At 68.7% G+C, this 56,181-nt stretch carries 50 protein-coding genes and 1 tRNA gene (2 of these 51 running past the window's edge); 20 read left to right on the plus strand and 31 right to left on the minus strand.

Annotated features, from left to right (window positions below):
- Positions 1–508, minus strand: the 5' portion of a protein-coding gene (locus QSJ33_RS04085) for a lactonase family protein (RefSeq protein ID WP_285723190.1). The gene continues 2,144 nt to the left of window position 1, outside the view; 508 of the gene's 2,652 nt are visible here — the first part of the coding sequence; its start codon is at positions 506–508; its stop codon lies off the left edge, out of view.
- Positions 509–617: 109 nt separating this feature from the next.
- Positions 618–5,867, minus strand: coding sequence for a multicopper oxidase domain-containing protein (locus tag QSJ33_RS04090; RefSeq protein ID WP_285723192.1), 5,250 nt, complete (start codon positions 5,865–5,867; stop codon positions 618–620).
- A gap of 266 nt (positions 5,868–6,133) precedes the next feature.
- Between QSJ33_RS04090 and QSJ33_RS04095 the strand changes: the two genes are divergently transcribed.
- Positions 6,134–6,769 (plus strand): response regulator, encoded by a 636-nt coding sequence (locus QSJ33_RS04095; protein ID WP_285723194.1) that lies wholly within the window; start codon positions 6,134–6,136, stop codon positions 6,767–6,769.
- Here the strand turns inward: QSJ33_RS04095 and QSJ33_RS04100 are convergent.
- Positions 6,759–8,606: a PAS domain-containing sensor histidine kinase gene (locus QSJ33_RS04100; RefSeq protein WP_285723196.1), complete on the minus strand. Its 1,848-nt coding sequence runs from the start codon at positions 8,604–8,606 to the stop codon at positions 6,759–6,761. The two genes, QSJ33_RS04095 and QSJ33_RS04100, sit on opposite strands and share 11 nt — an antisense overlap.
- Before the next feature lie 43 nt (positions 8,607–8,649).
- Positions 8,650–9,096 (minus strand): FKBP-type peptidyl-prolyl cis-trans isomerase, encoded by a 447-nt coding sequence (locus QSJ33_RS04105; RefSeq protein ID WP_285723198.1) that lies wholly within the window; start codon positions 9,094–9,096, stop codon positions 8,650–8,652.
- A 154-nt stretch (positions 9,097–9,250) separates the two neighbouring features.
- On the opposite strand from QSJ33_RS04105, the gene QSJ33_RS04110 reads away from it, so the two are divergent.
- From QSJ33_RS04110 to QSJ33_RS04125, 4 genes are all read left to right on the plus strand, one after another.
- Entirely contained in the window at positions 9,251–9,556 is a 306-nt protein-coding gene (locus tag QSJ33_RS04110; RefSeq protein ID WP_285723199.1) for a hypothetical protein, read from the plus strand.
- A gap of 377 nt (positions 9,557–9,933) precedes the next feature.
- A complete protein-coding gene (locus tag QSJ33_RS04115) occupies positions 9,934–10,866 on the plus strand; it encodes a hypothetical protein (protein ID WP_285723200.1) in 933 nt (310 codons plus the stop codon).
- Positions 10,863–11,486, plus strand: a complete 624-nt coding sequence (locus QSJ33_RS04120; protein ID WP_285723201.1) for a hypothetical protein — start codon at positions 10,863–10,865, stop codon at positions 11,484–11,486. The genes QSJ33_RS04115 and QSJ33_RS04120 overlap by 4 nt, the downstream gene beginning before the upstream one ends.
- A 423-nt stretch (positions 11,487–11,909) precedes the next feature.
- Positions 11,910–12,488, plus strand: a complete 579-nt coding sequence (locus tag QSJ33_RS04125) for a hypothetical protein (protein ID WP_285723203.1) — start codon at positions 11,910–11,912, stop codon at positions 12,486–12,488.
- A gap of 244 nt (positions 12,489–12,732) precedes the next feature.
- Here QSJ33_RS04125 and QSJ33_RS04130 read toward each other — a convergent pair.
- The 7 genes from QSJ33_RS04130 to QSJ33_RS04160 form a co-directional block, all read right to left on the minus strand.
- A tRNA-Thr gene (locus QSJ33_RS04130) sits at positions 12,733–12,808 on the minus strand.
- Positions 12,809–12,844: 36 nt separating this feature from the next.
- On the minus strand, positions 12,845–14,989 hold the full coding sequence (locus QSJ33_RS04135) for a prolyl oligopeptidase family serine peptidase (protein ID WP_285723204.1): 2,145 nt from the start codon (positions 14,987–14,989) through the stop codon (positions 12,845–12,847).
- Between the two features lie 59 nt (positions 14,990–15,048).
- Complete coding sequence (locus tag QSJ33_RS04140; RefSeq protein WP_285723206.1) at positions 15,049–15,468, minus strand: hypothetical protein; 420 nt, start codon at positions 15,466–15,468, stop codon at positions 15,049–15,051.
- Positions 15,469–15,494: 26 nt separating this feature from the next.
- A complete protein-coding gene (locus QSJ33_RS04145; RefSeq protein ID WP_285723208.1) occupies positions 15,495–17,156 on the minus strand; it encodes an N-acetylmuramoyl-L-alanine amidase family protein in 1,662 nt (553 codons plus the stop codon).
- Positions 17,144–17,683, minus strand: a complete 540-nt coding sequence (locus QSJ33_RS04150) for a hypothetical protein (RefSeq protein WP_285723210.1) — start codon at positions 17,681–17,683, stop codon at positions 17,144–17,146. Before QSJ33_RS04150 ends, QSJ33_RS04145 begins: the two co-directional genes overlap by 13 nt.
- On the minus strand, positions 17,680–18,297 hold the full coding sequence (rdgC, locus tag QSJ33_RS04155; RefSeq protein WP_285723212.1) for a recombination-associated protein RdgC: 618 nt from the start codon (positions 18,295–18,297) through the stop codon (positions 17,680–17,682). Before rdgC ends, QSJ33_RS04150 begins: the two co-directional genes overlap by 4 nt.
- Positions 18,294–19,217, minus strand: coding sequence for a PP2C family protein-serine/threonine phosphatase (locus QSJ33_RS04160; RefSeq protein ID WP_285723213.1), 924 nt, complete (start codon positions 19,215–19,217; stop codon positions 18,294–18,296). Before QSJ33_RS04160 ends, rdgC begins: the two co-directional genes overlap by 4 nt.
- 143 nt (positions 19,218–19,360) lie before the next feature.
- On the opposite strand from QSJ33_RS04160, the gene QSJ33_RS04165 reads away from it, so the two are divergent.
- The 3 genes from QSJ33_RS04165 to QSJ33_RS04175 are packed head-to-tail and all read left to right on the plus strand — an operon-like array spanning position 19,361 to position 20,601.
- Positions 19,361–20,230: a 3-hydroxyacyl-CoA dehydrogenase family protein gene (locus QSJ33_RS04165; protein ID WP_285723215.1), complete on the plus strand. Its 870-nt coding sequence runs from the start codon at positions 19,361–19,363 to the stop codon at positions 20,228–20,230.
- The gene (locus QSJ33_RS04170) at positions 20,227–20,379 is read left to right on the plus strand and encodes a hypothetical protein (protein WP_285723217.1); all 153 of its coding nucleotides are present in this window, start codon (positions 20,227–20,229) and stop codon (positions 20,377–20,379) included. The genes QSJ33_RS04165 and QSJ33_RS04170 overlap by 4 nt, the downstream gene beginning before the upstream one ends.
- Positions 20,380–20,400: 21 nt before the next feature.
- Positions 20,401–20,601 (plus strand): hypothetical protein, encoded by a 201-nt coding sequence (locus tag QSJ33_RS04175; protein WP_285723219.1) that lies wholly within the window; start codon positions 20,401–20,403, stop codon positions 20,599–20,601.
- 64 nt (positions 20,602–20,665) lie between these two features.
- Here the strand turns inward: QSJ33_RS04175 and QSJ33_RS04180 are convergent, their stop codons facing one another.
- The 7 genes from QSJ33_RS04180 to QSJ33_RS04210 all read right to left on the minus strand — a co-directional run bounded on the left by QSJ33_RS04180 (position 20,666) and on the right by QSJ33_RS04210 (position 27,083).
- Positions 20,666–22,744, minus strand: coding sequence for a type IV pilus secretin PilQ (locus QSJ33_RS04180; RefSeq protein ID WP_285723221.1), 2,079 nt, complete (start codon positions 22,742–22,744; stop codon positions 20,666–20,668).
- Positions 22,741–23,193, minus strand: a complete 453-nt coding sequence (locus tag QSJ33_RS04185; protein WP_285723223.1) for a hypothetical protein — start codon at positions 23,191–23,193, stop codon at positions 22,741–22,743. The genes QSJ33_RS04180 and QSJ33_RS04185 overlap by 4 nt, the downstream gene beginning before the upstream one ends.
- Before the next feature lie 11 nt (positions 23,194–23,204).
- Positions 23,205–23,813, minus strand: a complete 609-nt coding sequence (locus tag QSJ33_RS04190; protein ID WP_285723225.1) for a type IV pilus inner membrane component PilO — start codon at positions 23,811–23,813, stop codon at positions 23,205–23,207.
- An 8-nt stretch (positions 23,814–23,821) separates the two neighbouring features.
- Positions 23,822–24,424: a PilN domain-containing protein gene (locus QSJ33_RS04195; protein ID WP_285723226.1), complete on the minus strand. Its 603-nt coding sequence runs from the start codon at positions 24,422–24,424 to the stop codon at positions 23,822–23,824.
- Positions 24,421–25,515, minus strand: a complete 1,095-nt coding sequence (pilM, locus tag QSJ33_RS04200) for a type IV pilus assembly protein PilM (protein ID WP_309564086.1) — start codon at positions 25,513–25,515, stop codon at positions 24,421–24,423. The genes QSJ33_RS04195 and pilM overlap by 4 nt, the downstream gene beginning before the upstream one ends.
- A gap of 66 nt (positions 25,516–25,581) precedes the next feature.
- Positions 25,582–26,349, minus strand: a complete 768-nt coding sequence (locus QSJ33_RS04205) for a Stp1/IreP family PP2C-type Ser/Thr phosphatase (RefSeq protein ID WP_285723230.1) — start codon at positions 26,347–26,349, stop codon at positions 25,582–25,584.
- A gap of 2 nt (positions 26,350–26,351) precedes the next feature.
- Complete coding sequence (locus tag QSJ33_RS04210; protein WP_285723236.1) at positions 26,352–27,083, minus strand: J domain-containing protein; 732 nt, start codon at positions 27,081–27,083, stop codon at positions 26,352–26,354.
- Between the two features lie 220 nt (positions 27,084–27,303).
- On the opposite strand from QSJ33_RS04210, the gene gatA reads away from it, so the two are divergent.
- Positions 27,304–28,764, plus strand: coding sequence for an Asp-tRNA(Asn)/Glu-tRNA(Gln) amidotransferase subunit GatA (gatA, locus tag QSJ33_RS04215; protein WP_285723241.1), 1,461 nt, complete (start codon positions 27,304–27,306; stop codon positions 28,762–28,764).
- A 9-nt stretch (positions 28,765–28,773) separates the two neighbouring features.
- On the plus strand, positions 28,774–30,111 hold the full coding sequence (locus QSJ33_RS04220) for a dihydrolipoamide acetyltransferase family protein (protein ID WP_285723243.1): 1,338 nt from the start codon (positions 28,774–28,776) through the stop codon (positions 30,109–30,111).
- A gap of 263 nt (positions 30,112–30,374) precedes the next feature.
- Here the strand turns inward: QSJ33_RS04220 and QSJ33_RS04225 are convergent, their stop codons facing one another.
- Complete coding sequence (locus tag QSJ33_RS04225; protein ID WP_285723244.1) at positions 30,375–31,751, minus strand: replicative DNA helicase; 1,377 nt, start codon at positions 31,749–31,751, stop codon at positions 30,375–30,377.
- A gap of 16 nt (positions 31,752–31,767) precedes the next feature.
- Positions 31,768–34,953: a CehA/McbA family metallohydrolase domain-containing protein gene (locus QSJ33_RS04230; protein ID WP_285723245.1), complete on the minus strand. Its 3,186-nt coding sequence runs from the start codon at positions 34,951–34,953 to the stop codon at positions 31,768–31,770.
- 91 nt (positions 34,954–35,044) lie between these two features.
- Here QSJ33_RS04230 and QSJ33_RS04235 point away from each other — a divergent pair, with 91 nt between their 5' ends.
- Both QSJ33_RS04235 and QSJ33_RS04240 read left to right on the plus strand, forming a co-directional pair.
- The gene (locus QSJ33_RS04235; protein WP_285723246.1) at positions 35,045–35,728 is read left to right on the plus strand and encodes a SanA/YdcF family protein; all 684 of its coding nucleotides are present in this window, start codon (positions 35,045–35,047) and stop codon (positions 35,726–35,728) included.
- On the plus strand, positions 35,725–36,864 hold the full coding sequence (locus QSJ33_RS04240) for a thiolase family protein (RefSeq protein WP_285723247.1): 1,140 nt from the start codon (positions 35,725–35,727) through the stop codon (positions 36,862–36,864). Before QSJ33_RS04235 ends, QSJ33_RS04240 begins: the two co-directional genes overlap by 4 nt.
- On the opposite strand, the gene QSJ33_RS04245 is transcribed toward QSJ33_RS04240, so the two are convergent.
- Positions 36,865–39,495 (minus strand): AMP-binding protein, encoded by a 2,631-nt coding sequence (locus tag QSJ33_RS04245; RefSeq protein ID WP_285723251.1) that lies wholly within the window; start codon positions 39,493–39,495, stop codon positions 36,865–36,867. It lies immediately after the preceding gene.
- 128 nt (positions 39,496–39,623) lie between these two features.
- Between QSJ33_RS04245 and QSJ33_RS04250 the strand changes: the two genes are divergently transcribed.
- The gene (locus QSJ33_RS04250) at positions 39,624–40,355 is read left to right on the plus strand and encodes an ABC transporter ATP-binding protein (protein WP_285723254.1); all 732 of its coding nucleotides are present in this window, start codon (positions 39,624–39,626) and stop codon (positions 40,353–40,355) included.
- Positions 40,356–40,410: 55 nt separating this feature from the next.
- The gene (locus tag QSJ33_RS04255; protein WP_285723259.1) at positions 40,411–41,079 is read left to right on the plus strand and encodes a carbonic anhydrase; all 669 of its coding nucleotides are present in this window, start codon (positions 40,411–40,413) and stop codon (positions 41,077–41,079) included.
- A gap of 78 nt (positions 41,080–41,157) precedes the next feature.
- Here QSJ33_RS04255 and era read toward each other — a convergent pair whose 3' ends face one another.
- The 4 genes from era to QSJ33_RS04275 are packed head-to-tail and all read right to left on the minus strand — an operon-like array spanning position 41,158 to position 44,973.
- Positions 41,158–42,069, minus strand: a complete 912-nt coding sequence (gene era, locus QSJ33_RS04260; protein WP_285723266.1) for a GTPase Era — start codon at positions 42,067–42,069, stop codon at positions 41,158–41,160.
- Positions 42,062–42,847 (minus strand): acyl-ACP--UDP-N-acetylglucosamine O-acyltransferase, encoded by a 786-nt coding sequence (gene lpxA / locus QSJ33_RS04265; RefSeq protein ID WP_285723272.1) that lies wholly within the window; start codon positions 42,845–42,847, stop codon positions 42,062–42,064. Before lpxA ends, era begins: the two co-directional genes overlap by 8 nt.
- Positions 42,844–43,314, minus strand: a complete 471-nt coding sequence (gene fabZ, locus QSJ33_RS04270; protein WP_285723280.1) for a 3-hydroxyacyl-ACP dehydratase FabZ — start codon at positions 43,312–43,314, stop codon at positions 42,844–42,846. The genes lpxA and fabZ overlap by 4 nt, the downstream gene beginning before the upstream one ends.
- 51 nt (positions 43,315–43,365) lie before the next feature.
- Complete coding sequence (locus QSJ33_RS04275) at positions 43,366–44,973, minus strand: HD domain-containing phosphohydrolase (protein ID WP_285723290.1); 1,608 nt, start codon at positions 44,971–44,973, stop codon at positions 43,366–43,368.
- Positions 44,974–45,073: 100 nt separating this feature from the next.
- Here QSJ33_RS04275 and QSJ33_RS04280 point away from each other — a divergent pair, with 100 nt between their 5' ends.
- The gene (locus QSJ33_RS04280) at positions 45,074–46,330 is read left to right on the plus strand and encodes a class I SAM-dependent RNA methyltransferase (protein ID WP_285723298.1); all 1,257 of its coding nucleotides are present in this window, start codon (positions 45,074–45,076) and stop codon (positions 46,328–46,330) included.
- Here the strand turns inward: QSJ33_RS04280 and QSJ33_RS04285 are convergent.
- From QSJ33_RS04285 to QSJ33_RS04295, 3 genes are read right to left on the minus strand one after another with little or no spacing between them, the layout of a single operon-like run.
- Positions 46,327–47,508 carry a DNA-3-methyladenine glycosylase family protein gene (locus QSJ33_RS04285; RefSeq protein WP_285723305.1) on the minus strand — a complete coding sequence of 394 codons (1,182 nt, stop codon included), beginning with the start codon at positions 47,506–47,508 and terminating at the stop codon, positions 46,327–46,329. The two genes, QSJ33_RS04280 and QSJ33_RS04285, sit on opposite strands and share 4 nt — an antisense overlap.
- On the minus strand, positions 47,505–48,017 hold the full coding sequence (locus tag QSJ33_RS04290) for a methylated-DNA--[protein]-cysteine S-methyltransferase (protein WP_285723312.1): 513 nt from the start codon (positions 48,015–48,017) through the stop codon (positions 47,505–47,507). The genes QSJ33_RS04285 and QSJ33_RS04290 overlap by 4 nt, the downstream gene beginning before the upstream one ends.
- Before the next feature lie 26 nt (positions 48,018–48,043).
- Positions 48,044–48,508, minus strand: a complete 465-nt coding sequence (locus tag QSJ33_RS04295; RefSeq protein WP_285723313.1) for a methylated-DNA--[protein]-cysteine S-methyltransferase — start codon at positions 48,506–48,508, stop codon at positions 48,044–48,046.
- A gap of 59 nt (positions 48,509–48,567) precedes the next feature.
- Between QSJ33_RS04295 and QSJ33_RS04300 the strand changes: the two genes are divergently transcribed.
- On the plus strand, positions 48,568–49,377 hold the full coding sequence (locus QSJ33_RS04300) for a menaquinone biosynthetic enzyme MqnA/MqnD family protein (RefSeq protein ID WP_285723314.1): 810 nt from the start codon (positions 48,568–48,570) through the stop codon (positions 49,375–49,377).
- A gap of 8 nt (positions 49,378–49,385) precedes the next feature.
- Here QSJ33_RS04300 and QSJ33_RS04305 read toward each other — a convergent pair whose 3' ends face one another.
- The 3 genes from QSJ33_RS04305 to QSJ33_RS04315 are packed head-to-tail and all read right to left on the minus strand — an operon-like array spanning position 49,386 to position 51,753.
- Entirely contained in the window at positions 49,386–50,120 is a 735-nt protein-coding gene (locus QSJ33_RS04305) for a LytR/AlgR family response regulator transcription factor (RefSeq protein ID WP_285723315.1), read from the minus strand.
- Complete coding sequence (locus tag QSJ33_RS04310) at positions 50,117–51,232, minus strand: sensor histidine kinase (protein WP_285723316.1); 1,116 nt, start codon at positions 51,230–51,232, stop codon at positions 50,117–50,119. Before QSJ33_RS04310 ends, QSJ33_RS04305 begins: the two co-directional genes overlap by 4 nt.
- A gap of 11 nt (positions 51,233–51,243) precedes the next feature.
- The gene (locus QSJ33_RS04315) at positions 51,244–51,753 is read right to left on the minus strand and encodes a Spy/CpxP family protein refolding chaperone (protein WP_285723317.1); all 510 of its coding nucleotides are present in this window, start codon (positions 51,751–51,753) and stop codon (positions 51,244–51,246) included.
- Positions 51,754–51,972: 219 nt separating this feature from the next.
- On the opposite strand from QSJ33_RS04315, the gene pepQ reads away from it, so the two are divergent.
- The 4 genes from pepQ to QSJ33_RS04335 all read left to right on the plus strand — a co-directional run.
- Positions 51,973–53,280, plus strand: a complete 1,308-nt coding sequence (pepQ, locus tag QSJ33_RS04320; protein WP_285723318.1) for a Xaa-Pro dipeptidase — start codon at positions 51,973–51,975, stop codon at positions 53,278–53,280.
- Positions 53,281–53,362: 82 nt separating this feature from the next.
- Positions 53,363–53,683: a hypothetical protein gene (locus QSJ33_RS04325; RefSeq protein ID WP_285723319.1), complete on the plus strand. Its 321-nt coding sequence runs from the start codon at positions 53,363–53,365 to the stop codon at positions 53,681–53,683.
- Between the two features lie 692 nt (positions 53,684–54,375).
- Positions 54,376–55,194, plus strand: a complete 819-nt coding sequence (locus QSJ33_RS04330; protein ID WP_285723320.1) for a sensor histidine kinase — start codon at positions 54,376–54,378, stop codon at positions 55,192–55,194.
- A 69-nt stretch (positions 55,195–55,263) separates the two neighbouring features.
- Positions 55,264–56,181 carry the beginning of a S9 family peptidase gene (locus tag QSJ33_RS04335; protein ID WP_285723321.1) on the plus strand. The gene runs 1,248 nt beyond the window's last position, so 918 of the gene's 2,166 nt are visible here — the first part of the coding sequence; it begins with the start codon at positions 55,264–55,266; its stop codon lies off the right edge, out of view.

The raw sequence follows: 56,181 nt of genomic DNA on the forward strand, positions 1-56,181 counted from the left end.
TGAGGCTGGCGGTGCCGTCTCCGGCGGTGACGGTGGCGCCGGTGACGGTCCAGGCATAGGCGCAACCGGGCTGGTCGGGTACGGAGGCCGTGTAGCCCCCCTGTCCCGCGGTGACGCGGGCGGGGGCGGCCACCACCGGCGTCTCCGGGGGGGCCACCACGCGCACCGCCACCTTCCCGGTCACCGTGGTGCCCTGGCTGTTGCCCACCGTCAGGGTGTAGGTGGTGTCCTGGGTCGGGGAGACGGTGACCGGGGTGCCCGTGGAGACGGCCCCGATGCCGTGGTCGACCTGCCCCGCCCCGTTCGAGAACACCGCCGTGAGGCTGGTGCTCGTGCCCCGGGTGATGGGGCTCCTGGCGCTCGTGAAGCTGGTGAGCACCGGCGGCGGCACGCTGCCCCCCCCGCCCCCTCCGCATCCGGAAAGGGCGGCCAGGCTTAGGAAGGCCAGGCCGGAAGCCAGGGGGGCCAGGGAACGGAGGGTTCGCAGGCCGGTGCTCGGGAAGGACACGTCGGACTCCAGGGGAAGATGGCTGTGGGGATCCAGAAGGGTGGGCGTCATCTAGCCCGACGGGCGGGGATCGCTGGGATCCCCGCCCGCAGGCTCAGGTCGGACCGGGTCACTGGGCGGTGAAGTTCTGCCCGGTCGGGTTGGTCAGGAGGTTGCTGTAGGTCAGGGTCGCCGGCGTGAACACCCAGGTTCCGCCCGTGGGCGTCAGGGTTCCGCTCCAGCCGCTGGGCGCGAGGATCGTGTAGCGCCCGTTGGCATCCGTCACGGCGGCGGTGCCGTTGCTCAGGGTCAGGGCGATGCCCGGCGTGCCCACCCACTGGCCGTTCACCAGGTTCCTCACCCGCCCGGAAATGGACTGGACGGTGGTGAAGTTCTGGTTGGGCACGTTGGTGGTGACGTTCGCGAGGCTCAGCGAAGTCGGGGCGAAGATCCGTCCCCGCATCGTGGGCGTCACGGTGCCGGTCCAGCCGGAATTGAGCGTCATCTGGTAGTTCCCGTTCGCGTCCGTGGTGACCGAACCCACGTTCGAGAAGGAGACCCGCACCCCCGCGAGAGGCGTTCCGGCGGAGGTCACCTGGCCGGAGACCACCACCACGGGCCGCGCGCTGAAGTTCTGCCCGGGCGGGTTGGTGGTCAGGCTGGTGAAGGTGCGGGAGCCCGGGGTGAAGGCCCAGCCCGCGAGGGCCGGGGTCACGGTCCCGCTCCAGCCGGAGGGCACGTAGTGGGTGTAGAGCCCGTTCGCGTCCGTGGTCGCGACGCCGCCGCCATTGCTGAAGGTGACGGTGACCCCGGCGAGGGGCGTGGCGGGGACGGTGTTGACGGTGACGAGGCCGTAGACCGTGATGGCATTGACGGCCGTGTAGTTCTGGTTGGGCTGGTCCGTGGTGATGCCGGTGTAGGCGGTCGCGGCGGGCGTGAGGAAGTAGCCGGCCTTGCTGGGGGTCACGGTGCCGGTCCAGGGGGACGGCAGGGTCATGGTGTAGGTGCCGTTGGCATCCGTGGTGGCCGTCTGGCCAGTGCTGAAGGCCAGGGTCACGCCGGAGAGGCCCGTGGTGCCCAGGAGCACCTGGCCGGAGACCACCACGACCGGCGTCGCGGCGAAGTTCTGGGCCGCCTGGTTGGCCACGGCGGCGGTGTAGCTGCGGGAGGCCGGGGTGAAGACGTAGCCGGCCAGGGAAGGCGTGACGGTCCCCGTCCAGGGGGCGGGCAGGGTCATGGCGTAGGTGCCGCTGGCGTCCGTGGTGGCCGTCTGGCCGCCGGTGAAGGTCATCGTCACGCCAGCCAGGCCCCCGGCGCCGTTGGACACGGTTCCGGAAATCACCACGATGGGCGAGGCGGCATAGTTCTGGGCGACCTGGTCAGCGGTCACGCCGGTGTAGCTGCGACTGGCGGGCGTGAAGGCGTAGCCCGCGAGGGTGGGCGTGACGGTGCCGGTCCAGGGAGACGGCAGGGTGAGGCTGTAGGTGCCGCCGGCATCCGTGGTGGCGGTCTGGCCGGTGCTGAAGGCCAGCGTCACGCCCGCCAGGGGCGAAGCGCCGTTGGCGACGGTGCCCGAGATCGTGACCACGGCGCTGCCGACGTAGTCCTGGGCCGCCTGGTCCACCGTGAGGTTCGAGTAGGTGCGGGCGAGGGGGGCGAACACGTAGCCCGCCAGGGAAGGCGTGGCGGTCCCGCTCCAGCCGGCGTTGAGGGTCATCCGGTAGGTCCCGGTGGCCCCGGTGGTGGTCGTGCCCCCTCCGTTGCTGAAGGTGAGGGTCACGCCGGCAAGCGGGGTGCCGTTGGCCGTCACGGTTCCGGACACCACGGCCACGGGGGTGGCGGTGTAGTTCTGGGCCGTCTGGTTGGCGGTCACGTTCGTGTAGGACAGGGACCCGGGATTGAAGACGTATCCCGCGAGGGTGGGCACGGCGGTTCCGGACCACCCGGACGGCAGGGTGATCGTGTAGGCGCCGTTGGCATTGGTGGTGGCGGTGCCGCCGCCGTTGCCGAAGGCGAGGGTCACGCCGGGGAGGGGCTGGCCGCCGGCGAGGATGGTGCCGGAGATGGCGACCGCCGGGGTGGCCACGAAGTTGGCCGTCTGGGGCGTGGTGACATTGGTGAAGGGGTAGGCCGTGGGGGCCAGGATGTAGCCGGGCACGGGCACGGGGGTGACGGAACCGCTCCAGCCGGAGGGGACGTTCACCTGGTAGGCGCCGGTGGCATCGGTCACGGCCGAGCCTCCGCCGTTGTCCAGGTTGAGGGTGACGCCCGCGAGGAGGACCGGCGGGACGTCGCTGGTGACGACGGTTCCGGACACCATCGGGGAGGCCGTGCCCACGAAGTCCTGGTTGGGCTGGTCGGTGGCGACGTTCGAATAGCTGTAGGAGGCGGGGGCGAAGGTGTAGCCCAGCAGCGAGGCCGTGATCGTCCCGATCCAGTGGGAAGTGTGCGTGAACGTGTACTTCCCGTTGGCGTCGGTGGTGGTGGAGCCGCCGCCGCTGAAGGTGAGGGTCACGCCGGGCAGCGGGAGGCCGCCGGAGGTCACCGTGCCGGAGAACGTGATGTCGGGCACGTTGAGGATCATGGCGCGCATGAAGTCGTTCTCTTCATGGCCGAGGATGTGGCAGTGCCAGACGTACTCCCACCCGAAGTCCGTGGCGTCGTTCTTCACGGTGATGGGGTTGCCGTCCACGGGATTGACCAGCGTGATGTTCGCGCCGACCGGCCGGGTGGGATCCAGCGGCCGAACGCTGTGGGGGATCGAGAACGGCAGGGCGAAGGCCTTGGGCCGGAGGGCGACGATGCAGTCCTCCAGCGGGTTCATGCGGACCGTCTCCTTCCAGCCCACCTCGTTGGGATCGGGGAAGCGCACGGCGCCGTCCCAGCCCACGCGGTTGATGAGCTGGACATCGAAGAGATGGAAGTGCACGGGGTGGGTATCCACGCCGTTGTGGGTGATCTTCCACACCTGGAACTGGCCGTCCTGGAGGTGCTCCGTGGCCGGATCGATGTAGCCCAGGGGGATGGTGGTCTGGATGTTGAAGTTGGTGAAGGGCAGCTCGACGCCGAGGGTGGCGTTCATGCGGCCGTATTCCAGCTCGAACAGCTCCTGGATGGCCTTGGAGCCCATCTGGACCTGGACCGGATTCCCGGTCTGGGGATCGGTGTAGTTCAGGTAGTTGGCCTGGATGGTGGACCAGGTGTCCGTGAAGGTGCGGTTGAAGGCCGTGTTGTAGGCGGCCTGGGGCACGATCGGGAGCTCCTGCTCCGCCTGGTAGGCCCCGGTGGTCGTGGCCGTGGAGGCGAAGGCGGCGGTGAGGGCGGCCTTGTCGAAGGGCGCCGCGGGCGTCCCGGCGACCTCGATGAGCATCAGGGTGCGCGTGTTCGGGCCGTAGCCCTCGAGGGTGGTGGGCGCGCCGCCGGTGTCGGTCTGGTCGGGGTCGCCGGTGTAGTAGTCGTAGCGGGTGTCGAAGGCGGGCACCGGCGCGGGGGCGTCGTTGTAGAGGATCAGCTTCGACCCGGCGGGCACCTGGGAGAAGTCCACGATGACGTCGGCGCGCTCCGCGGGGCCGAGGAAGAGGCCCTTGTCCTGGACGTTGAGCACCACGATGTCCCGGCGGTTGTAGTTGTAGCCGACGGGCTGGTTGGGGATCTCCACGGGCGTGGGCAGGAAGCCGCTGTCCGTGCCGATCTGGATGAAGTTGGGTCCCACGGTGGTGGGATCGGGGACGCCGCCGTCACGGCCATCCGTCGGCCAGGTGGCCGGCCAGGTGGGATCGCCGGGATGGGGCACGGAGGGCACCATCTTCACTTCCGTGGGATGGGCCGGGTCCACGTAGTAGAGCTGCAGGTTGAACATGCGGTCGTTGGCCGCGTTCAGGATGCGGAAGCGGTAGGCCTTGGGCTCCAGGGTGACCTTTGGATAGGGGCAGCCGTTGACCAGGGGCGTGTCCATGAACGCCTCGGGCACCATCGAGGGGTTGGGCGTGCCGGGGATCTCGGGATCGCCGGGGTTGAGCCCAGGCAGGGGGCCGTTCACCAGGCCGGCGGCGGCGGTCACCGGGGGCCAGAACCACGGGCCGTAGTCCCACCGGCCCATGCCGTTGGCGCCGGAGATGTCCGCGGGATTCTGGTTCGGCATGTAGACGTGGGGGAACCAGAGGCTGCCCTCCCCGCCGTAGTTGGCGGGATCCCAGGTCGGGTCCGTGGCGGCCAGCTTCGTGGCGTCGGGCACGAAGGTCTTGTCCTGGATGATGAGGGGGATGCCGTAGCGGTACACGCCCATGCCGGACCCCGGGAGGGTGCCCGCATCGATGAGGGCGTCCTCCACCGGATCGGAGAGGAAGTAGCCGGAGGCCTCGCCGGCGTAGACGTTCACGCGGGTCAGGCCGAAGGAGTGGTCGTGGTACCACATCATCCGGCTGCTCTGCTGGTTCGTGTAGTAGTAGGTGCCGAGGCCGTCATCCAGCGTCGGATTGGGGATGAGCTTCCCGGGACCCACCATGTCGGGCACGTTCTGGAAGCTGGCGCCCTTCTGGTAGCTCGTGGGCTCGCCGGCCGGCGTGATCCACTGGTGCGGCGTGCCGTCGCTGATCCAGGGGTTCGCCCCGCCGTGGAGGTGCAGCAGGGCGCGGTTCTGGGGGTACATCTCGGTGCCGCCGTTGGGGCCGAGGCCGGCGCCCATGGCGGTGGTGTCCACCGGGAGGAACAGCTTCCCGGCCGTGCCCGTGGGCAGCAGGTTCTCGAACTTCACCCGCACGGGCCGGTCCTTCTTCGCGAAGATGACGGGCCCGAGGTAGTGGGCCGCGCCGTCGGCGGACGGGGACAGGTCCTTGTAGCCCCGGAGCCGGGTGGCGGGCATGTCCCGGTGGAGCTGCTGGGTGTACTCGACCACGCCGATGTCGTAGTAGTCGGAGCCCGGGAAGGTGATCCGGTCGGGGACCGCCACGGGGATGTAGTTGCCGAGGTCGTTCTTGTTGTCCGGTCCCAGGCCCGGCAGGGTGTGGACGAACTTCTGGAGGATGGGGGTGTTGGTCCAGTTCGGAACCAGGCCGCTCATGTAGTCAGGCGTGCCCAGGGGGTTCATCACCCCCGGGGCGGCCGGGGGGGGATAGGCCGGTGCCAGCGGGTTCCCCGGAGCCAGGGCCTGCAGGTGCCCCCCCGAGGCCTGGCGGGCGGCCTTGGCCCGCTCCGCGGCGGCCTTCCGGGCCGCGGCCAGCGTGTGCCGGCGCGTGGCGCGATCGACGATGGCGGTCTTGTCGCCCCCGGGGGTCGGCCGCGCGGTCTTCGTCTTGCCTTCGGGCATCTGGGCCCGGAGGCCGGGCACCAGCCAGAAGAGCACGGCCGCCAGCAGCGTCAGGATGCGGTTGGTCTTCGTCACGGAACACCCCCAGGGTCGGGGCACCTAAAGCCCTTCGCCGCCGTCATGGGGGTTCCGGGTCCTGGTGCGTCAATTTGTCCTAATGGACTCCAGACTCGGCGGGCGGGCCTTCCGGGGGTATGGGGGGTTTCCCCCATTGAGGGGTGGGGAACCCGGTAATTTCACTTCTGTCGTGCTATAAATAAGGCCGCTCCATAGCCATTGTCGTAACGCCTAACCAGCCGGGCCTTCACCGAGGTGTTCTTCTGGAAACCAAGCATCGACTGGTGATCGCCGAGGACCACACCATCCTCCGCGAGGGCCTCTGCGCCCTGTTCGCCCAGCGCCCCGACCTGGTCGTGGTGGGGGAGGCCTCGGACGGGCGGGAGGCCATCCGCTGCGCCGAGGAGCTCAAGCCCGACCTCCTGCTCCTGGACCTCTCCATGCCCCGCACCAACGGCCTGGAGGCCCTCCAGGACATCAAGCGGGTCAGCCCCCGCACCCGCGTGCTGGTCCTCACCGTCCACAAGACCGAGGACTACGTCTTCACCGCCCTCAAGGCCGGCGCCGACGGGTACGTCCTGAAGGATTCCACGGCGGCGGAGCTCCTCCTGGCCGTCCGGAGCGTCCTCGATGGGGAGCGCTACCTGGCCCCCCCCATCGCCTCCCGGGTCATCAGCGGCTACCTCGGCACCCGGGACGATCCCTCGCCCCGCCTGTCCTTCACCGAGCTCTCCACCCGCGAGCGCGAGGTCCTGAAGCTCATCGCCGAGGGCTACCGGAACCGGGAGATCGGCGAATACCTCTGCATCAGCCCCAAGACCGTCGAGAAGCACCGGGCCAACCTCATGGAGAAGCTGCAGCTCCACAGCGTTCCAGCCCTGACCGCCTACGCCATCGAGAAGGGCCTCATCACTCAGTAGGGATCTCCGCCATGGCCCACTGGGCGGTCACTTCGGTGCCAAGGCCCACCCCGGACGTGACGACGAAGGCCCCGCCGAAGAGCTCGGCCCGCTCGCGCATGAAGGCCAGCCCGAAGCCGCCCGTGGCGTCCTGCCGCCGGGGCTCGCCGGGCTTGAAGCCCACGCCGTTGTCGGCCACCACCAGCTGGAGGGTCCCGAAGACCACCCGGAGGGCCAGGGTGATCCGGCTGGCCTGGCTGTGCTTGGCCGCGTTGTTCATGGCCTCCTGGACGATGCGGAAGATCGTGGTCTTCAGGGGATCCGGAACCTCCGCCTCCTCCAGCTCGATGGCGTGCTCCACCTGGATGTGGGGATAGGTGGACTGGAACTCCCGGCTGAACCAGGACAGGGTGGCGATGAGGCCCAGGTCGTCCAGGGTGGAGGGGCGGAGGGCCATGGAGATGCGCCGGACCTCCTCCACCGAGGTCTGGATCACCGGCACCACGCTCCGCAGGGAGGCCAGGTGCGGGCCGGAGCCCGGGGTGCCGTCGCCCTCGATGGCCCGCTCGACCATGAACTTCACGGCGCTGAGGGTCTGGCCGATGCTGTCGTGCAGTTCCCGCGCCACCCGCTGGCGTTCCGTCTCCTGGGCGGCCAGGAGGCGCGCCGACAGGCGGTGGAGCGCCTCCCGGGAATCCCGCAGGGCCTGCTCCGCCCGGTGCCGCTCCGTGATGTCCTGGATGTTCCCCAGGAGGGCCACGCCGCCCTGGTAGCGGATCAGCGTGGTCCGGCCGCTCACCCAGCGGATCTCCCCCCGGGCGGTCAGGATGCGGCAGTCGTAGTCCTCGACGGCGCCCGAGCCGTGGAACCGCTTCCGCCAGATCTCCCGGACCATGGGCCAATCCTCCGGGTGGATCACGTCCGCCGCGTCCATCCTCGCCAGTTCCTCCGCCGTGCGCCCGACCATCCGGAAGAACCGCTGGTTCCCGAAGAGGATGCGCCCGTCCAGGTAGATGAAGATGCCCGTGGGCGAGCTCTCGACGACGGTGCTGTACTTCTCCTCCGAGTCGCGGATGGCCTCCTCCGCCGCCTTCCGCTCGGTGATGTCCATGAAGGTGTACACGAACCCGGCGATGGAGCCGTCCGCGCGCCAGATCGGCGAACAGGTGAGGTAGGCCTGGAAGGCCGTCCCGTCGCGGCGGACGGCCCGGACCTCCCCGGTCCAGCCCTTCACCGCCCCGAAGCCGGACAGCCCGTGCCGCGCCGCCTCCGCCGAGAAGGCCGTCACCTTCGACAGCGGCTCGCCGCGCACCTCCTGCTCCGTCCACCCGAACATCCACTCGGCGTGGCGGTTCCAGTAGACGATCCCCCCGCCCTTCCCCGTGGCCACCACCGCCTGCTGCACCACGTCCAGGAGGCGCCCCTGGAGCTGGCTCCGCGCATCGGCCCGGGTCCGCTCCATCGCCTCCTCGCGCAGGGACTGGTTGAGGGTCTCCAGCTCGCGGGTGCGGGCCTGGACCGTCCGCTCCAGCCCCTCGTTCAAGGCCCGCAGCTGCGCCTCGGCCAGGCTCTTGTCCTCGATCGCCCGGGCCATGGGCCGCACGAAGACCAGGTACATGAGCGGCATCACCACCGTCAGCAGGGCCCCGGCGTCGATGAGCAGCTCGATGGGCCCGCTGGGGTAGAAGGCCGGCCCCAGCATCAGCGTCGAGAGGATCTCCGTGATCAGGATCGCCAGGGTCACCGCCAGGAAGGCCCGGGCCGGCGAGACGCCCCCGGCGGCCGGCCGGCCCGGGGCCCCGCCGGCCGCCGCCTCCCCCGGGGGGGCTGGCTGGACCTGGATCACGGGAACGGACACCACGCACCTCGGAGGCGGATCATCGGGGAATCAGGCGAATCGGCTAGCGGAGCGCCACCAGCTCCAGCTCGAAGATCAGGGTCGAACCCGGGGGGATGTCCGTCCCGGCCTCCCGGGCGGTGTAGCCCAGGGCCGGCGGGACCACCAGCAGGCGCCGGCCGCCGGCCTTCATGGTGGCCAGGCCCTCGTCCCACCCCTTGATCACGCGCCCCACCCCGAAGGGGAACTCCGCCGGGTAGCCCCGCGCCCGGGAGTCCACGAACAGCTTCCCCTTCCGGCGGCCGCGGGCCACCCACCCCTGGTATTCCACCACGCAGCCCTGCCCCACCTTCGGCGAGGGCCCCGTCCCTTGCACCAGGTCCGCGTACTTGAGCCCGCTCTTCGTCTGGATCAGCTTCGACGGGAGCCGGGTGGATGGGCCCTTCGCCCCGTGGGCCGACAAGAGGGACGCCAGCGCCAACCCGGCGACGAGCATGGGATTTCGGATCATGGCGCGGTCCTCTCGAACGGAATTTTGCCGATCAGGCTACCAGATCCGTTCCCCGGGGGCATGTCCTGTCGACACCGACGTCCGCCATCCGGGGCCCGATTGGCGGAGAATGCAGGGTGGGCGCAGGTGGCCCGCACGTCATCCCGGAGTGATCGTGGACTACGCATTCAAGCCAGGGGATCGGGTGCGCCTCACCCGCGAGGGCGTGACCTGCTACGGGGGCGCCTGGCCGCACTTCGTCCCCCAGGGCCAGGGCGGAGGCACCCCCGGCACCGTGCTCCTCGCCGAAGACCGCCCCCACAAGCCCGGCGCCGCCCCCCGCCCCTACTACGTCCGCTGGGACAACGGCGTGGAGAACAGCTACCGGGTGGAGGATTTGGAGGGGGTGGGGGCGGCGCCTGAGACCGTGACGGACGGAGGGGCGGCGGGGAATATCGTGGCGTTCAGGCGGCCGGGGTGAACAGGCGGCGCTGACCGCAGCCGCGTGTTGCGGTGGCCGCCATTCGTCTCCTCATCACCACCGGCGCCCGGCTCGACGAGATCCTGCGCTTGCGCTAGGGCGAGGTGGAGATGGGGGGTGGTGTCCTTTTGCCTTAAGGGCTCCGAGACCGGAGCCAAGGCCATCCTTCTGAACAAGCCGACGGGAGAAGGGTATGAGAGGCCTGCCCCTGATGCTCGACACCCCCTGAGTCATCGCAGACTTGGTTTTTCGAATTCAATCTCAATGTACTGGTAACTTTATCCTACCGTTCCCCCCCCCAAAATATACCGTTCAGCCTAAAAATAGCCTCAATACAGCGCGGGTGAGCTAGGATCGCAACAAGCCCAGGAGTGCAAATGGCCGTCAAGTTACTTGGTATTGAGCTTGAGCTTGGCGATAAATTCACTCTAGCAGATTTTACAAAATATCTTGCTTCTTTCAACGATGAAAAAATCGATGGAAAAGAGTTTAAAAGAATGTTTTTATTTTCAGAACACCCCAGTGGGGATTACTTCAAAGGGCTTGTTGTAACTATTAAAAAACAAAAAACCCTTGTCACACTAAAAAAGGAAACCAGTGGCCTTAAAATCATAGTTAAAGGCATGGAAAAAGATAGTGAATTGATGGAATATAATTTTTTCATCGTCAATAAGAACTCATTAAAGGGATTCTATCTGTATCCATCTGGCTCATACAGCATTTTATCATTTTGTAAACAACTTGGAAGGGCATGGAAAAAAATGGCTCTTCTTGACGCAAAAGCTACATTCAAAGCGATCCCTCGAATCGAAAGAGAAGAAAAATTCAAAGAATATTACGAAAAAAATTATGGCAACAGCCTTAAAGCAGTTCCACTCGTGAGGCCTGGTGATTTCGCGGCTCTGGTCGAAGAACTATCTTCATTGAAATCCATGTCTATTGAATTTTCTGAACCAAGATATGTTTCAAGGCTATTTTCTCCAAGCAAAAAATATCTTCAAAGTCATCGAGAATTTTTAACGTTTAAGGCAGTTGAAGAAGGTGAATTAGGAAAACTTACTGCTAATATAGTTGAAGTCATTACACGTACAAAGCCCAAAAAATGCACTATCCATGGCGAGGAAGATGGTGTAATCCAACTCATTAATCTTGAAAATAATATTCGTTCATTTGAAACTTATAGGTATGACGATATTTCTAACAAAATTGTCGAACTAGAGTTAGCAAAATTTGAAAGCTGCATAATATTTGATGCTTTAATAACAAGAGCCTCCACAGAACCAATGATTACAAGAAAGAATTCGAAATGATGCAATTAGCCTCAAACCCTCAAGATAATAGGAATAGAACTCGAATAATTTTTTATATTCTAATGCCTATTATACTATCATTTGCACTACCACTCGTCAGTTTAGAGATATGGAAGTTTTGCTCAGAAAAAAATCCCGATATATATAAAATATATTCAACTATTTACAGAACACCTTTATTTGCTGGCTTTATTACAGCAGGGAGCTTTCTGTTTTCCGTAAAAACATTTTCCATTTTCCGCATCCATGATGAGGTATTTAAAGATCAGAGTTATCAAAAAAAGCATATTGAGGATGTAAGGCTGGGAGAAAAAAAGGAATTTCTAGAACCATTAATGAATTTCAGCGACTATCTTTTTGCTTCTATATTATTATCATTTATTTCTTCCATTGCGCAACTCACAATTGGTGCAATCCCAAATGATCATTGTTCAATAATTAGTTTGTCATTAGCATTTTCGGCATTCACATCAATAATAATATCTCTCTTCTTTTTAAAGATGAATCTAGAAGAATGGTTTGATATTCGATCAGCACACTTTGCAGACGACTTAACAAAAATTAAAAACCAGATAGATGCTGAAGTTAAAGATAGAATCAAAGAGCATGGTGAGCTATAAACAACTATCATCATTATAGTTCATAAACTTAAAATAAAACATAAATATTATCCAAATTAAAGCAATTAACCTAAAATATATTCCACAAAGTTGTGAGATCGGCTCGAACTCGTGAGGATCAGGCACGACTCACACCGATATCACCGGTCCGTATGGACCAGACGGCGAGCTCACGCTCGGCCCATCAGCCCCAATATTTGTAAGGGAGTGATGGGTCGAGACGGACGCAGGAGAAAAACATTCAGGGGCCCCAGATAGACCTGCGAAAGGCGAGAGGGATCCAAGCTGGCCCCCGCAGGGTGGACCCGAACCGTCGAAATTTCCGGTTGGACCGTCCGGGCCTTAGATCGATACCGCCAACGGATTTTCTCAATCCCCCCGCTTGAGCAGGCCTAGACTCCCGCAACCGTTCAGGAGGCGCACATGAGAAGTGAGGCCTTGCCAGTTGTTCTTTCGCTCGTCTTCGCGCTCGGATGCGCCGGCGTGAAAATCACGCCCATTTCGCCCCAGCGCGCCCTTGCCTTGCACCAGACCGAGGCCAATGAGAGCGGCTACGTGGTCTATGAGCCCATGGTCGTCGTAGAAATCACGTCGAAAGAGGTTTGTCTGAAGAAGGACAAGGATGGGAAATGCACCGAGTCCATCGTCCAATGCACGGCTGGCGCCCCTTTTGTTCTCCCCGATTATCGGAAGCCCTATCTCGTCGATGTCAAATCGGGCTTCGGAAAGTCAGGGGCCGACATCACGATCACCGATGGCTGGCGACTCGGAAACATCAAGGACAACTCCGACAACACAGCGGTATTGGGATCCGTCCAGAAGTTGCTTGAGGGCAACCTTTCTGGGCTGCTGCGTGCACCCAGCGGATTAGCCCCTGAGAAATCCACCGAGAGACCCATACCATCCGGCTTGTACCGGGTCGACCTTACTCCAGATAGCAACAACAAGATCGGTTTGGTACTGCTTCAGAGCTATGTATCCGGTTCCAAATCATCTGATTAGGCATCTTAGCCTCACTGTACGCACGACCATATTCGGTAAGCCGAGGCCATGCCTTCGAAGGGCCTATCCGAAGCAAGGTGGGGCGCCGTCCCACGCGGTCGGGATTCGAACCGCGTCTGGCTTCGCCAGCCGCCGGCCTTCTCCGGCGTGCCATCAAGGCACGCCTCCGAAGTCCACTCGCAGGTTCGAATCCCGCAGGGATTCACGCCAACGCAAAGGCCCCCGCTTTGGGGGGCCTTTGCGTTGGAGCCAACTACAGGATTCGAACCTGCGACCTGCTGATTACGAATCAGCTGCTCTACCAGCTGAGCTAAGTTGGCGCTGGCTCTCCAGTGTGCCTGGGAGGGCGGCCGGAATCAAGGCTGGGGCTCTTTCCCGAAGTCGGGGGGGAGGGTCATGTGCAGGTTCTTCACGAGGAAGGCCCACTGGTCGGCGCGCTCGGCGAGGACCTTGCCGGTGGGCTTGCCGGCGCCGTGGCCGCCCATGGTCTCGATGCGGGTGAGGACGGGGGCGGGACCGGCCTGGTCGGCCTGGAGGGTGGCGATGAACTTGTGGCTGTGGGCGGGCACCACGCGGTCGTCATGGTCGCCGGTGGTCAACAGGGTGGGCGGGTAGGCCACGCCGGGCTTCAGGTTCTGCAGGGGGCTGTAGGCCATGAGCCGCTTGAAGCCCTCGGGGTCGCTGGACACGTCGTAGTCGCTCTTCCACATCCAGCCGATGGTGAAGGTGTGGTACCGCAGCATGTCCATGACGCCGACCATGGGCAGGCAGGCGCCGAAAAGGTCGGGCCGCTGGGTCATGCAGGCGCCCACCAGCAGGCCGCCATTGGAGCCGCCCATGATGGCCAGCTTCGGCGTGCAGGTGTACTTCTCGCGGATGAGCCACTCGGCGGCGGCGATGAAGTCGTCGAAGACGTTCTGCTTGTTGGCGAGCCGCCCGGCGTCGTGCCAGGCCTTGCCGTACTCGCTGCCGCCCCGGAGGGCCGCCTGGGCGTAGATGCCACCCATCTCCATCCAGGCCAGGTTCGCGGGGGCGAAGGCCGGGGCCGCGGGGATGTTGAAGCCGCCGTAGCCGTAGAGCAGGGTGGGGTTCTGCCCGTCGAGCTTCAGGCCCTTCCGGTAGGCGAGGAACAGGGGCACGCGGGTGCCGTCCTTGCTGGTGTAGAAGGCCTCCTTCACCTCGAAGCGGGCGGGATCGAAGGCCACCTTGGGCTGGCGGAAGACGGCGCTCTTCCCGGTGGCGAAGTCGTAGCGGTAGAGGGTGGGGGGGAGGTTGTAGCTGGTGAAGGTGTAGAAGGTCTCGCGGTCCTTCCGGCGCCCGCCGAAGCCGGCCAGGGTGCCCACGCCCGGAAGGGCGATCTCCTTCTGGAGCCGGCCCTTCAGGTCGTAGAGGCGCACCCGCTGGAGGGCGTCCACCCGCCAGGTGGCCGCGAAGCGGTTGGCCACCAGGTTCACGCCGGCGAGCACGTCCTGGCCTTTGGCCTGGGGGATGAGCTCGTGCCAGTCCTTCGCGTCGGGATGGGCCTTCCGGATGGCCACGAGGCGGCCCCGGGGGGCGTCGTGGTCGGTGAAGACGTAGAAGGTGTCCCGGTCGTTGCCGACGACCTGGTAGGCCGCGTCGAAGCGGTCCAGCCAGGGCTCGACCTGGGCGCCGGGCTTCCGGAGATCCTGGAGGAAGATGCGCCGCCGCTGGCCCGTGCCCTCGTTCTGGGCGATCACCAGCCAGGCGCCGTCGTCCGTGACGTGGGCGCGGAAGCCCCAGTCCGGATGGTCCGGCCGCTCGTAGACCACCCGGTCCTGCGCCAGGGGCGTGCCCAGCCGGTGGAAGAGGAGCTGCTGGTTCCGGAAGACGCCGGTGAGGGCGCTGCGGTCCTTCGGCAGGGGGTAGCGGGTGTAGTAGAAGCCGGAACCGTCCTTGGCCCAGGCGTTCACGCCGCTGCGGCCCAGGGGCAGCTCGTCGGGCAGGTCCTGGCCCGTGGCCACGCGGCGGACCTTCCAGACCACCAGATCCGCCCCGCCCTTGGACAGGGCGTAGGCCATGAGCGCGCCGTCCTCCGAGAGCGACATCCCGCTGAGGGCGGTGGTGCCGTCGGCGCTGAGGGCGTTGGGATCCAGGAGCACCCGCCCCCGGTCCTGCAGGCGGTCCGTGACGTAGAGCACCGCCTGGTTCTGCAGGCCCGTGTTGGCGCTGTAGAAGTAGTGCTTCCCGCGCTTGCTGGGGGCGCTGTACTTCTCGAAGTCCCACAGCCGGGTCAGGCGGGCCCGGATGGCGTCGCGCTCGGGAATCTGGTCCAGGTAGGCGGAGGTGACTTGGTTCTCGGCCTCCACCCAGGCCTTCGTCTCCGCGCTGTTCTCGTCCTCCAGCCAGCGGTAGGGATCCGCCACCTTCGTGCCGTGGTAGTCATCCACCACGTCCCCCTTCCGGGTGGCCGGATAGGTCAGGGGCGTCTGCGCGGCCAGGGCCGCGGCCAGCAGGAACGCGAAGGATGGGCGCCAGCGCATGGGGACCTCCAGGGGCTTTCCCCCAGGATGCCTCGCAACACTAGGTTTGCACAATCCCCTCAGTGCCGGGACCAGGCGAGGGCCCAGAGCAGGCCCAGGACGGCCAGGGCATCGACTTCATCCGGATCCAGGCGCTCGTTGCGCCGGGCCAGCTCCTCGGGGCCGGGGCCGCGCATGACCACGCGGTGGCTCTCGCCGGAGGGATCCTCCAGCATCACCCAGTCAGGGGCCGTGCGCCCCACGACCGTGGCGCCGATCCGGGGCGGTCCGGGCTTCCACCGCAGCTCCAGGGGTTCCCACTGGCCGGCGTTCATGAGGCGCCAGGTTCCCTCCGGCGGGACGGACGGCAGGGCCAGCACCGCATCCCGGTCCAGGAAGCGGACGACGATGCGGGCCGCGGGAGGCGGGACGGGTTCGGCCCGGCGGCAGGCCAGGCCGACGGCCGCAAGCAGGACGAGGGGGATCCACAGGCCTCGCATGAAACCTCCCGTCTGGGCCGGGGCGGCTACCCCCGATAGTACGCCCGGATGGCGTTCACCACCGCCACGGCGTACCGCTCCCGGAAGGCGGGATCCCGCAGGTTGGCGGCATCCTCGTCGTTGGCGAGGTTGGCCACCTCCACCAGGACCTTGGTGGCGCTGGTGCTGTAGCGGATCACGGCGGGCACCCACTTCACGCCGTTCCGGATCACGACGTTCCGGATGGGGCGGTTGAGGTGGACGGGGATGTCGCCCCGGCCCAGCGCCTTCAGCAGCGTCTCGGAGAACTGGCGGCTGCGGGCCTCGCCCTGCAGCTTCTGGCGCGGGGTGAAGGCGACGCGGGAGAACCGCTTCATCTCCGCCACCCGGCCCGCCCGGGCGCCGTTGAGCGCGAAGCGGGCCGGCACCAGGGCCGCGCCCGGCACGTAGACCATGGTCCCCCGCGAGCTGGGGTGCAGGCTGTCGGCGTGGAAGCTGATGAAGAGGGTCTTCTTCGGATCGCCGTGCTTCGCCACGAAGTCCGAGAACAGCTCGTTGGCCAGCACCCAGCGCAGGTGCACGCTCACCGCCGTGGGGCTCTCGCCGTCGTTGGCGAAGGGCGGCGTGGTGAGGATCTCCGCCGCGTGGCTGGGCGCCTTGATGCTGTCGCGGGTGCGGAAGCCCAGCCCGGGATAGCGGATGGTGCTGCTCACCTCGGCGTCGGTCTCCTGCTCCAGCAGCTGCCGGACCCGCATGGCGATGTCGTAGACGAAGTCGGACTCCCAGGCGCCGTTGGCGGCGGCCCCGATGTCCACCCCGCCGTGGCCCGCGTCCACCACGATGCGCACGCCCTTGAGCCTGGGACCGGCCTCCACGCGGACCGTCCGGCGCACCTCGGCCCGCACTTCCCGCTCCTCCGCCAGGCCCACGGTGCCCTCGGGCTGGAAGGGATCCGCCAGTACGGAGACGGGGATCTTGATGAGCTGGCCGGGCTGGATGCTGCGCAGGTCGGCGATGCCGCTGCGGCGGGCCAGCTGCTCGGCGAAGTCGTTCACGGCCTTGGGATCCACCCGGTCGGTGTACCGCATGACCACGCTCGAGTAGAGGGCCTCGCCCTTGCGCAGGTGGTAGGCGGCGTACTTGCCCTGGGCGTCCTCGCCGTAGGTGAGCAGGGCCCGGTAGGCGGCCACGCGGGCCTCGTCGTCGAGGTCATCCTCGGGCTGGGAGCGGTCCGCGCCCCGGGTCTGGCCGCCGAGGTCCACCGAGAGCAGCGGCAGCGGGATGCGCCAGGTGTCGCCCTCCACCAGCTTCTCGGGGAGCCCCGGGTTCTCCGCCATGAGCTTGTCGTAGTTCTGGCCATGCCCCGTGAACAGGGCCGCCAGGGTCCACACGGACTCCACCTCGGGGTGCCGGACCACGTGCCGCACGCCATCGCTGCGCCACTGGTCCCCGGGGAAGAAGGCCGCCAGGGCCCAGCGCTTCCCGTCGGGCGAGAGCTGCTCGAAGGGCACCCACCCGTGCGCATCCGCCCCCTTGGCCAGGAAGGCCCTGGGAAGGCCGCGCCCCTCCACGCTGAGGCCCTTGCGGAACTGGAGCCGGAGGATGAGGAGCTGGCCGGACGGGGTCCGGGCGTGGACCATCACCGGGGCGGGATCCTGGACCGGTGGCGCCGCCAGGAGGGCCGGGAGCAGGAGGCTCAGGCCTCCCAAGGCACCTCTCCCCCGGGGCCGGCGAGGCCGCCCCGGACCCAGGCCTTCAGGGACTCGGCCATCCCGTCCCCATCCTCGGCCCGGGCGCGCAGGAAGTGCTGGAAGCGGCGCTCCAGGTGCCCCGCCCCCTCCTCCAGCAGGTAGAGGCGGTCGTGGAGACGGTCCTGGGGGGCCTTGCCGCTGCTCGGGGGGAGCTTCAGCGTGCCCATGTCCAGGGTCGCGGCATTGAGGGTGAAGACCCACTCCATGTCCCCCGAGAGGATGCGGAGCTTCACGCGCGCCGGACGCATGCCGCGGCTGAGGGCCTCGAAGGCCTCCCGGCTCTCGGCGGGACTGCCCTTGCGGAGGGAGATCTCCTTCACCTCGCCCCGCTCGGAGGCCAGCTGGATGGCGTCATCCACGAAGCAGGCCGAACCGTCGCCCTCCTCGCCGCTGGCGCCTCCTTCCGTCTGGCTCCGCATCCACAGCCAGAGGAGGAACTCCTCGCCGAGGAAACGGCCCTGTTCCATGAGCTCCATGGGCTTCATCCCTGGGCCTCCTCGAGCTCGAGGTCGATGGGATCGAGGGCCATCAGGGCCTCCACGGAAAGGTCGGGACACAAGCGGCCCGACAGGACGAGCGGGGCCAGGGGATGGATCTCGCAGCCGAAGGACTTCATGAAGAGGCTGGCCAGCGCCCCCTGGGCCTTGGCGGAGGAGGCCGTGGTCCAGAGCAGGCCGCCCTTGAGGTCCCAGGCCACCTCCACCACCTTGGGCACCGGCAGCACCTTCCGGAGCAGCTCGACCTTGATCTCGTCCTGCAGGGAGAGGCGGGCCTCCTTGCCCAGGAAGGCCAGGTCCTTCTCCTGGACCAGCTGCTGGGCACGGAGATCCACGTGGGCCTTGAGCAGGGACGGCGGCACCCGGCGGGTGTCGATGCGGAGGGCGAAGACGGCGAAGCGCTCCTGGCTGACCCAGTCCTGCTCCGGCGGCGTGATGAGGGGGTTGCGCCAATCGCACCAGCCCATCCGCTCCTCCTCCAGTCCGTCCTGGAAGGGGCGGAACTGGTCCTGCACCAGGCCGGCCTGGAGGTCCTCCAGGTCCGGCACGGGCCCGAGCACCAGGAACCGCTTGAGGGAGACCGAACCCTGCAGCATGCTCATCGGCGCCGCCTTCCATCGAAAAATCCACGAAGCATCTGCCAGAGCCCACCGCCCCCGCCGCTCCGGTCGGGCCGGAGCACTTCGGGGACCTCCCCGTCGCCCGGCAGGGGCAGCATGGGATCGTTCGCCAGCAGGAGCACGGCGGTGATGTTGTCGCGGCCGCCCTGGGCCAGGGCCTCCTCCACGAGCAGGTCCAGGCTCCGCCTCGGCGTCTGATCCCGCCTCAGCACGTCGAGGATCCGCTCGTCGGAGAGCTCCCCGTGCAGGCCATCGGAACAGCAGAGCAGCCGGTCCCCGCGGCGGAGCGCCAGCCGGTAGAGGGCCACCTGCAGCGGCTGGGGCGACCCCAGGGCCTGGGTGATCATGTTGCGCTGGGGATGGGTGCGGGCCTGCTCGCGGGTCAGGCTGCCCTGGGCCACCAGGTCGTTCACCAGCGTCTGGTCCTCCGTGATCTGGTGGAGCTGGCCCTGGCGGTAGAGGTAGGCGCGGGAATCCCCGATCTGCGCGATGTAGGCGTGGCCGCTCCAGACCACCGCAGCGGTGAGCGTGGAGCCCATCCCCCGCGCGGTCCGGTCATCGTCGGAGTAGCGCAGCACCGCATCGCTGGCCTGCTCCACGGCCGTCACCAGGGCCTGGATGAGCTCCTCTTCCCTGGCCTTGGTCGTGGCCAGGCGGCCCCAGTGCCCGAAGAGGTAGACCGAGACGGCCGCCAGGCCTTCCCGGCTGGCCACCTCGCCGGCCGCCGCGCCGCCCATGCCGTCGGCCACGGCCACGAGCAGACCGGGATCGCCCACCTTGAGGGACCGCGAAGGACTGTTGAGGATGGGTTCCTCGCCGTCCAGCGCGCTCAGGAGATAGGCATCCTCGTTGTTCTTCCGGACCTTGCCCGGATGGGTGATGGCGGCGTAATCGATGAGCATGAAGCGAGACGGCCCTGCCGGACGGTGGGATGCGGGAAGATTCAACGGCCCTTTGCGTTCATCATACCGGGAGGGGGAGTGGATCGCATGAAGGAAGGCGCCGGGAAATCGGGACTCGGGGCATGGGCCGCCGGGGCGCGGGCATGAACGGCCCCCTGGCCATCCTGGGACCGGGGGTGCTCGGCCTCTCCACGGCCCAGTGGGCCGCTGAGCGGGGACTGGCCGTGCGGCTGCTCGGGCGCGATGCGGAGCACGCGGCCCGCGGACGCACGGGGATCGAGCGCCGCTGGGAGTCGGCAGTCCGGAAGGGCCGGCTGGACCCGGCGGCTCACGCCGCGGCCAGCGCCCGGCTGGAGGCCCTCCCCTTCGGCCCGGCGGCCCTCGACGGAGCCGCGGCCTTCCTGGAGGCGATTCCCGAGGTGGTCGAAGCCAAGGTCCGGGTGCTGGCCGCCGCAGCGGCCTGGGGGGGCCCGGACCTGCCCGTGCTCAGCGGCACCTCCGGCCTGCCCGTCACGGATCTGGCGAGGGAGGCCGGGCTCCGGGATCGGCTCCTGGGGTTCCACCTCTTCGTGCCCGTCCCCCGCATGGCGGTGGTGGAGCTGGTGGTTCCCGACGGCACGCCCCAGGCCTGGGTGGACCGGGCCCGCGACCTGGCCGGGGCGCTCGGGAAACAGGTGGCCCAGGTGCGGGACCAGGCGGGCTTCGCCGCAGCACGGATGGCCCTGGCGCAGGGCCTCGAGGCAATGCGGCTCCTGGAGGCCGGCATCGCCGCAGCGGAGGATCTCGATGCGCTGATGACCCTGGGCTACGGGCATCCGGTGGGTCCGCTGGAACTGTCCGACCGGGTGGGCCTGGACCTGCGCCTGGCCATCGCCGAGGGCATCCACCGCAGCACCGGCGATCCGCGGTTCGCGCCGCCCAGGCTCCTGCAGGAGAAGGTGGCCCGCGGCGAGACGGGCCAGCGCGCCGGCCGCGGGTTCTACCATTGGGACGCCTCCGGGAGACGCGCATGAACATTGTGCTGATCGTCACAGGCGCCGCGATCCTCGTGCTGGTGCTGCTCCTGGCCTACAAGATAGGCAGGTTCCTGCTGCGGCTGTGCGTGGGGCTCCTCGCGCTGGCTCTGCTAAGCTGGTGGCTCTGGAACCTGTTCCACTCCTGAATCCAGCCACGAGGAGCAAGCATGGCCGCCATCTCCTGCACCCATTGCGGCGCCGATCTGACCGCCCCCCAGAGCGTCCGCATCGCCGAGTACCAGTTCGGCCACCTCGAGAAGGTCTCCGAGGATCCGGGCTTCAAGTACCGCTTCGACCAGCCGGACAACTACACGATCCTCTGCAACTCCTGCAAGCGCCTCGTCCGCACGCTGCCCATCGCCAAGTAGGCAACCGGCCCCCCTCAAACGAAGAACGGCCCCGATGGGGCCGTTCTTCGTTTGAGGCCTGCCATCAGCCGCGCAGGATGTGCGGCGTGATGAAGATCAGCAGCTCGGCGTTGGACTCCGACTTGGTCTTCGAGCGGAACAGGGCGCCGAGGATCGGGATCCGGGAAAGGAAGGGGACACCGGTCATGCCGTTGGTGCGGTTCGTGACATAGACGCCGCCGAGCACGGCCGTGCCGCCGTCGCGGACGAGCACCTGCGTGTCCAGGGCCTTCCGGACGATGGTGGGCGTGCCGTTCACGGTGCGGCTGAAGTCGGCCTCGGCCTTCTCCAGCTTGATGTCCATGATGATCGTGCCCTCGTTGGTGATCTGGGGCGTGACGTCGAGCTGGAGGTTTGCATCCGCGAAGGCCACGGTGATGGCACCGCCCTGGGCCCCGCCCTGCTGGGTGGGATAGGGGATCTTCTCGCCGCTGAGGATGGTCGCCTTCTTGTTGTTCTGGGTCACCACCTTCGGGGAGGAGACGATCTTCACGACGCCTTCCGTCTCCAGGGCCTGCAGGACCGCGTTCACGCTGAACCGGTCGCTCAGGAAGGAGAACCAGAACTCGCCGGCGGGGTTCGCGATGCTGGTCACGCCATCCTTGCCAGGGGCCCAGGCCACGCCCGCGGTCTGCCCGGAGGCCGGGCGGTTGAATCCCGTCGCGCCATTCCAGAACGGGGAGGCCGTCCCCAGCCAGGGGGTCGAGGTGGAGCTGCTGCCTCCGCTGGTGATGGCCACATTGCCGCTGTTGGACTGCGGCCACTTCACGCCGAAGGCCTGCTGCCAGTTCTTGTTGGCCTCCACCACCCGGGCCTCGATCTGCACCTGGGGGATCTGCACGTCGAGGGTCTGGATGAGCTCGTCGATGACCTTCAGGTTCTTGGGCAGGTCCGTGATGATGAGCGTGTTGGTGCGGTCGTCCAGGATGACGGAGCCGCGCTTGGTCAGCATGTCCTTGAGGATCTTCTGGACGTCGCTCACCTTGGCGTAGGACAGGGGACGGGTCATGGTCTGGAGGTCACCGGCCAGGGCCTTGGTCTCCTCCAGCTTCTTCCGGTCCTCCTCCTCCTTCTGGAGCTTCTCCATCTTGGCGACCCGGAGGACGCCATTCTGGATCTCCTTGCCGAGCCCCGCGTTCTTGAGGACCACGTCCAGCACCTGGTCCCAGGGGGTGTCCGTGAACCGGACGCCGAGGGTGCCCTGGACATCAGGATCGATCACGAGGTTCAGCTTGCCGGTGTCGGCCAGGATCCGGAGCAGTTCCCGGATGTCCGTGTTCTGGAGGTCGATGGTGATCCGGGCGCCCGTGTAGTTGTACTGGGTCTCGCCCAGGGTCCGGCCGGCAGACCGCGATGGCGAAGGGGCGGCGGGCCGGGGCTTCTCGGGCTCCGGAACCTGGATCGCATCGGGACTGGCCACGGGCAGCGCCGTGGAGGCCGCAAGCTGGGGAAGGCTCTGGAACGCCCCGCCGGCGCTGGGAAGCGGCAGGAGGGCCTTCGCGGCCACCACAGGGGCCTGGGTCGGTACCGGGGCGGCCGCGGGCGGCGTCACCGGGGCCGGCGCAGCCTGGGCCGTCACGACCTCCGCGGGCACGGGCATCGACGGAGAGACCACCGGGGCGATCGTCCCGAGGCTGGCCCGCACCGCGCCCTGGCCGGGCGCCAGCAGCAGCTGGACCCCATCGGCCGTGGTGTCCACGGTCACCTGGGTGCCGGAAGCCACTTCCAGGACGAGGCGGGTCACCGGATGGGGCGCCGCGACGAACTGGCCCAGGCGGGCCTTGCGGACCAGGGGATGGTTCAGTCCCGCGAGATCCTTCCGCGTGACGAGGGTGCCCCGCTCGACCCCGGGCAGGTCCACCACCACCCGCATGGGCGAGGAGAGGACCTGGACTCCCGGCTTGGCCGAGAATCCCGGGACCCTCAGGACGACCTTCGCCCCGGCCCCGTCGGAGACGAGGGTGGCGGACTGGAGGGTCGCCGCGGTGTGGGCCGGGACGAAGCCGGTTTCCGATTCGAGGGGAGCGGCCAGGAGGGATCCCGCTTGGATCCCCGCCAGGACCACGCCCCCTGCGACCAGCAAGGAACTCAGGCGAGCATTCATCGATTACCCTCCTCGCGCTTGAACGTCTTGGTAACGGTGCGGAAGACCGAACGGTTGGTGGTGTTCAGTTCCCACTGATGGAAGATCACGGCGCTGTCAGTGATGGCGGCGATCTCTCCATCCTTGAATCGGTGGCCGACGGGCAGCCACCGGACATTTCCCCGACTGTCGGAGATGATTGCGAAATTCTTGCCATCCCGGCGGAGGACGCCCTTCACGGAGATGTCGTCCAGGAGGTCCTGGGCATCCGTGGGACGGTCATCCCGGGGGGTCGCGAAGGGATCCCGCTGGATGACGGGCTTGTAGGGCGTGGCCTTGATGATGGCCACATCCTCGGGAACGGGCGCGGCAGCCGGCACCGGGCCGGTCGTGGCCGGGGCGGGCGCGGGCGCCTGGGCGAGCAGGAGGGTCCCGGCGAGGAAGGCGAGGGGCTGGAGGCGATGGGCCATGGCTGGGTTCCTCAATCCTTCTCCGGAGCCGGAGCGGCGGGAGCCGCCGGCTTCCTGGCAGGGGGCTCGGCCGGGGGCGGCTCGGGATTGTAGACGAAGGCGCTGACGGTGCACTTCACCGAGGCGGGATAGACGCTGCGGCTGTCGGTCTTCCGGGTGATCTCGATGTTGGACAGGTTGATGATCTTGTCGTAGCCGGAGATGAGCGAGGCGAACTGGCCGAAGCTGTGGTAGCCCACCCGGAACTCGAAGGCCACGGGCTTCTCGGTGTAGTAGGTGGACTTCCGGTCCGGCATGAGGGCGAAAGACACCTGGTCGATGCCGGCATCATCCGCCAGCTTCTTGATGCGGTAGGGGATCTCGCCGTAGTCGGTTTCCGTGGGCATGATCTTGACGAGCTGCTCGATGCGCTTGTCCTGCTTGGCGACCTCCTCGCGGAGCTTCTCGTAGTTCGCCTTGAGCAGCTTTCCCTTGTCGACGGAGGCCTGCAGGGCCTGGTTGTCGGCCCGGACGGCCTCGAGGTCGGTCCTCATGCCGCCGAGCAGGAAGAACACCAGCGCGGCCACCACGATGCCCGCCACCGCACCCACCAGGATCTGTTTCTGGAGCTGGGGATTCATGATCTACCTCAGACGGCGTTCTGGAGTTCGAAGGTGATGGTGAATTCCAGGGATCCGTTCGCCACCCGCTTGGCCCCCGGGTAGTTGATCTTCTGGAACCAGCGCGTCCGGGACTGGAGATTCCCGTAGAAGGCGTTGATGGCCTCGAAGTTCCGGCTCTCCCCATCAATGGTGATGGTCGATCCCTTCTGGGTGATCTTCTTGAACCAGACGTCATCGGGGAGGCTGTTCGCAAGCTCTTCGAGGAAGTGGACCGGAAGGGCCTGCTGACGCTTCAGGTTCGTCATCACCTCTTCCTTCTTCTGCAGGGCCTCCTTCTTCTCTCGGAACTTCTTCTCCAGGGCGATGTAGGGCTCGTACTGCTTCTTGTCACGCTCCAGTTCGGCCTTCTTCTCCTTGGCATGGTTGAACTCGTTGTTCAGCCAGACGTAGTAGAGGCCGCCGAGCGCCGCGAAGAGGATGCCCACGATGAGCCCGGCGATGGGCAGGCTGGAGCGGGCCGCACCTTCGCCACCGGAGTAGACCTGGGCCGGTTCGGCGGCCCCCTTGTCGGCGCCCTTCTTGGCCCCCGCGGAGGCCAGCGCGTCACCCAGCAGGTTGATCTTGATCATCGGTCCCCCACTTGGCGCAAGGCCAGCCCGACCACGACGGCGGCGGCGCCCCCGATCTCCCGCACGGTGACGGGATCCTCGGTCCGGCCATCCACTTCGATGAGCTGGAAGGGATTCAGGCGGTCCACGGAGACGCGGAGCCGGTCGGCAAGCACGTCGAGCAGCCCGTGGGCCAGGGAGCCGCCGCCGGCCAGAAGCACCCGGTCCAGGCGGTCCACCTTGAAGCTGCTCTTGAAGAAGTCGAGGGTCCGGCTGAGCTCGTCGGCGAAGGCGTCGGACACGGCGTTGATCGAGGGCTGCACCTCTTCGGGCGTGCGGCCATCGGCCTGCTGCCCTCGCTTCAGCTGCTCGGAGGCCTCGCGGCCGAGGCCCCAGTCCTCCATCAGCTTTTCCGAATAGCGGCCACTGCCCCAGGCCATGTCCCGCCAGAAGACCGACTTGCCGCCGACCATCATGGTGAGGTTGGTGAAGGTCGCGCCCATGTTCACCAGGGCGACCACCTCGTCCCGCCCCGCGCCGACGCTGTTCACCTCATAGGCGTTCTGGAGGGCGAAGACGTCCACATCCACGACCTTGGGCGCACACCCGGCCTGGGTCACGCAGCTCACATAGGACTCGAGCTTGTCCTTGCGGCAGGCCACCAGGACGACGTCCATGTTGCCTTCCTGGGCCCGCTCCTCGATGAGGTAATAATCCAGCGCGTAGGAATCGAGCCCCTGGCCGGCCGGGAAGAAACTCTCGGCTTCCCATCGGACCGATTCCGCCAATTCCGCCTGGCTCATCAGGGGGAATGTCACTTTTTTGACCATGACCTGCTGGCCGGATACGGAGATCGCCACATCCTTGGCCTTGATTTTCTGTTCTGCGAGTATCTGACGGATAGCCGACGCTACAGCGTTGCTATCCATGATGTCGCCATCCACGATGGCGTCGGCGGCAAGGGGGATCTGCCCCAGCTTCTGCAGACGGTAGCGGGTGGAACCACCCTTCCCCACCTGCTGCAGTTCACAGACTTTCACTGAGCTGGAACCGATATCCAAGCCGACAAGACTTTTGGTTTTGCTTCCGAAAAGACCCACCGGACGCCTCACTTGGAGAATTAGGTAAAGGAAATGGTACCGCCGGACAGGATTACGTCAAGGTTAACTATTTTTGCGTCAGCCTTCCTCCGGCTCCCACCCCACGAGCACGGCGGTGATATTGTCCTCACCCCCGTTGTTCCGGGCCACGGAGATCAAGGCTTCCACCGCGGTCTGTAGGTTCGGCGACTGATTCACAATGTCCCAGATCTGAGCATCGCCCACCATTCCTGACAGGCCGTCGGAACAAAGCAAAAGCCGGTCCGATTTCCCAAGTTCCAGTTCCTGGACCTCAACTTCGAGGTCCCCCCCGTTTCCCAGGGCCTGGGTGATCACGTTGCGAAAGGGGTGCACCCGGGCTTCCGAAGGGGTGAGGATCCCATTGGCCACCTGCTCGGCCACCCAGCTGTGGTCCCGGGTCACCTGGCGGATCTCCTCCTTGTTGAGGATATAGGCCCGGCTATCCCCGACATGGGCGAGGGTCGCCTTCGTGCCGCTCAGGAGGCAGGCCACCACGGTGGAGCCCATGGTCTCCCGCTCCGGGTTCCTGCGGATGTCGTCGGCGATGGCCTGATCCGAGAGGAGGAGGGCCACCTTCAGGCGGTTCCCGTCGAAGCTCAGGGTGGTGTCGTATTCCAGGGGCCAGGTGCGGTCCTTCTCCGTGGTCTCGCCCACGAACTGGGCCACCCGCTCGACGACGATGCGGCTGGCGACCTCCCCTGCGGCGTGTCCGCCCAGGCCGTCCGCCACCACATAGAGGCCCAGCTCCGGCGCCGCCAGGAAGCTGTCCTCGTTGTGCTTGCGCACGCAGCCAACATCCGTCATTCCTGCGGCGCGAATCGCCATGGTCAACCCCTTCCCGTCAATCGGCCCCACAGGTCCTTGAGTTGATCCATGAGACCCGGCTGCACGACGGGCGTCTTGCCCTTGCCCTGTCCCTTCCCCCCATGGGCCTGCGGCTGCTGGGGCGGGCGGTGCTTCCGGAGCTTCGGATGGTTCGGCGCCAGCTCCCGGGCGAGATCGACATGGCGCTGGGCGCGCGCGGCCATGCCCAGCCCATGGAAATGCCCCGCCAGCTTGATGTGGCTCTCCACGTCCTTGGGATCCAGCCGGACCGCCGTCTCCAGGGCCTTGATCACCGCCCGCACATCGCCGCCTTCCTGCTCGAGGATTCCGGCCAGGAGGGCGTGGTAGGCGGCCTTCGAGCCGTCCATGCGGATCGCGTAGTGGATCAGGGCACGGGCCTGGTCCACCTTGCCGTCGTTGAAAGCCTCCCGGGCCATGGTGGCCCAGTCTTCGGGGGACCGTTCCCCGGCCATCTCCTGGGGTCTGGGGGGGGCGGCGGCGGGGGTCGGCGCCTGGGGCCGGGCGGGCTGCTGCTGCTGGAGGGTCAGCCGGCGCCCCGGATCCTTGAGCATGCTGAAGGCCTCGGCCAGCTCCCGGAACTTCGCCTCGGCCGCCTCCTTCTCCTTCCCGGAGTACCGGTCCGGATGCCACTGCTTCGCGAGGCGGTGGTACGCGGCCTTGATGTCCTCGTTGGAGGCGTCGGCAGGGATCTCCAGCACTTCGAATGGATTCATGGGTCTTCCAGGGGTCACCCCGGGACGGACTCGCAGGGGGCGTGCCAGAGCGGGGCTTGAGCAGAGGATGGTAGCCTATTTCCATCCGGAGTGCAGGCCCCGACCACCGGTGCAACGGCAGCGGCCAGGACATTCTGGAGAAATGGAAGGGTGCCCGTGGGTCCCGGGAGATGGCACGCGGCTCCACCTGATGGCACAGTAGAAGGTTCGGGGAGACGGGATGGCCTTGGGCACGGCGATGGATTGGCGCGGCGGGCTGGATGCCGGCGACCTGTCAGCCGAAGCCCTGGTCCGCCAGTCGCTGGAACGGATCCGGTCCCGGGATGGCCAGCTCCATGCCGTGCTCGCCACGGATGCCTCCCGGAGCCTGGCCCTGGCCCGGGAGGCGGACCGCCGGCTCCGGGAGGGGGAACGGACCCCCGTGCTCGGCCTGCCGGTGGTCCTCAAGGACAACCTCGCCTGGACAGGCCTCCCCGCCACCTGCGGTTCCCGGATGCTGGAGGGCCACCAGGCCGCCTACGACGCGACCGTGGTGTCGCGGCTCCTGGCGGCGGGCGCCATTCCCGTCGCCAAGGCGAACATGGATGAATTCGCCATGGGCTCCAGCGGCGAATACAGCGCCTTCGGCCCCACCCTCAACCCCTGGGATCCCGCCCGGGTGCCCGGCGGCAGCAGCTCCGGCCCCATCGTCGCCGTGGCGGCCGGGTACGCACCCCTGGCCCTGGGCAGCGACACGGGGGGATCCGTGCGCCTGCCCGCCAGCTTCTGCAATGTCACCGCACTCCGCCCCACCTATGGGGTCCTGAGCCGGTACGGGCTCACGGCCATGGCCTCCAGCCTGGACCAGGTGGGCCCGGTGGGGACCACAGCCGCCGACGTCGCCGCCGCCCTCCAGGTGATGGCCGGACCCGACCCGCGGGACAGCACCTCGGTGGACCTGCCCCGGACCGGGGCGCTCTTCCCCCTCCAGCCTGCCGACCTCAAGGGGAAGCGGATCGGCCTGCCCGTCGAGTACTGGGGGCCGGGACTGGCTCCGGAGGTCCGCGAGGTCCTGGAGGCCGCCCTGGACCAGCTCGCCGCCCTGGGGGCCGACCTGGTGGAGGTCTCCCTCCCCCATACCCGCTATGCCATCGACACCTACTACCTCGTCTGCACCAGCGAGGTGTCCAGCAACCTCAGCCGCTTCGACGGGGTGCGGTACGGGTACCGGGCCCCGGATCAGGGGCTGGACCTGGCGGACCTGATCTCGGAGACGCGGGATCGCGGCTTCGGCCCGGAGGCCAAGCGGCGGATCCTCCTCGGGACCTTCTGCCTCTCCCGCGGCTGGTACGAGGCCTTCTACCTCCGGGCCCTCCAGGCCCGGACGCTCATCACCCGGAACTTCCAGGAGGCCTTCAGGTCCGTGGACCTGCTGGCCACGCCGGTGAGCCCCGTGACCGCCTTCCCCCTGGGGGCCAAGACCGGCGATCCCCTGTCGATGTATCTTGCGGATGTGTTCACGGTCACCACGTCCCTCGCCGCCGTCCCGTGCCTGTCCGTGCCCGCCGGCTTCGCCGGGGGCCTTCCCGTGGGCCTGCAGCTCATCGCCCCGGCCCTGGCTGACGTGGCCCTCCTCAAGGCGGCCCACGCCTTCCAGCTGGCCACCGCCCACCACCTGACGACCCCTCCCCTGCCCTCATAGGAGCCACCCATGGCCTTTGACGTCATCATGCCCCAGATGGGCGAAAGCATCGCCGAAGCCACCGTGCTCAAGTGGCACAAGAAGGTCGGCGATCCCATCGCCAAGGACGAGACCCTCTACGAGATCAGCACCGACAAGGTGGACGCGGAGATCCCCGCTCCCGCCGCCGGCACGCTCCTCGAGATCCTCGTGGACGTGAACGCCACCGTGCCCGTGGGCACCGTGGTGGCCCGCATCGGCGACGCCTCCGAGAAGCCTGCGGGGGCGCCCCCTGCCTCCGCAGCGGCCCCGGTTGCCGCCCCCGCCGCAGCCCCCCTGGCCGCCCCGATCCACCCCATGGGCGTCGAGGATGACAACAGCCTCGAGGGCCGCCTGAAGACCAAGAGCAGCCCGCTGGTGCGCGAGATGGCCCGCCAGCACGGGGTGGACCTCGCCCGCATCCAGGGCACCGGCCAGGCGGGCCGGGTGACGAAGGAGGACCTGGAGGCCTACCTCGCCAAGGGGCCGGCCACGGCAGCGGCACCCGCTGCCATCGCCCCCTCGCTGCCCGCGGTCCACGATCCCTCCGCGCCCACCCTGGGCCTCACGCCCGCCCTGTCGGTGGCCCCGGCCCCGGCCGTGCCGGCCTTCGCCGCCGGAGAGCGGGTGAAGGTCGAGCCCATGAGCCGGATGCGGAAGATCATCGCCGACAACATGGTGGCCAGCCGCCGGACCTCCGCCCACGTCTACACGGTCTTCGAGATCGACATGACCCACGTGGCCAGGCTGCGCAACAAGCACAAGCAGGCCTTCGAGGAGCAGTTCGGCACCAAGCTCTCCTTCATGCCCTTCATCATGATGGCGGCCTGCAAGGCCCTCCGGGCCTACCCCGTCGCCAACGCCTCCGTGGACGGCGACAACGTCGTCTACAAGCAGGACATCAACCTCGGCATCGCCGTGAGCCTGGACTGGGGCCTGATCGTGCCCGTGGTCAAGAACGCCGACATGATGAACCTGGGCGGTCTGGCCCGCAGCCTGAACGACCTGGCCGAGCGCGCACGCACCAAGCAGCTCAAGCCCGACGAGATCAGCGGCGGCACCTTCACCATCACCAACCCCGGCGTCTACGGCGACACCTTCGGCCTGCCCATCATCAACCAGCCCCAGGTGGCCATCCAGGGCGTGGGCGCCATCGTCAAGCGCCCCGTCGTCGTCACCGGCCCCGACGGCACCGATTTCATCGCCATCCGCCAGATCATGTTCTCGAGCCTCGGCTTCGATCACCGGATCATCGATGGCGCCACCGGCGACCTCTTCATGGCCTTTGTGAAGAAGGAACTGGAGAACTCCACCTTCGGACTGGAGTAGCGGATCCCGAAAAGGCCGCCTCCTTCACCGGAGGGGGCCTCGCGTATCGCCGCAGGCGATACCGAGAGGAAGGAACTGGAGAACTCCACCTTCGGACTGGAGTAGCGGATCCCGAAAAGGCCGCCTCCTTCACCGGAGGAGGCCTCGCGTATCGCCGCAGGCGATACCGAGAGGAAGGATCTGGAGAACTCCACCTTCGGACTGGAGTAGCAGCCGCCTCGAAGCGGGCTATCGGAGAAGTGGCCGCGAGGCCACTTCTCCGTTCAGGCGTAGCCGCCGGTCTCCCGGACCATCTCGCGGTAGGTGGCGTGCTCACCCTGGAAGTGCAGCTGGATGATGGCCGTGGGGCCGTTGCGGTGCTTGGCCACGATGAGCTCGGCGGTCGGATCGGGCTCGGCATCGGCCGCCGTCGCCACCATCTTCCGGTGGATGAAGGCGACCATGTCCGCGTCCTGCTCGATGGCGCCCGAATCCCGGAGGTCCGAGAGCTGCGGCCGGCCGCCGGTGCGATGCTCCACCTCGCGGTTGAGCTGGGAGAGCACCACCACGGGGATGCCGAAGTCCTTGGCCATGAGCTTGAGGCCACGGCTGATCTCGCCGATTCGGACCGCCTCGTTCTGCTTGGCCCCGCGGCTGCCCTCGGGGCTGCTGAGGAGCTGCAGGTAGTCCACGATCACGAACTCGACGCGGCGGTTGCTCTGGCTGCCCTGCTTCACGACCATGTTCTGGATCTGGGGGACGGTGATGGAGGCCTGGTCGCAGATGTAGATGGGCAGGGCCGCCAGCTCATCCCGGGCCTGGAGCAGGGTCTGCATGTGGCCGGCGGCACGACCGGCCTGGATGTCCTTCATGTTGGTCTGGCTGTGGGCCGAGAGCAGGCGGAGGAAGACCTCCTCGTGGCTCATCTCCAGGCTGAAGAAGGCCCCGCAGGTGCCGTCCCGGCCATCCCGCCCCTGGGCCGCGCGGAGGATCCAGTTCAGGGCCAGGGCGGTCTTGCCGATGCCGGGCCGGGCGGCCAGGACGATGAGGTTGCCGGGCTGGAAGCCCTGGGTCAGCTCGTCGAACCGGCTGAATCCCACGCGCACGCCGGGCGACAGGCGCCCCTCCAGGCGGTCCTGGAGGCGCTCCATGGCGTCATCCGCCACGCTTCCGATGGGCAGCAGCCCCCGGGTCTTGGCGTCGCCCTGGGCGAGCTGGAAGAGGCTCTGGGCCGTCTGGTCCGTGAGCACCTCCGGCGTCTCGTCCTCCTCCGCAGCCTGGCGCACGAGCTGGGCACCCAGGTGGACGAGCCGTCGCAGCTTGGCCTTGCGCCGGATGACGTCGGCCAGCACTTGGGGTCGGCCCACGTCCTCGCCGGCCAGCAGCTCCACCAGGCCCGGGTAGCCGCCCACGCGGTTGAGGCTGTCGTCCTGATCCAGGGCGTCCTTCAGCGTGAGGGCGTTGACCTCCACCTGGGCCTCGAGGAGGCTCCGGAGGGCCCGGAACACCGCCCGGTGGGCCGGATGGACGAAGTCCTCCTCGGAGAGGGTGAAGACCACTTCAGAGGCCAGCATCTCCGCGCCAGGTGCGCAGCACGTGGCCAGGAACGACCGTTCCGCGTCGATGTCCTCCGGAAGCCGTTCCGGGAGCCAATCCGCCATCAGGGCACTCCCACTGTCAGGGGAAAGGAGGAGTGTACCCGCCCCCCGTCACGTCCACAAAGATGGGATTGGTGACGGCGATGGGGTAGATGCCCTTCATGATCTTGGCCCAGGGCGTGCCGGCGGCGTAGGCGCCGGTGGTGGTGAGCGGGACGCCCGCCTCCACGACGATCCAGGCGTCCTTCCCCGTGGTGGGCATGGCGAGGGTCACCGTCGCGGTACGCAGCCGGGAATCCGCGGTGGAGGCCGTGAAGCTGCTGATCGGAATGGTCTGCACCACGCCGTTCACGACCGCCCGGACCTCGTCCACGGGCACCCAGTCCGGAGCATAGAGATTGACCGTGAGGGTCACGGAGGAGACCGGACCGGCCACCAGCCCGCCGGGACCCGTGCCGTTCGCGGTCACGTCCAGGAGGGGCCCCGTGGAGGCCACGGCCGCGCCAGCCTGCAGGGCCTTCAGCACGGGACTCAGGTCATTCTGGGCCAGGGTGGCGCTGCCGAGGTTCAGGTAGGTCCGGGCCAGACCCACCGGCGTGTCCAGGCTGTAGCGCGCGGAGGAGAGGCCGAGACCCTTGATGAAGCCCCCGGGACCCTGCTGGCCGATCAGGCCGAACCAGTCGTTGCGGACGGCCAGGAACTCGTTGAACCAGGCCGTGGCATTGGCCGGGTCCGTCAGGGGAAGCGGATTCCCGCTGGCATCGGAGTACTCGCCCCGGAGGAGTTCGATGGCATCGAAGTCGCCCTCCCGCTTGCCCAGCGAGACAGGTCCCGTCTGGGTCCACCAGGCGTTGGTCCCCGAACCCAGCGCCACGGCGGGGTCGAAGCCGCGGACCGTGAACAGCCCCTTGGGTCCGCGGGGGCGCTCGATCACGTTGAAGGCGCCCTGGGCCTGCGTGAGGAAGTCGGCCAGCGTCCAGCCGGTGGATGGGAGGGCCCCCCCGAAGCGGGTGCTGGTGGGGGCGGGGGTGAAGAGGGCGGTGACCGTCCCGTCGGTCAGGACCGAGCTGCGGGCCCCCACCACGAAGGGGTCGTTCCCGATGGGATCCCGCTGGGCATCGGAAAGGCCGGTGTTGTTGGCGTCGAACTCGACCCGGAACTCCGCACGGAGGGCCGTCGGATCGGTCTGCAGATCCTGCTCGGTGCGGGCCACGACCTGGACCCCCTCGGCGAGGGCCGAGCTGAGCATCTCGCCGGGGTTGAAGCCGCCGGTGGTCGCCTGGGTGGGGCCCGGGAGGTCGAAGCTGGTCCAGCCCGTGGGCAGGCTGGACTTCACCACCACGAACATGTGGTTGGTATCGGTCTGCCCATCGAAGGCCGACACGGGCAGGGTGTCCAGGAAGGAGAGGGGCCCCCGGGTACCGTAGGCCAGGTAGTCCCCCGACGGGAAGAAGCTGCTGAGGGGGGAGAATCTGAAGGCGAAGGAGGACCCGAAGGCCTGGTTGCCGGCCTGGTACTGGTAGGAGCCGACGTTGCCGCCTGCAACGGCCTTCCCCTTGTAGATGGGTTCGAAGTAGCTCGAGACCTTGCGGGTGCGCTGCATGTCCGGGTCCGGGGTCGCGCCGATCCCCGCGAACGTGATGCGGAGGGGCTGGAGGCCGTCGTAGACGGTGGCCCCGGCCTCGCGGGCCGAGAACGTCTGCAGCGACTGCTTCTGGGTGAGGACATTGCCGGCGGAATCGATCACGTCGAACCGCTCCGGCGCCAGGGACTCAGCCAGGCTCCATGGCTGGGTCTTGGAGGGCTCGATGGGCGTCGCCAGGTGGGGCCGGGAGGTGTTGAGGCTGTTGGTGGCGGTGTAGAACGTGGCGCTCTGGTTCCGGTTCCGGACCGTGATCCGGTACCGCTGGTTCTGGCCGGAGACGTTCGGATCCGCCACGGCCGGCAGGAACATCTGGACCGTCGAGGCCGAGGAGGGCGCATCCCCCTTCTCGCGGAATTCCACCCGTTCGAGGCTCCAGTTCGCGGGGTTGAGGTCGGTGCTGGCATCGGCGGCACTGCCCAGGTACCGCTCGATCCGGTATTCGGCCTGCAGCGGACCGCCCAGGGTGGCGGTCCCGAAGGAATTGAAGGCCACGAACCCGAGATCCCCGCCCCGCAGCCCGCTCCGGGCGACCGCCATCGAGTTGAACACGCTGTTGGATGGGGTCGGCTTGGCGGTGTTGACAATGCTGCTGACGTAGAAACTGGGACCGCCCGTGACGTAGACTCGCCGCCGGTAGGTCAGGCTCTGCCCGTCCGCCAGGCTGGCGACGGCGGGGCCTCCCACCACGAGCCGGGCGGGGAACACCGGCCGGTCCTCGGTCAGCGGGTGCTGGGGATCCGAAGTCACCAGCACCTGGTCCGTGTCCACGGGCAGGATGCCGAGGCCGCTGTGGTCATCGTAGGTGGTCCCCGAGGACTCCGTGGAGGTCAGGGCCACCATGGGCGCCTGGACGCTGGTGGTGAGGGGATGGGCGAAATCCGAACCGGGGATCTCCATGCCCCAGGAGGTGACCGGGGTGCCGTCGAAGGCCTTCGTGGCGGGCACCACGAACCGGTAGCCGCCCCCCTGCTGGGAGAGGAAGTCCCCCAGGTTCTCGATGGGGAGCGTGGCGCCCGAATGGTTGGTGACCGTGGTCTCCAGGGTGAAATAGGTGTCCCGGAGCCCCAGGGAGATGCGATGGTCCACGGCCACGCCCACGACCCGCCCCTGGGCGTCGAGGGTGGCGCCGAGCTTGCCCTTGGGATCGAGCAGGTAGCCCTGCATGTCCAGGAAGACCAGGTTCGTGGACTTCCCGGGCAGGTAGTGGTCGAAGACCATGGGCAGGTCCGGGTCCTGGTTGGCCACCGGCCCGAGGCGACCCAGCATGTCGTCGGGCATGGAGACGCGTTTGAAGCTCTGGTCCAGCGAGATGGTGCCGATGTCCAGGACGGACCCGCCCGAGGGCGCCCCGAGCTGCCCGGGCTGGTCCCCGAAGGCCGCGCCGTCGACGGCCAGCTGGACGTAGTCGTTGCCCACGTAGAAGTCGCCCGGGCCCGCCGAGGCCTTCAGGCCGGCCACCCGGTCGCCGCCCACCTGCGGGATCTCCTCGACCGCGAGGTTGGGGCGTGTGACGCCCGTGGCGCGGAAGCAGCCCACGCTTCCGCCGGCGGCGAGCGCCAGGACCAGGGGCGCCATCCACAGGGCAGGCCGGGAGGGCGGGACGGATCGGGGGTGGCGCATGTTCATCAAGGCAACTCGTCTCTGTGGTCGGTGCGGTCGTCGCGGGAGGTCCGTGGGGCGAAGGCGCATGAAGGGTCTATGCTAACCCACGATGTCGATCTCCGCCCTCCTTCATCGCGGCTGGCTGCAGAGGCGGCCCCTGCTGGCGATCCTGGCCATGCTCCTCCTCGGAGACCTGCTCTGGACCCTGGGAAGGTTCCCCGCCCTGGACCGGGGCCGGACCTTTTCCCCGGAATCCCTTCCCCCCGTCGGAGGGGCCGTCCTCGTGCTCGGGGCGGGCGTCTACGGCGACGGGGAGCCGACGCAGGTCCTGGAAGCCCGCCTCCGCACGGCCCTCGACCTGTTCCACGCGGGGAAGGTGCGGTGGTTCCTGGTGTCCGGAGACAACCGCCACCCCTCCTACAACGAACCCCAGGCCATGCGCCGCTGGCTGCTGAAGCAGGGGGTGCCCCCCACCCTCATCGTCAGCGACTATGCCGGCCGGCGCACCTGGGACAGCCTCCGGCGGGCCCAGGTGGTCTTCGGGCAGCGCCAGGTGGTGGTGGTCACCTCGGACTTCCACCTCCCCCGGGCCCTCTACCTCGCGGACCGCATGGGACTGGAGACCTGGGGCGTGCCGGCCTCCACGGAGCGCATGCCCTTCTTCGCCCGGGTCCGCTTCCTGGCCCGGGAATACCTGGCGCGCCACCTCGCCCTCTTCGATGCCTGGTTCCCGCCGGACACCCGGCTCGGCCCCCGCGAACCCACCCCCGACGACTGGGAGACCGACCCGTGAAGGGATCCCGGGACCTGTTCATCGCCGCGGCGGGCCGGCTGCCCCTGGGCCGGTACGGCGGCGCCTTGGCCGGGGAGGGCGCCGTGGGGCTGGGGCTGGCGACCCTCCAGGGCCTGCTGGCGGACCCCGCCCTGCCCCGGCCCGGCAAGGTCGTCTGGGGCATGGCGCGGAGCCACACCCAGGGGATGAACCCCGCCCGCACCCTGGCCCTGAAGGCGGGATTGCCTTCCGACACCCCGGCCTTCACCGTGAACATGGCCTGCGGATCGGGGCTCCAGGCCGCGATCCTGGCCGCCCAGGACCTCCGCGATGGCGCGCCCTTCCCCATCCTGGCCGGGGGAAGCGAGGCCATGTCCGACACGCCCCACCTCCTGCCCGGCCTGCGCTGGGGCTTCCGCATGGGCCACCGCACCCTGCCCGACGTCATGCACCAGGACGGCCTGCGCTGCCCGGTCACGGGCCTCCTCATGGGGGAGACCATCGAACGACTGGTGGCCAGACGGGGGATCTCGCGGGCGGAGGCCGACGCCTGGGCCGCGGAGAGCCACCGCCGGGCCGCGGCGGCGGACTTCGGCCCGGAGACCCTGCCCCACCCGAAGCTTGACCGCGACGAGTGCATCCGCCCGGGGACCACGCCGGGCGCGCTTTCGCAGCTGGCCCCCGTGTTCGATCCTGCGGGACAGGTGACCGCCGGGAACGCCTCTGCCCTGTCGGACGGGGCCGCGGCCCTGCTCCTGGCCCGGGGGGACCAGCTGGGCGGGTCGCGTCCCCTCGCCCGGATCCTGGGCTGGTCCGAGGCGGGGGTGGACCCCATGGACATGGGCGAGGCCCCGGTGCCTGCGGTGCGCCGGCTCCTGGACCGCCATGGCCTGCGGGTGCCGGACATCGCCCTGTGGGAGCTCAACGAGGCCTTCTCGGCCCAGGTGCTGGTGTGCCAGCGCCAGCTGGGGCTGCCACCGGACCGGCTGAACGCCACGGGGGGCGCCGTGGCCCTAGGCCATCCCATCGGCGCCACCGGCGCCCGGATCCTCATCACGCTGGTCCACCAGCTGCGGCTCCGGGGCGGCGGCCTGGGGGTCGCGACCCTTGGCATCGGGGGCGGCCTGGGACTGGCGATGCTCGTCGAGGTTGCCTAGCTAGGCCACCGGCTCGGCCAGCAACGCCTTGAGGGCCTGGTAGTCGGTCTTGCCGGTGCCGAGGGTGGGGATCTGCTCGACCCGGCGGACGTCCCGGATGTGGTGCAGGGGCGACAGGCCGGCGGCCCGGATGGCGGCGTTGGCCTCCTCCCGGGGGATGCCGGAGACCGTGAAGAGCACCAGGTCGGGGTTGATCTCCTCGGCCGTGGCCTCCACCGCCAGGAGGGGCTCGGCATCCTCCTCGCCCATGAACCGCTGGGCGAGGGCCTCCTCGATGGCCGGCAGGGAGACCATCTCGCCGCCCAGCTTCACGAAGCGCTTCAGCCGTCCGGCGAACACCAGCACCCCGTCCTCCTCCCGGACGAGGTCGCCGGTGTGGTACCAGGACTTGCCCTCGAAGGTCTGGAAGGGGGAGGCGGCGCTCGGATTCAGGTACCCGCCGAAGATGCTGGGGCCGCGGACCAGCAGCATGCCCGGCTCGCCGGGCGGGACCCGCCGGCCGGTGTCCAGGTCCACGATCGCCCACTCGACGGAAGGGAGGGGCTTGCCGATCGTCCCGTTCCGGGGATCCTCCTCCCGGTTCACCGACACCACGGGCGAGCACTCGGTGATGCCGTAGCCCTCCAGGACCGTGACGCCGGGCCAGCGACGGGCGAGTGTGGCGTAGAGGGCGTCGGGGCACTTCTCGGCACCGGAGATGACCCAGCGCAGGGACTCCAGGTGCCGGTCCTCCGCCTGCCGGGCGATGCCCGCCAGGAAGGTGGGCGTGCCCACCAGGAGGGTGGCATGGTAGGCCGAGATGATCCGGGCCAGCATCCGGCCCTCGGTGGGATTGGGGTGGTAGACCACCGGGATGCCCAGGACCAAGGGCAGGATGGTCGTCGTCGTGAGCCCGAAGGCATGGAAGGGGGGCAGGCAGCCCATCATGCGGTCGTCCTTGCGGAACCGCAGGATCTGGGTGACATCCCGGATGTTCGCCAGGATGTTGCCGTGGGTCAGCGGGACCGCCTTGGGCTGGCTCTCGCTCCCGCTGGTGAAGAGGACCGCGGCGGTCTCCGGGGGACGGACGGAGGTGAGGGCCGACCAGTCGAACCGGGCCCGGAGGGCGGCGGAAAGCTTGGCGGCGAGGGGGATCCGCTTGCCCTCGACGTCCAGCAGCCAGAGGCGCTCCCGGATGGCCGAGAGGTCCACGCCCTGGGCGTCGAGGCGGTTCAGGAGGGTCGAGACCGTGATGACGTGCTTCACGCCGACGAGGTCCAGGCCCTGGGAGAGGCTGCGGGAACCGGAGGTCCAGTTCACCAGCACCGGCGTCTTCCCAGCGAAGAGCAGGGCCAGGTAGAGGATGCCCGCGCCGCCGGTGGCGGGGAGCATCAGGCCCACGTGGTCGCCCTCCAGCTGCTCGAACACCGGCTTCAGCACCAGGATGGCGGTGATGACATCGCGGTAGGTGCGCACGCCACTGGTCTGGTCCGCCACGGCCATCCGGCCCGGGCCACGTTTCGCCTGCCGGAGAAACACCTCGGGGATGGTCCCCCCCTCGGGCAGCTCGATGGGGAGGTTGGCCGGGGCGTGGAACCAGGCGTGGGGCACCGCCTTGAGCTCGCCCTGCCGGAGGGAGACCGCGGCCCCGGTGGCGGCGAGCATGACGTCCCCCACGGTCTGGAGGGAGGCCGGGTCGCTGCAGGGATAGCCGTACGCCCGCTCCAGCCACAGCTCCAGCTCGCGGTGGGCCAGGGTGTCCAGGCCCAGGTCGCCCACCAGGGTCAGCCCGTCCTGGATCTCGTGATGGCCGGTGACCCCCTGGAGATGGCGGCGGACAGCGTCCCGGACCTGGGCCGGCACGGTCCTCGGGTTGCCGGCCACGCGGGGCCGGGGCGGTTCCGGGAGGACCCGGGGCCCGTGGCCCTGCCAGAACAGGTAGGGGACGAAGGTGCGGGGGCCGGGATCGGCGTTCAGGCGGGCCTCCAGATCCCGGTTGAGGGCCGTCCGGCCCTCCGCCACGGCCAGGTCCGTCACCTCCTCGAACACCAGGCGCACCTTCCGCCGGGGCATGAAGAAGAGCCCGTTGGCCAGGAGGTAGCCGGCCCCCTTCAGGAGGTTCACCCCCAGCCGGGGACGCTGGCCGGAGGCGGCACTGAACCGGCTGCCCCAGAGGCCCCGCATCCGGACCACGACCACGCGGGTGCCGGGGGCCTGGCGCAGCACCGCCTCCAGCATGCTGTTGTCGGAGAGGTCCTCGGTCTTCTGCCGGGAGAGCCGCCCCCCGGGGAACAGCAGCAGGCGATGGCCGGCCCGCAGGCGGCCCGCGAGATCCGCCAGCTCCCCGGCCAGGGCCTCGCGGCAGCCTGCCCCATGGCTGGCGGGATCCGGGAGGGCCCTCACCCCGAAGGCCCGGGCCAGCCAGCGGAGGGGGCCGTGGACCGTGTGGTCGCGACCCGCGACCAGGGTCGGCTCCCAGCTCCGGTGGAGCAGGGCCACCAGGATGAAGGGGTCCACGAGGGTGGGGTGGCTGGCCAGGAAGAGCACCCCGCGGCCATCCGGCGGAGGGAGGGCCTCCAGGCCTTCCGCCTCGACGCGGTAGCGCAGCCGCATCAGCGGCCGTCCCAGGGAGCGGATCAGGGCGGCAATCATCGGTTCTCGGGCCTTCAAGCAGGGGTCGGCGAACCCCGGATTGTAGCGGGAATCCGGGGGCGCCCCTAAACCTGACCCCGGGTTCTGCGAAGATGAGTCAGGGCCGGTCGAGGCCCCTCGAGGTGCCCATGTCCGACGCCCCCCTGATCCGGCTCACCGACATCACCAAGGTCTACCAGATGGGCGACATGGAAGTGCGCGCCCTGGACGGGGTGACCATGGAGATCCGCCGTGGCGAGTACGTCGCCATCATGGGGCCCTCCGGATCCGGCAAGTCCACGATGATGAACGTCATCGGCTGCCTGGACACGCCCACCAACGGGACCTACGAGCTGAACGGCAAGCTGGCCTCGGCCATGAGCGATGACGAGCTGGCCCAGATCCGCAACGAGGAGATCGGCTTCGTCTTCCAGACCTTCAACCTGCTGGCCCGCACCACCTCCCTGCAGAACGTCGAGCTGCCCCTGATCTATGCGGGCAAGACCCCCGCGGAGCGGCACCAAATGGCCCACCAGGCCCTGGAGAACGTAGGCCTCGGGTCCCGCGCCGACCACATGCCCAACCAGCTCTCCGGCGGCCAGCGGCAGCGCGTGGCCATCGCCCGGGCCCTCGTGAACAACCCCAGCATCCTGCTGGCGGACGAGCCCACCGGCGCCCTCGATTCCAAGACCAGCGTGGAGATCATGGCCCTCTTCGAGGAGCTCTACCAGAAGGGCAACACCATCATCCTCGTGACCCACGAGGAGGACATCGCCCGCCACGCCCACCGCATCGTCAAGCTCCGGGACGGGAAGATCATCCACGACGAGCCCAACACCCCCATCACCTCCGAAGAGCACATGGCCCACCTGAGCCTCTAGGGGGGAGCCCCGGGGGCATTGGATCGGGGGGGCTGACCTCAGGTAGACTGTCGGCATGCAGAAGCTCGTGCAGGGCATCCACCAGTTCCAGACGCAGGTCTTCCGCTCCCACCAGGCCCTCTTCGAGGAGCTGGAGCACGGCCAGAGGCCGGAGACCCTCTTCGTCACGTGCTCCGACTCCCGGATCAACCCCAACCTGATCACCCAGACGGGCCCCGGGGAGCTCTTCATCCTCCGGAACGTGGGGAACCTGATCCCGCCCTACGAGAGCATGGGCGGCATGGCGGCGGGCATCGAGTTCGCCGTCGAGGGGCTCCAGGTCAGGGACATCATCATCTGCGGCCATTCCAACTGCGGCGCCATGCAGGCTCTCCTGGACCCGGCCAAGCTCGAGGGACTGCCGGCCACCCGGGCCTGGCTGTCCCACGCCCGCAAGACCGAGCGGGTCATGGGGGAGAGCTACGGGCACCTCCACGGGAACCAGCTGCTCCACGCCACGGTGGAGGAGAATGTCCTCGAGCAGCTGGAGAACCTCCGCACCCATCCCTCGGTGGCCAAGGCCGTCTCCACCGGCATGCTGCACCTGCACGGGTGGGTCTACAAGATCGAGACCGGCGAGGTGTTCGCCTTCGACCCGGACCGGGGCCAGTACACCTCCGTCACCGGTACCGAGGGCCTCGCCCCCCTCGACCCGGACCACCGCGCCACGGACCTGTCGATCTAGCCGACCGGCGGATCGCGAAGCGGCCTGCCGGGCAGGCCAGCGAAGCGAGGCTCCGGCGAGGAGGCTACGCCACCTGTTTCAGATCGAGAGCCGGTCCAGCCGGTCCGGCCGGTCCCGCCAGCCCTCGTCCACCTTCACGAAAAGTTCCAGGCGCACGGGGCGCTGCAGCAACTTCTTCAGCTCGCGCTGGGCGCTCTGGCGGATGTCCTTGATCATCAGGCCCCCGGAGCCCAGGAGGATCTTGCGGTGGCCGTCCCGGTCCACGAGGATCTGGGCGGCGATGAAGACACCCTCGGGATCCATGTCCTCCGGATAGTCCTCCTGGCCCGGTTCGATCCAGCGCTCGATGAGCACGGCCACGCCGTGGGGCACCTCCTCCCGGGTCTTGCGGAGCACCTTCTCGCGGATGAATTCCGTGGCGAGGGACCGCTCGGTCTGGTCCGTGAAGGTCTCCTCGTCGTAGGGCCAGCCCGGCTTGGCGGCATCCCGCTCCAGCAGGGCCCAGAGGGGATCCAGGTTCAGGCCCATCTTGGCGCCGATGGGGACCACTTCCTTGAAGGGCAGCAGGTCCTTGTAGGTGGCCACCTTCTCCAGGAGGCGTGACTTGGACAGCAGGTCGATCTTGTTGAGCAGGAGGTAGGTCGGCCGGCCCATCCTCCGGAGACGCTTGGCCAGGGCATGCTCCCCGACGCCCAGGTACTCGTTGGCATCCACCACCCACAGCAGCAGGTCGGCCTCTTCCAGCGCCTGCTCCACGTGGGCCATCATGCGCTCATTGAGGGCGTGCTTCGGCAGGTGGATCCCCGGCGTGTCCAGGAAGGCCAGCTGCACGTCGCCGCGGCCCGCCACGCCCAGCACCCGGGTGCGGGTGGTCTGGGGCGTCTGGCTGGTGGCGGCGAGCTTCTGGCCCAACAGGGCGTTCAGCAGGGTGGATTTCCCGGCGTTCGGCAGGCCGATGATGGCGACGGTGGCGTGCCGGCGCTCACCCACGATGGATGCCCCGCTTGGATTCGCGGATGAACCTCAGGAGGTAGGCCACCTCGGGAATGGCGCCGCACTCCCGCTCGGTCTGCTGCATGGCCTCGTCCCGCAGGAGGCCCGAGTGGAACAGCAGGCGATGGGCCCGCTTCAGCCCCTCGACCACCTCCTCGGAGAAGCCCTTCCGCTGGAGGCCGATGGTGTTCACGCCATAGCTCTTGGTGTCGCGGGCCCCCACGGTCTTCATGAAGGGCAGCACGTCCTGGGTGGCGACGGTGAAGCCGCCCATGAAGGCGTGATCGCCGACCCGGCAGAACTGGTGGACGGCGGAGAAGGCCCCGATGTTGCAGCCGTCGCCCACGTGCACGTGGCCCGCCAGGGTGGCGCTGTTGGCGAAGATGTTCCGGCTGCCCACATGGCAGTCGTGGGCCACGTGGGACCCGGTCATGAGGAAGTTGTCGTCGCCCACGGTGGTCAGGCCACCCCCGCCCTCGGTGCCGCGGTGCATGGTGCAGCCCTCGCGGATCACGTTCCGGTTCCCGACCTTCAGCCGGGTGGGGGCACCCTTGAACTTCAGGTCCTGGGGACCCATGCCCAGGGTGACGTGGGGGAAGATGTCGTTGTCCTCGCCGATCTCGGTGTGGGGGCCGATGACCACGTGGCTGCGGAGCAGGGTGCGGGCGCCGATGACGGCATTGCCCTCGACCACGCAGAAGGGGCCGATGACCACGCCCTCGCCGAGGCGGGCCTCCGGGCTGATGACGCTGCTGGGATGGACCTGCGCACTCATTTGCCTTCTCCCTCCGCCAGGTCCATGAGCATGGACATGAATTCCGCCTCGGCGACCTTCTGGCCGTCCACGAAGGCCTCGCCCCGCATCTTGCAGATCCGCCCCTTGAGGCTGAGCACCTTCACTTCCATCACCAGCTGGTCGCCCGGGAGCACCGGCTTGCGGAACTTCGCCCCGTCGATCCCCATGAAGTAGATCACCTTGCGGGCCCGGTCCTCGATGTCCTGGAGCAGCAGGCAGCCGCCGGTCTGGGCCATGGCCTCGAGGATGTAGACGCCGGGGAACACCGGACGGGACGGGAAGTGGCCCTGGAAGACCTGCTCGCTGTAGCTGATGTTCTTCAGGCCGCGGATCCACTGCCCCGGCTCGAAGTCCAGGATGCGGTCCACCAGCAGGATGGGGTAGCGGTGGGGCAGCAGGGCCAGGATCCCCTGCAGGTCGATCGTTCTCGGTTCACGTTCGGACATGAAGCACTCCAAGCCTCCAGATTACCGGCTCGGACCCGGAGGCTCCAGGGCTCAGGAGGGGCGGACGGTCCGTTCGAAGACCCGGGCCTCGATGAAGAGCCCCAGCAGGTCCTGGTCCAGGGCCCCTTCCCGCGCCTCGTCCTGGAGGATGTCCAGGCTCCGCTCCAGGGGCACGGCGCCCTTGTAGGGGCGGTCCCGGGCGGTGAGGGCGTCGAACACGTCGGAGATGGCCATGGCGCGGCTCTGGACGGGAATCTCCTCCCCGCCCAGGCGCCGGGGATAGCCCCGGCCCGTGAGCCGCTCGTGGTGGGCGTAGGCGATTTCCGGGATGCCGGACAGGTCCCTGGTCCACGGGATCCGCTCCAGGAACCGGTAGGTGTGGGTGACGTGGCTCTCGATCTCCAGGCGCTCGGCCTCGGAGAGGCTGCCGCGGCGGATGCGGAGGCTGGCCAGGTCGTCGGGGTCCACCAGCTGCTTCCGGGCCCCGGACCAGTGGGTGAAGGAGAGGCCGTCGAGCAGGCCCAGGCCATCGGCCACCTCCTGGGCCAGGACCGTGGGCTCGTTGCTCTGGCGCACCAGGTGGATGAGCCGCTCGGTCTGGTCCCGCCGGTCGCGGATCACCTGCTCCCAGCGGGCCGGATCGAAGGGGTCCCCGCCCTTCCAGGCCCGCGCGAGGAGATCCAGCGCCTCCTCCAGCTCCCGCTGGCGCAGCCGCTGCAGGATGACCTCCAGCTGCGCGGGATCCAGCTTCTTGGCCTTCACCAGCACCTGTTCCCGGACGCCCACCTTCCCGAAGTCGTGGAGCAGGCTCGCGTAGCGCAGTTCCCGCAGCTGCCGGTCGGTGAAGGTCAGCCCGCCGTAGCGGCCGTCGGGGGTGCGGTTGACGGCCTCGGCCAGGCCCACCGTGAGGTCCGCCACGCGCCCCGAGTGCCCGCTGGTGACCGGGTCCCGGGCCTCGATGGCGGTCACGGAGGCGTTCACGAAGCCCTCGAAGAGCAGCTCGATCTCCGCCCGGAGGTTGGCGTTCTTGACCGCGACGCCGGCCTGCCCGGCCAGGCTCTGGGCCAGGCGGGCGTGCTCGGCCAGGAAGGGCACCACCCTCAGCTCCCCGTAGGCCTCCTCGATGCGGTTCAGCAGGGCCAGGGCCCCGAGGACCGTCCCCTCCGTGTCCTGCATGGGCACCACCAGCATGGACTGGGTGCGGTACCCGGTCTGCTGGTCGAAGGCCTTGTTGAACTCGTAGGGCGCGTCGGCCGGCAGCTCGTAGACGTCCTCGACGTTGAGCACCGACCCCGTGGAGGCCACGTAGCCCGCGATGGCCTTGGAGGTGAGGGGCATGCGGAACCGCTCCGCAGGCCAGGTCACCCGGGCGTTCTGGGTGTGGGCGAAGAGCAGCTCCCGGCTGTCGTCCTCCCCCACCACCAGGTAGATGGAGCCCGCCTCGGCCGAGACCAGCTCCCGCGCCGAGGTGAGGATCAGGTCCAGCAGGCGGTCCAGGTGCTGCTCCGAGGCCAGGGCCCGGCCCACGTGGTGCAGGCGCTCCATGTTCTGCTTGTCCTTCAGCCGCTCCCAGCCGGCCTGGACCAGGGCCAGGGCCGCGTCCTCGCCGGGCCACTGGGGGCAGGTGATCAGCTCGCCCTCCCCCGGGAGGCCGATCACCACCTCCGCAGGGACCCCGTCCCTCCAGGCCAGGCGGTGGCGGATCTCCGGTCCGACCCTCTCCAGGAGGGTGCTACGGTGCTCTGGAGGGACAGCGACCGTGAAACGCAAAGGGGAATCCAGCTCCGCCAAGAAGAAGGTGCCGCCAGCATATCGGAAATCGCCGGTCCCGACAGACGTCTGGACCGGGACCGTGGAGCGGCTGGCCTGGGGCGGCAAGGGCGTGGCCCACGGGGCCGATGGCCGCCTGCTGCTCCTGGAGGCCCCCCTCGCCCTCTTCCCCGGCGAGGCCGTGGAGGCCAAGGTGCAGTGGAAGGCCCGCCACGGCGAGGGGCGGATCACGCGCTGGGTCAGCCGGGATTCCCAGCGGGTCCCCGCCGGCTGCCCCGTGGCGGGAACCTGCGGCGGCTGTGAGCTGTGGGAGGCCGGGGACCGGGCTCCGGACCTGAAGCGGCAGATGGTGGCGGACCTCTTCCACCGGCAGCTGGGCGACGCGCCCTGGACCTGGCATCCGGCCCCGCCGGAGGCGCGCCGGCATCGCATCCAGCTCCACTGGGACGGGGCCGCCCTGGGCTACTTCCGCCGCCACAGCCACGCCCTGGTGCCCGTGTCCGCCTGCCCCGCCGCGGCTGACGTCCTCTCGGAAGCCCTGCCCCGCCTGCGGGACGCCCTGGAGGGCCGCGCCCTGCCCTCCCGGCCCCAGCGCTGGGAGCTGGCCACGGGCACGCCCGCCGGCGAGGTCCGCGCCTCGGACGAGAAGGGCCGCAGCTGGCGGCTGGAGCCCGACGGCTGGACCCGCGACGAGGGCCCCCTCACCCACCGCCTGGCCCCCGGCCCGCTGCAGCACGGTCCCGGCGCCTTCTTCCAGGTGAGCCCGCCCTGGGCCGCCCGCGCCTTCGGCGGCCTCCTGGAGGGCTGGGACGTGCGCGGCGACGTGCTCTACGACCTCTACGGCGGCGTCGGCCTCTTCTCCGCCCTGCTCGGAGATCGCTATGCGCGCCGCGTCCTGGTGGAATCCGGCGAGGAGGCCGTGGCCTGGGCCCGCCGCAACCTGGCGGCCCTGGGCCTGCCCTCCGAGTGCCACGTGGCCGATGCGGACGCCTGGGTGCCGGAAGGCCTCGGCGCGGCCGACGACCTGATCCTCCTGGATCCGCCGCGCACCGGGCTCACCGCCGGCCTCTGCGAGCGGCTCCAGACCGCCGGGGCCCACACGATGGTCCTGGTGGGCTGCGACGGGGCCGCCTTCTGCCGGGACCTGAAGCGCCTGGCCCCCGCCTGGCGCGTGGCGGGCCTCGCGGCCCTGGATCTCTTCCCCCTCACCAGCCATGTGGAGGCCGTGGCCCTGCTGCGGCGCTAGGCCGGCACGCCCTTGAGGCTGGCCCAGAGGTGGAAGGTGGCCAGGCTGCGGTGGGGCGCGAAGGGCGCCAGCAGCCGGGCCGTGGCCGCCGCATCGGGACGCTCCGGTAGGCCGAACCGGCGCTGGAGGGCCAGGGTCAACGCGGCGTCGCCCAGGGGCACGCAGTCGGCGAAGCCCAGGCCCCGCATCAGCACATACTGGGCGGTCCAGGTGCCGCAGCCCCGCAGGGCCAGGAGCGCCCGCCCGGCGCCCGTGGCCGTGGGCAGGGCGTCGAAGCGCAGGTGTCCCCCGGCCACCGCCTGGGCGGCCCCGATCAGGTACTCGGCCTTCCGGCGGGAGAAGCGCAGGGCCTGGAGGGCTTCGGGGGCGAGGGTCGCGAGGTGCTCCGGGTCCGGGTGGGCGATGAGGCCGTGGGCCGCGGGCAGGCCCGCCAAACGGATGAGGTCCCGCCGCAGGGCGTAGGCGAAGGCCAGGTTCACCTGCTGGCCGACGATGGCCCACACCAGGGCCTCGAAGGGATCCAGCGTCAGCGGAATCCGCAGGCCCTCGCGGCCCCGGGAAAGGTCCGGGTGCGCGGCCTCGAAGGGGCCGGGATCCCCGTGCCAGCCCAGGAGGCGCAGGGCCGCCGCGTGGGCCCCGGCGGAGGCGCCGCGGGTGCCGGGACCGCCCTCCAGGGCCACCGCCACCCGCCCCTTCCCGAAGGCCAAGGTCAGCACCGCCGGGATGCCCTCGGCGAGGAAGGCCTTGCGGAGCGTGGTCCCCTCCACCCGCTCAGACACGCTCTGGGCGTCGCGGCCGTGGAAGCGGAGGAGGTCGGCTGCCCGGAAATCGGGCGGCAGGGCCAGGGCGAACCGCCCCGTCTCCAGGAGGGTCGCGTAGGCCTCGGGGGTCAGGCCCGTCTCCCGCCGAAAGGTTCGGGCGTCCAGGTCCCGGACCGCCTCCCCCTCCACCAGGCGGCGGCCGGCGGCCCGGACGGAGGCCCTGCGGAGGAAGGCCTCCGGCGCGGCGTGGACGTGGGCCCGGAAGAGGGCCTCCAGGCGGGTCGCGTCCACGCCGACGGCGGCGGCCAGGGCGGCCACGGAGGGCACCGGCCCCGGCGCCGCGAGGATCCCGGCCAGGGCTGAGTCCAGACGGTCCAGCTCCGGGTCGTCCCAGCTTCGCGTCCGCGCACCGCTCAATCCCACTCCAGCGGCAACGCGGGCTGCGGCGGGGCCTTGGGCAGGATGCCCTCCAGGCGCAGGAGGTACTCCTTCATGTCCAGGCCGCCCCCGTAGCCCACCAGGGAGCCGTCCGACCCGATGACCCGGTGGCAGGGGATGAGGATGATGATGGGGTTGGCGCCGTTGGCCCGGGCCGCGGCCCGGATGCACTTCTCGTCGCCCAGGCGGCGGGCCAGTTCCAGGTACGAGATGGCCTGGCCGTAGGGGATGCGGCCCAGTTCTTTCCACACCCGCTGCTGGAACTCGGTGCCGTGGGCCACCATCGGGATGTTGAAGTCCCGGAGGTTGCCGGAGAAGTAGGCCTCCAGCTGCCGCTTGAGGAAGGGCAGCGGCCGGGGCGGCGGCCCGGCCGGCGGCTCGGGCGCCTGCCCGCGGACGCGCGTGAGGCGGACCAGGCGGCCTTCGACATCGAACTCGGCCCCCAGCGGCCCGAGGGGCGAGGAAACCAGGTGCAGGGAGCCGGCCATGGCCCCCAGGATGCCATGTTTTGGCGCTAGGGCCGCCGCCAGCCGTGACCCGCCTCCAGCTCCCGGAGGGCGGCGGGGAGGGGCCCCTCGCCCTCCCGGGGGACCCGGTGGGCGGGAATGAGCACGGCGATGGGGTTGGACACGCAGGCCATGACCACCACCTCGGGATCCAGGTGCAGCCGGACGGCCAGGGATTCCACGGACTCCGTCTTGCCGTAGGGGATGGACAGCATGGCGTCCCACACCCGGATCTGGGAGAAGGAACCCTGGGGGTCCAGGGGCACGGTGAAGGTGCGGAGCCGCCCGCCCAGGTAGGCCTCGAGCTGGAGATCCAGGAACCGCTTGGCCTCCCGCTGCTCCTTGGGGGGCAGGGGACTGGTCTTGCGGGGGTCCAGCCCCTCCATGGCCAGTTCGCGCAGCCGGCCACGCCCATCGAAGGCCGCCCGCAGGGGCCCCAGGGGAGAGGTCAACTCGTAATGCCAGACGTGCATGGGAGCATGATGGCAGGGTGGGGCCGGAAGGCTAGGCATCAAACGGGTAGACTTGGGCCATGGCCGACCGCCCCTTCCGCCTCTCGATCATCGACTACCTGAACGCGGCCCCCCTCAACCACGGGTTCAAGCACGGGCTGGGCTGGGAGCACTTCCACCTGAAGTTCCACTATCCGTCGGTGTGCGCCGATCGGCTCCGGAGCGGGGAGGTGGACGCCGGCATCGTCAGCTCCATCGAGTACCTGCGGATCCCCGGCCTGCGGATCGTCCCGGGCCTCTGCATCGCCTCCCCCCGCCGGGTGCGCAGCGTGGTCATCCTCTCCAAGGTGCCGCCGGAGCAGATCCGCAGCCTGGCCCTGGACACCTCCAGCCGCACCAGCGTGGTGCTGGGCCAGCTCATCCTCCGGGAGCGCTACGGGGTGAGCCCGGAGATCTCGGACATGGGCCCGGACCTGCCGGCCATGCTGGAGGCCCACGACGCGGCCCTCATGATCGGGGACGCCGCCATGCGGGCGCCGAAACAGGGGCTCTTTGTCCTCGACCTGGCGGAGGAGTGGCACGCCTGGACCGGCCTGCCCTTCGTCTTCGCCCTCTGGCTGGTGCGGGAGGACGCCCCCCAGCCGCCGGTGCCGGGCGGGGTGGCCTCCTTCTTCCACAAGAGCCTGGAGATCGGCATGGCCCAGCTCCCCGCCATCGTGGAGGAGGCCCGGCGCACCATCGGCTGGACCAAGCTGGAGCTCGAGGAGTACCTCACGAAGAACATCAGCTACACCCTGGGCGAGGCCGAGCGGGAGAGCCTGGGCCTCTTCTTCGAGAAGGCCGTGAAGCACGGCTTCGCCCCGGAGATGAAGCCGCTCCGGTTCCTCTGATCGCCTGATCAGGCCAGCCCCAGCCGCTGCTTGAGCCCCGGGGCCGCGCCGCGGCTCACCTCGACCTCCACATCCCCCGGCAGGCGCACCCACAGCCGGCCCGAGTCCCCCGGCCGGACGCCCACCACGGCCTCGGGCCGCAGCAGCAGGTGGCGGTGGCCGCGCACCAGGCCCCGCCCCTCCAGGGCGGCCTCGGCCTCGGAGAGGGTCTTCCAGAGGGTGCGGAAGCGCCCCCCGGCGTGGGCCCAGACGGCCTCCTCCTCGTAGGTGAAGTGGGTGGTCCGGGCCAGGTCTAGGAACACCAGGCCCTCCCCGGCCCGCACGGCGTAGCGGAAGGGCCCCTGGGGCCTGGCCGGGGCCGGTGCGGCCTCCCGCCGCTCCCGCAGCCGTTCCAGGGTGCGGGCCAGCCGCTCGGCGGTGACGGGCTTCAGCAGGTAGTCCGCCGCCGCCTGCTCGAAGGCCCGGACCGCATGCTCGGAGAAGGCCGTCACGAAGACGATGGGGAGGCCCCGGGGCGCCTCGCTGGCCACCTCCAGGCCCGAGAGGCCGGGCATCTGGATATCCAGGAAGAGGGCGTCCGCCGCCCCGCCCTGGTCCAGCCACTCCAGCACGGCCGGTCCGTCTTCCAGCTCGGCCACCACCTCGCAGCCCTGCTCCCGCAGCAGCCGGGCCAGCCGGCGGAGGTTGTAGGGCTCGTCCTCCGCCACGAGGACGCGCAGGGCCCCGTTCAGGTTCTGGCTCATGGCCGGGCCCCCGGCCGGGGCAGGCGGATCCGGGCCCGGGTCCAGTCCCCGTCCCGGAAGAGGCTGAAGGCCGCTTCGGGAAGTCCCAGCAGGGCCAGGCGCTCCCGCAGATTATGGACGCCCACGCCCTCGGGGGCGGCGTCCTGGAGGGCCAGGCCCGTGTTGGCCACCTCCAGTTCGAGGTCGCCGTCGCGCGCCTGCAGGCCGATTCGCACCTCGCCGCCGGTGCGGCTGGGCGCGATCCCGTGCTTCAGGGCGTTCTCCACCAGGGGCTGGAGGAGCAGGGGCGGCACCTCCGCCGCTTCGAGGGCCCGGTCCCACTGCCAGTCCACCTGGAGGCGCCGGCCCAGGCGGATCTGCTCCAGGGCGAGGTAGCGTTCCACCAGCTCCCGCTCCAGGGCCAGGGGCACGGCGGCCCGGGCGCCGTGGTCCAGCAGACCCCGGAGCAGGTCCGCGAGGCTGACGAGGGCCCGCTCCGCCGCCTCCGGATCCTCCCGCACCAGCTCCGTGAGGCCGCTGATGGCGTTGAAGAGCACGTGCGGGTTCATCTGGGCCTGGAGGGCCCGGGCCTGGGCCTGGGCCGCGGTGCGGCGGGCCTCCCGCGCCACGGCCTCGGCGCGCTCCTTGTCCGCCAGGATCCAGCCCAGGAGGACACAGATGGACAGGTTGGTGACGGCCAGGAGGAGGAGACGCGGGTGGAGCGGCAGCCAGGGCCGGTCCTCCGGGGGCGCCATCATCCGCATGCCCCGGCCCATGCCCGGCCCCCGCCCCGGGCCCGGGCCCGGCCCCAGGCCGGATCGGGGACCGCCGCCGGAGAGCAGCAGCAGGAGCGCCAGCACCCAGGCGGCGTTCCAGGGGATGGCCTGGAGGAGGCCCCGCCACGCCCGGGCCAGGGGGGCGTCGTCCCCCGTCCACTGCCAGGGAAAGGGCGTGACGGCCAGGAAGAGGAGGGCCCAGAGGAAGGGCCCCAGCAGGTCCTCCGGCGTTCGGCCGGGGAAGCCCATGGCCCAGCGGGCCAGGGCCCACACCAGGCCGAACAACAGGACAGCGCCCCAGGTGGCGGGGCGCTTGATCCTGTGCCAGGTGGCCTGGCCGGCCGCGAGGGCTCGCATGGGCCCTCAGTCTAGTTCATCGGGTCGGGTCCGGGGCCCATGCCCATGCCGCCGCCCATGCCGGGGCCGCGGCCCTTCATGCGGTCCTGCATGCGCTGCTGGCGCTCGGCGCGCAGCTTCTCGAACTGGGCCTTCTGCTCAGGCGTGAGGAGCGCCTGGCTCTCCTGGAACAGGGCCCGGTGCTGCTGCATCATGGCGAAGCGGGCGGCGCTGGCCTTGTCGAAGAGCGCCTTCAGGTCGGCGTCGGAGGTGGCCGGATTGGCCGCGGCGGCGCGGAGGGCCTTCTGGGCCTCGAAGGCGGCGGTCCGGTCGGCCTCCAGGGTGGGCCGGTACTTCTCGTGCAGCGCCTTGAGGGAGGCCTTCTGGGCGTCCGTCAGGTTCAGGCAGGCGAAGGCGGGACCGAAGCCGGGGCCGGCGCCGGGGCCCATGCCCCGGCCACGGCCCTGGCGGAAGCCCTGGGCCGCCAGGGGCAGGGCCGCCACGACGAGCAGCAGGGCGAGGGTGCGAAGGGTGGGTTGCATGACGTTCTCCTCTTCCGAAGGCCCCGGGTCCATCACCCGCAGCACCTCCATGGATGGGGCCAGGGCGGATGCGGTTGGCTTTTTCCTGCCGGATCGCAGCCCGAGGGGGTCGAATCGCAGATGCGGCCCCCTGAACGGCAGGACCGGGCGCGCAATGCCCGGTTCCCGCGGCCCGGATCCCCTTCATACTCAGAGGTTCCAGCCTGTCCCGGAGACCCCATGGACCTGACCGACCTCTTCCTCGACCACCTCGCCGAACGCCAGCGCAGCGCCGAGGAGGCCCTGGCCCGCACGGGCTTCGACACCCTGGTGATCTCCAGCGGTTCCGTCCACACCTATTTCGCCGACGACCAGGACGCGCCCTTCCATCCCACCCCCCACTTCGCCCACTGGTGCCCCCTGGCGGGCCCCCACCACGTCCTGGTGATCCAGCCGGGGAAGCGGCCCCGGCTCATCCGGTTCGCCCCCGAGGACTTCTGGTACGAGCAGCTGCCCCTGGGGAACCCCTTCTGGGCCGGCGGCTTCGAGATCGAGGAGGCGGGCACCGTGGACGAGGTGTGGGCCCGCGTGGGCACCCCGGCCCGGGCCGCCTACCTCGGCAACGAGGCCGACCGGGCCCTCACCGCCGGCCTGGAGGCGAACCCCGCCCTGCTGACGGCCCACCTGGACTGGACCCGCAGCTACAAGACCCCCTATGAGCTGCAGTGCATCGAGGAGGCCACCGTCCTCGCCGCCCGCGGCCACCTGGCCGCCAAGGCCGCCTTCCTGGCCGGGGCCAGCGAGCTGGAGATCCACCACGCCTACGTGCAGGCCGTGGGCTGCGTGGACCACGAGCTGCCCTACGGCACCATCGTCGCCCTCAACGAGAAGGGCGCCACCCTCCACTACGAGGGCAAGCGCACCCTGAAGAAGGGCTTCACCCTGCTCCTCGACGCGGGCGCCCAGGTCCGGGGCTACGCGGCCGACATCACCCGCACCGTCACCGCCGCCGCCTGCGACAGCCGCTTCGCCGGCCTGGTGGCGGGCATGGAGCGCGTGCAGCTGGAGCTCTGCGACGCCGTGAAGCCGGACATGCCCTACGGCGACCTCCATCATCTGGGCCACCTCAAGATCGCCGGCCTCCTGAAGGAGCACGGCCTCCTCAGGGCCGAGCCCGACGAGGCCGTGGAGAAGGGGCTCAGCCGTCCCTTCTTTCCCCACGGCCTGGGCCACCACCTGGGCATCCAGGTCCACGACGTGGCCGGCCGCCAGCTCCGCCCCGACGGCACCCCCGCCCCGCCGCCGCCCCAGCACCCCTTCCTGCGCACCACCCGCATGATCGAGGCGGGCCAGGTGTTCACCGTGGAGCCGGGCCTCTATTTCATCCCCATGCTGCTCCGCCCCTTCCGCGAGAACGAGCACCGCGACCAGTTCAACTGGACCCTCATCGACGAACTCACCCCCTGCGGCGGCATCCGCATCGAGGACAACCTCTTCGTCACCGAGGCCGGATCGCGGAACCTCACCCGGAAGCACCTGCCGAACTGAGCAGGAATCGCCTCTTCCGCAGCACGGTCCCCTGCCGTGTAATGGATCCGAACCCCATCCACCATCCGAACCCGGAGCGCCCATGACGGCCCCCTTCGATCCCGCCCGCGACCACCGCATCTCCCGCGACGAGGCCGCGGGCCTCATCAAGGCCCATCAGGCCCAGGCCGCCCCCGGCGCCCACCAGGCCACGGCCTTCAATCGCAGCGCCTTCGAGCACCTCCTGGCCCAGCCCGGCGCCGCCGGCATCCGCATCTACCACGCCCGCCACGCCGACGGCTCGCCCACGATGGTGATGGTGGCGGTGGATGGCAGCGGTGCAGATCTTGCGGGCGCCAACAACGTCTGTACACAGGCAGGCACGGACTGCCCCCCCTTCTGCGCATCAGCCACATGGTTTTAATCAACATAGCCACTAAATATGCATCAATTTAAAGAATTACTGTGGATTGCCTGGGCCATTCAGTTAATTCGCCCAATTATCCCAACCACAGCATTTCTAATCAGCAGCGCATCCTCTCGATATCAGAAGCCTTCATGGATACAACAATTAACAATTATTGTAATATTTACCCTATTGATCGATTGGGCACTTCTTGGTTTAGCCTATTGCCACATTCATAATGCCTGGCTTGCAAATCTCGCCATATTACCAGAATTATTGCTATATTTATGGATCTTGCCCAAAATTAATCAACAATTTCATTTTCCCTCCATGCCAGTAGCCCTTATAGCCATTGCACTCTCCGTTGTCTTTTGCATTTGGGACTGGTTCAGATTGGGTCTTTGGGCCAAATGGCCCATGGGATGGACATTTACTAGTTTTATTATTTTCATTGTATGTATCTGGAAGTTTAAAGAAATTCTAATCAAAAGCCACAATGAATCACTCTTTTATCGGCCTGAATTCTGGTTTCTAGGAGCATCAACATTGCGCTATGGAACACTTTTAATTTTTCACCCATTAGGTAGCGTATTTTTAAAATCACTACCAGCAGATTTAATTCTTATTCCAGGTCTTTTCGTGTATTTAATTCAATTATTCATGGATATCATTCTTTCCAAGACATTCCTGTGTCAGAAACAAACCTTGTATTGACCTTCATCCTGGGAAATATCGCCCTGCTGGCCTTCGGCGGGCTGGCGCTGTTCGCGGTGGCCCACGCGAAGAACCGCATCATCGCGGAGCAGCGGAAGGCCCTGGAGGCGGAGCAGCGGCTGCGGCGGGCGCAGGCGGCCTTCACGGACAACGCCCACCACGAGCTGAAGACGCCGCTGCAGGTCATCTCGGGCCACCTGCACATCCTGGCGGCCCTGGAGCCCACGCGGGAGCAGGCGGAGGTGCTGGCCCGGGCGGAGGCGGCCACCCGGCGCCTCCAGGACCTGGTGCAGGACCTGCTGGACTTCACCGCCCTCCACCAGGGCACCCTGGCCCTCCGGCCCGAGCTGATGGACCTGGAGCCCCACCTGCGCGCCCTGGCCGCGGAGTACCGGACCCGGGCCACGGCCCAGGGCCTCGACTACCGGATGGAGGGGGACCCCCTGCCCGTCCCCGTGCGCTGCGACGGACCCCGCCTCCGGCGGGCCCTGGCGGCCCTCCTGGACAACGCCCTCAAGTTCACCGCGGAGGGGGCCCTCCAGGTGCGCTGGACGGTCCACCGGGAGGCGGGCCGCTCCCACCTGCGCTTCGAGGTGACGGACACGGGCCCGGGCCTGCCCCAGGACTGGGCCCACCTGCTGGATCCCTTCGAGCAGGAGGCGGCCGCCCACCGCGTCCAGGCCGGCCTGGGCCTGGGGCTGCCCCTGGCGGCGGGCCTCCTGCAGCTCATGGGGGGCCGCCTGGGTCTGGTCCCCCTGCCCACGGGTACCCAGGCCTGGGTGGACCTGCAGCTGGAAGAAGCCGGCCAGGACTGAGCGGGGCCCGAAGCGGGCTGCCCAGCGGGCCTCGCTTCACGCTATACAGGGAGCTCACCCGGGAGCTCCATGCGCACGTCCCCCCTCTGCCTCCTCCTCGCGGCACCGGCCCTCCTCGCCCAGGGCGGCCGGCTCACCCTGGAAGCCGTGGCCCACCCCACGAAGCGCGTGGCCTTCGCCGGTCCGCGTCCCGCCCAGCTGGACTGGCTGCCGGACGGCGCCCTGGTGCAGACGGAGCGGACGAACGGCACCGTGGCCTTCCTGCGGGTGGACCCCGCCACCGGTGCACGGACGCCCCTTCTGGACGCGACCCGCCTGAAGGGTGCCCTGGTGGCCGCCGGGGCCGCAGACGGGGCCGCCCAGGCCGCCCTGGGCAAGGGCGCCTTCACCTGGAACGCGGACCGCAACGCCTTCGTGCTGGAGGTGGCGGAGGACCTCTACCTGGTGGACCTCGGCACCGCGAAGGCCCGGCGCCTCACGGACCGGCCCGGCCTGGAGGACGAGCCCAGCTTCAGCCCCGACGGCCGGCAGGTGGCCTTCCTGCGGGGCCATGATCTCTACCGGGTGGACCTCGGCACCGGCGCCGAGACGCGCCTCACCACCGGCGGCGGCGACACGGTGTTCAACGGCCGCCTGGACTGGGTGTACCAGGAGGAGGTGTACGGCCGGGGCAGCTTCAAGGCCTACTGGTGGGCGCCGGATTCCCGGCACCTGGCCTACCTGAGCCTGGACGAGAGCAAAGTGCCGGTGTACCGCCTGGAGGACGACCGCCGCATCGAGCAGAAGACCCTGCGGGCCCGCTACCCCCGGGCCGGCGAACCCAACCCCGTGGCCCGGCTCGGCGTGGCCGACCTCGAGGGCCGCACCACCTGGATGGACGATCCCTACCCCGGCCAGGAGACCCTCATCGTGCAGGTGGGCTGGGATCCCGAAGGGAACCTGCTGGCCAGCTACCAGGACCGCATCCAGCGCTGGCTGGACCTGCGC

The sequence above is a fragment of the Geothrix rubra genome (assembly GCF_030268065.1).
GTDB lineage: Bacteria > Acidobacteriota > Holophagae > Holophagales > Holophagaceae > Geothrix > Geothrix rubra.

Coding starts and splice junctions, on each gene's coding strand:
- QSJ33_RS04105 (WP_285723198.1), bottom strand. CDS start 9,096: ATGATCCGAAATCCCATGCTCGTCGCCGGGTTGGCGCTGGCGTCCCTC.
- QSJ33_RS04115 (WP_285723200.1), top strand. CDS start 9,934: ATGGCCGTCAAGTTACTTGGTATTGAGCTTGAGCTTGGCGATAAATTC.
- QSJ33_RS04120 (WP_285723201.1), top strand. CDS start 10,863: ATGATGCAATTAGCCTCAAACCCTCAAGATAATAGGAATAGAACTCGA.
- QSJ33_RS04125 (WP_285723203.1), top strand. CDS start 11,910: ATGAGAAGTGAGGCCTTGCCAGTTGTTCTTTCGCTCGTCTTCGCGCTC.
- QSJ33_RS04135 (WP_285723204.1), bottom strand. CDS start 14,989: ATGCGCTGGCGCCCATCCTTCGCGTTCCTGCTGGCCGCGGCCCTGGCC.
- QSJ33_RS04140 (WP_285723206.1), bottom strand. CDS start 15,468: ATGCGAGGCCTGTGGATCCCCCTCGTCCTGCTTGCGGCCGTCGGCCTG.
- QSJ33_RS04150 (WP_285723210.1), bottom strand. CDS start 17,683: ATGAAGCCCATGGAGCTCATGGAACAGGGCCGTTTCCTCGGCGAGGAG.
- rdgC (WP_285723212.1), bottom strand. CDS start 18,297: ATGAGCATGCTGCAGGGTTCGGTCTCCCTCAAGCGGTTCCTGGTGCTC.
- QSJ33_RS04160 (WP_285723213.1), bottom strand. CDS start 19,217: ATGCTCATCGATTACGCCGCCATCACCCATCCGGGCAAGGTCCGGAAG.
- QSJ33_RS04165 (WP_285723215.1), top strand. CDS start 19,361: ATGAACGGCCCCCTGGCCATCCTGGGACCGGGGGTGCTCGGCCTCTCC.
- QSJ33_RS04170 (WP_285723217.1), top strand. CDS start 20,227: ATGAACATTGTGCTGATCGTCACAGGCGCCGCGATCCTCGTGCTGGTG.
- QSJ33_RS04175 (WP_285723219.1), top strand. CDS start 20,401: ATGGCCGCCATCTCCTGCACCCATTGCGGCGCCGATCTGACCGCCCCC.
- QSJ33_RS04180 (WP_285723221.1), bottom strand. CDS start 22,744: ATGAATGCTCGCCTGAGTTCCTTGCTGGTCGCAGGGGGCGTGGTCCTG.
- QSJ33_RS04185 (WP_285723223.1), bottom strand. CDS start 23,193: ATGGCCCATCGCCTCCAGCCCCTCGCCTTCCTCGCCGGGACCCTCCTG.
- QSJ33_RS04190 (WP_285723225.1), bottom strand. CDS start 23,813: ATGAATCCCCAGCTCCAGAAACAGATCCTGGTGGGTGCGGTGGCGGGC.
- QSJ33_RS04195 (WP_285723226.1), bottom strand. CDS start 24,424: ATGATCAAGATCAACCTGCTGGGTGACGCGCTGGCCTCCGCGGGGGCC.
- QSJ33_RS04205 (WP_285723230.1), bottom strand. CDS start 26,349: ATGGCGATTCGCGCCGCAGGAATGACGGATGTTGGCTGCGTGCGCAAG.
- QSJ33_RS04210 (WP_285723236.1), bottom strand. CDS start 27,083: ATGAATCCATTCGAAGTGCTGGAGATCCCTGCCGACGCCTCCAACGAG.
- gatA (WP_285723241.1), top strand. CDS start 27,304: ATGGCCTTGGGCACGGCGATGGATTGGCGCGGCGGGCTGGATGCCGGC.
- QSJ33_RS04220 (WP_285723243.1), top strand. CDS start 28,774: ATGGCCTTTGACGTCATCATGCCCCAGATGGGCGAAAGCATCGCCGAA.
- QSJ33_RS04225 (WP_285723244.1), bottom strand. CDS start 31,751: ATGGCGGATTGGCTCCCGGAACGGCTTCCGGAGGACATCGACGCGGAA.
- QSJ33_RS04230 (WP_285723245.1), bottom strand. CDS start 34,953: ATGCGCCACCCCCGATCCGTCCCGCCCTCCCGGCCTGCCCTGTGGATG.
- QSJ33_RS04235 (WP_285723246.1), top strand. CDS start 35,045: ATGTCGATCTCCGCCCTCCTTCATCGCGGCTGGCTGCAGAGGCGGCCC.
- QSJ33_RS04245 (WP_285723251.1), bottom strand. CDS start 39,495: ATGATTGCCGCCCTGATCCGCTCCCTGGGACGGCCGCTGATGCGGCTG.
- QSJ33_RS04250 (WP_285723254.1), top strand. CDS start 39,624: ATGTCCGACGCCCCCCTGATCCGGCTCACCGACATCACCAAGGTCTAC.
- QSJ33_RS04255 (WP_285723259.1), top strand. CDS start 40,411: ATGCAGAAGCTCGTGCAGGGCATCCACCAGTTCCAGACGCAGGTCTTC.
- lpxA (WP_285723272.1), bottom strand. CDS start 42,847: ATGAGTGCGCAGGTCCATCCCAGCAGCGTCATCAGCCCGGAGGCCCGC.
- fabZ (WP_285723280.1), bottom strand. CDS start 43,314: ATGTCCGAACGTGAACCGAGAACGATCGACCTGCAGGGGATCCTGGCC.
- QSJ33_RS04290 (WP_285723312.1), bottom strand. CDS start 48,017: ATGGCCGGCTCCCTGCACCTGGTTTCCTCGCCCCTCGGGCCGCTGGGG.
- QSJ33_RS04295 (WP_285723313.1), bottom strand. CDS start 48,508: ATGCACGTCTGGCATTACGAGTTGACCTCTCCCCTGGGGCCCCTGCGG.
- QSJ33_RS04300 (WP_285723314.1), top strand. CDS start 48,568: ATGGCCGACCGCCCCTTCCGCCTCTCGATCATCGACTACCTGAACGCG.
- QSJ33_RS04305 (WP_285723315.1), bottom strand. CDS start 50,120: ATGAGCCAGAACCTGAACGGGGCCCTGCGCGTCCTCGTGGCGGAGGAC.
- QSJ33_RS04310 (WP_285723316.1), bottom strand. CDS start 51,232: ATGCGAGCCCTCGCGGCCGGCCAGGCCACCTGGCACAGGATCAAGCGC.
- QSJ33_RS04315 (WP_285723317.1), bottom strand. CDS start 51,753: ATGCAACCCACCCTTCGCACCCTCGCCCTGCTGCTCGTCGTGGCGGCC.
- pepQ (WP_285723318.1), top strand. CDS start 51,973: ATGGACCTGACCGACCTCTTCCTCGACCACCTCGCCGAACGCCAGCGC.
- QSJ33_RS04325 (WP_285723319.1), top strand. CDS start 53,363: ATGACGGCCCCCTTCGATCCCGCCCGCGACCACCGCATCTCCCGCGAC.